The sequence below is a fragment of the Streptomyces colonosanans genome (genome assembly GCF_001866645.1).
Classification (GTDB): Bacteria; Actinomycetota; Actinomycetes; order Streptomycetales; family Streptomycetaceae; genus Streptomyces; species Streptomyces colonosanans.
This window is the reverse complement of the sequence record NZ_MLYP01000047.1, coordinates 1-45,868: the sequence shown is the minus strand read 5'-3', so window position 1 is coordinate 45,868 and position 45,868 is coordinate 1. Positions and strand designations below refer to the sequence as shown.

Sequence of the window (45,868 nt, the reverse complement as noted above, 5' to 3'; positions counted from 1 at the left end):
CGAAAGCCCAAGTACGTCCAGTACGAGGGCTTCCGGCCGGCACGCCGAGAGCACGCACCGAACGCCGCTCCTTAACGGGCAAACGTTGCCTGCCGGGGCACTAGTGGTCCGGCATTCGTCGCCCGTCAGGGCGCCAGCACTGTGACACCGACGTCACTACCCCGGCGCCCCTCAAGGGGCGCCGCCCCACTCGGGGAGCCGACCGTGCCCAGGGCACACTGGTCAACGTAAAGCCATCGCCCGGAGGGCCCCGTGCGTCGTCGTCTCATCCAGTCCACCCTCGCCGTCGTCCTTGTGGTGATCGCCGTCTTCGGCGTCTCCCTCGTGATCGTCGAGAGCCGAACGATCAGCAACAGCGCCCAGGAGCGCGTCGACTCCGAGGCGCTGCGGCTCGCCAGCATCGTGGACAGCCGTCTCCTCAGTGACGAGACGGTCAAGGGCGCGCTCTTCAAGGACCAGGTCACCGGCGACAAGTACGCGGAGATCGACATCCCCGGGCAGTCGACCATCAAGGCCGGCACCAAGCCCACCGGCGATGTGATCCACTCCATGGCCAAGGGCGAGGGCGGTGAGACCGTCCGGGTGGAGGAACCCCGCTCCACCGTCACCCGCGAGGTCGGCCGCACGCTGCTGATCATCGCCTTGGTCGCACTGCTCGCGATCATCGCCGCGGTGCTGCTCGCCGTACGGCAGGCCAACCGCCTTGCCTCGCCCCTCACCGACCTCGCCGAGACCGCGGAGCGGCTCGGCTCCGGCGACCCGCGCCCGCGGCACAAGCGGTACGGCGTCCCCGAGCTGGACCGGGTCGCCGACGTCCTCGACTCCTCCGCCGAGCGGATCGCCCGCATGCTGACGGCCGAGCGGCGCCTGGCCGCGGACGCCTCGCACCAGTTGCGTACGCCTCTCACCGCGCTCTCCATGCGCCTGGAGGAGATCACCCTCACCGATGACCCGGACACGGTTAAGGAGGAGGCGACCATCGCGCTGACGCAGGTGGAGCGGCTCACGGACGTGGTGGAGCGGCTGCTCACCAACGCCCGCGACCCGCGCACCGGCTCCGCCGTCTCCTTCGACCTCGACGAGGTCATCCAGCAGCAGATCGCCGAGTGGCGTCCCGCCTACCGCAGCGCGGGACGGGCGATCGTCAGCTCCGGCAAACGGCATCTGCGGGCCGTGGGCACCCCCGGCGCGGTCGCCCAGGTCCTGGCGGCACTGATCGAGAACTCGCTCATGCACGGCGGCGGCACGGTCGCGTTGCGCACCCGCGTCACCGGCAACCAGGCGGTCGTGGAGGTCACCGACGAGGGCCAGGGCGTGCCGCCCCAGCTGGGCTCCCGCATCTTCGAGCGCACCATCAGCGGCCGCAACTCCACGGGCATCGGTCTCGCGGTCGCCCGCGACCTCGCGGAGGCCGACGGCGGTCGTCTGGAGATGCTCCAGACCGCACCCCCGGTCTTCGGCCTGTTCCTGTCCCGCACTCCGCTGAAGGCGTCCCCGTCAGGGGAGGCGCCGGAGCGGACGGTCAGGTAGCCCGGGCCGGTCGAGGGGACGGGGCCGGGCTCAGCGGTTGACGCGCTGCCCGCGTCGCCCCTGCTCCTCCGCCTCCGCCGCGAGGAAGGACTCCGCGCCCACCACGGTCTCGCGGACCGGCAGCGCCTTGAAGACCCACGTGCGGTACGACCAGAAACGGAACAGCGTCCCCAGGCCGATGCCGAGGAACTTGAAGACGTTGCTCTGCAGCTGGCCGTCCCAGCCGAATCCGTAGGTCGCCAGGTACAGCACGCCGTTCTCGATCACCAGGCCCGCCGCGCTGAACAGCAGGAACAGCGTCATCTCCCGGGTGCGGCCGCTCTTGTCGCGGTCCCGGTAGGTGAAGTAGCGGAACCCGATGTAGTTGAAGACGATCGCGACCACGGTGGCGATGACGCTGGCCCGGACCACCTGGAGCCCGGTGGCGTGTCGCACCAGGTTGAACACGAGCAGGTTGACCAGCAGACCCGCCCCACCGACCGCGCCGAACTTGGCGATCTCGCGCATCAACTGGTCCACCCGTTGGCGCATTCCGCCGTGGGGCTTGTCCTTCAGGCCCGTGGAACCACTGCCCATGGTGTTGCCAGCCCCCGTCGGATCGGTTGTGTCGGTCGTGTCGGCCGGTCGGCAGTGTGCGCCGAGCGGTTCCGTAAACCTCGCCATGCTATCCAGCGGTCGTGGGCGATGCCCGCAGCCGAGTTCATGAGGACGGAAAGAAAGCGGTCACGTAGGTGAGAACGAAAACAAAGCGTCACAGGCGTCCTCGAACAGTGCTCACAAGGACGGAATCCGGCCGCCTTGGCATGACGGATACCCTGGGGGCGTGACGTTCCCGGTAGTCGGCATGGTCGGCGGGGGCCAGCTTGCTCGTATGACCCACGAGGCAGGCATCCCCCTCGGCATCAGGTTCAAGCTTCTCAGTGACACTCCCCAGGATTCCGCGGCGCAAGTCGTCAATGACGTCGTCATCGGCGACTACCGCGACCTGGGCACGCTGCGCGCCTTTGCGCGGGGGTGCGACGTGATCACCTTCGATCACGAGCACGTGCCCACCGAGCATCTGCGGGCCCTGGAGGCTGACGGCATCCCCGTCCGCCCGGGCCCGGACGCGCTCGTGCACGCCCAGGACAAGGGCGTGATGCGCGCGAAACTAGATGCGATCGGTGTGCCGTGCCCGCGCCACCGCATCGTGAGCGACCCGGAGGACGTCGCCGCGTTCGCCGCCGAGGGCGAGGGCTTCCCGGTCGTACTCAAAACCGTCCGCGGCGGCTACGACGGCAAGGGCGTGTGGGTCGCGCGCTCCGCCGAGGAGGCCGCCGAGCCGTTCCGCGCCGGCGTCCCCGTCCTCGCCGAGGAGAAGGTCGACTTCGTACGGGAGCTGGCCGCCAACGTCGTGCGGTCGCCGCACGGACAAGCCGTGGCGTACCCCGTCGTCGAGTCGCGGCAGGTCAACGGGGTCTGCGACACCGTGATCGCGCCCGCGCCCGACCTCGACGAGGAACTGGCACTCAAGGCCGAGGAACTGGCCCTGACGATCGCCAAGGAACTCGGCGTCGTCGGCCACCTCGCCGTCGAACTGTTCCAGACCCGCGACGGGCGCATCCTCGTCAACGAGTTGGCGATGCGTCCGCACAACTCGGGCCACTGGACCCAGGACGGCGCGATCACCTCCCAGTTCGCCAACCATGTCCGCGCCGTCCTCGACCTCCCGCTCGGCGACCCGCGCCCGCGCGCCGACTGGACCGTCATGGTGAACGTCCTCGGCGGCGACTACCCGGACATGTACTCCGCGTACCTGCACTGCATGGCCCGCGACCCGCAGCTCAAGATCCACATGTACGGCAAGGACGTGAAGCCCGGCCGCAAGGTCGGACACGTCAACACCTACGGCGACGACCTTGACGACGTGCTGGAACGCGCCCGTCACGCTGCCGGCTACCTGAGAGGCACCATCACCGAATGAGCCCCGTTGTTGGCATCGTCATGGGGTCGGACTCCGACTGGCCCGTCATGGAGGCCGCCGCCAAGGCCCTCGACGAGTTCGAGATCGCGTACGAGGTCGACGTCGTCTCCGCGCACCGCATGCCGCGCGAGATGATCGCGTACGGCGAACACGCCGCGGACCGCGGACTGAAGGTGATCATCGCGGGCGCGGGCGGCGCCGCCCACCTGCCCGGCATGCTCGCCTCCGTCACCCCGCTGCCGGTCATCGGCGTCCCGGTCCCGCTGAAGTACCTGGACGGCATGGACTCGCTGCTGTCGATCGTGCAGATGCCGGCCGGCGTCCCGGTGGCGACGGTCTCGGTGGGCGGTGCCCGCAACGCCGGTCTGCTGGCGGCCCGTATCCTCGCCGCGCACGACGAGGAACTCCTCGGGAAGATGCAGGACTTCCAGCGGGACCTCAACGACCAGGCCACCGAGAAGGGCAAGCGGCTGCGCTCCAAGGTCGAGGGATCCGGCAACTTCGGCTTCGGAACGGGGAAGTGACCGCGATGACCTCACTGGACCGGGCCCGCGAACTGCTGCGCGAGTTCCCCGTCGTCGACGGCCACAACGACCTGCCCTGGGCGCTGCGCGAGCAGGTCCGCTACGACCTCGACGCCCGCGACATCGCCGGCCCCCAGAACGCGCATCTGCACACGGACATCCCCCGGCTGCGCGAAGGCGGGGTCGGTGCACAGTTCTGGTCGGTGTACGTGCGCAGCGACCTGCCCGACGCGGTTCCCTCGACGCTCGAACAGATCGACTGCGTACGTCAGTTGATCGACCGTTACCCCGCCGACCTGCGCCGGGCCCTGACCGCCGCCGACATGGAGGCAGCACGCGCGGAGGGCCGTATCGCGTCCCTCATGGGCGCGGAGGGCGGCCACTCGATAGCGGGCTCCCTCGGCACGCTCAGGGGCCTGTACGAGCTGGGCGTGCGCTACATGACCCTCACCCACAACGACAACGTGCCGTGGGCGGACTCGGCGACCGACGAACCGGCGGTCGGCGGACTGTCCGACTTCGGCCGCGAGGTGGTCCGGGAGATGAACCGCCTCGGCATGCTCGTCGACCTCTCGCACGTGGCGGCGACGACGATGCGGGACGCGCTGGACGCGACGTCCGCGCCGGTGATCTTCTCCCACTCCTCCTCCCGGGCCGTGTGTGACCACCCGCGCAACATCCCGGACGACGTCCTCGAACGCCTCCCCGCCAACGGCGGTGTGGCGATGGTGACGTTCGTGCCGAAGTTCGTGCTCCAGGCGGCGGTGGACTGGACGGCCGCGGCCGACGAGAACATGCGGGCGCACGGCTTCCACCACCTCGACTCGACCGAGGAGGCGATGAAGGTCCACCGTGCCTTCGAGGAGGCTCACCCGCGCCCGGTCGCGACGGTCGCGACGGTCGCCGACCACCTGGACCACATGCGCGAGGTGGCGGGCATCGACCACCTCGGGATCGGCGGCGACTACGACGGCACGGCCTTCACCCCCGACGGCCTCAGCGACGTCTCCGGCTACCCCAACCTGATCGCGGAGCTGCTGGACCGCGGCTGGTCTACCACGGACCTGGCCAAGCTGACCTGGCAGAACGCGGTACGGGTCCTGGGCGCGGCCGAGGACGTGGCCCGCGACCTGCGCGCCCGGCGGGGCCCGTCGAACGCGACGATGGACGACCTGGACGGCTGACGCGCACACAGCGCGCTTGGGCCGCACGCACGAACGGGGCACCCCGAAGGGTGCCCCGTTCCTGTGTGCGGTGCCGCAAAGGGCCGTGCGCTACGGCAGGTTGCGCGCCATCACGATCCGCTGAACTTGGTTCGTGCCTTCATAAATCTGGGTGATCTTCGCGTCGCGCATCATGCGCTCCACCGGGTAGTCACGGGTGTAGCCGTACCCTCCGAGGAGCTGGACGGCGTCCGTGGTGACCTCCATCGCCACGTCCGAGGCGAAACACTTCGCGGCGGCGCCCTGGAAGGTCAGGTCGCTGTCGCCCCGCTCCGACTTGGCCGCCGCCGCGTAGGTGAGCTGGCGGGCCGCCTCGATCTTCATCGCCATGTCGGCGAGCATGAACTGGACGCCCTGGAAGTCGCCGATCGGCTTGCCGAACTGCTTGCGCTCCTGGACATAGCCCTTGGCGTAGTCGAGCGCGCCCTGGGCGACACCGAGGGCCTGGGCGGCGATGGTGATGCGGGTGTGGTCGAGGGTGCGCATCGCCGTGGCGAAACCGGTGCCCTCCTCGCCGATCATGCGGTCGGCCGGGATGCGGACGTTGTCGAAGTAGACCTCGCGGGTCGGGGAGCCCTTGATGCCGAGCTTCTTCTCGGGGGCACCGAAGGAGACGCCTGGGTCCGACTTCTCGACGACGAACGCCGATATGCCCTTGGAGCGCTTGGTGGGGTCGGTCACGGCCATGACCGTGTAGTACTCGGAGACCCCCGCGTTGGTGATCCAGCGCTTGACGCCGTTGAGGACCCAGTGGTCGCCGTCGCGGACCGCCTTGGTCTTCATGCCGGCCGCGTCGGAGCCCGCCTCCGGCTCGGAGAGGCAGTACGAGAACATCGCGTCGCCCTTGGCCAGCGGGCCCAGGTACTTCTTCTTCAGCTCCTCGGAGCCGGAGAGCATCACCGGCAGGGAGCCGAGCTTGTTCACGGCCGGGATCAGGGAGGAGGACACGCAGGCGCGGGCCACCTCCTCGATCACGATGACCGTGGCGAGCGCGTCGGCGCCGGCGCCGCCGTACTCCTCGGGCACGTGAACCGCGTGCAGGTCGTTCGCGACGAGCGCGTCCAGCGCCTCCTGCGGGAAGCGGGCCTCCTCGTCCACCGCGGCGGCGTACGGTGCGATCTTCGCCTCAGCCAGCGAGCGGACGGCGTCACGGAGCATGTCGTGCTCCTCGGACGGGCGGTACAGGTCGAAATCAGCCGATCCGGCCAAGGTCTCTCACGCTCCAAGGACGCTCTGACGAACTGTGTGATGACGCTAACTACCGTTAAGTAACCCAAATCTTAGGGGCCCGCCCACGGGAGTGATACGTGAGCTTGGCGACAGCGGGAAGCGTGCCCGCACAAGGGCCCGACTATGCTCGGGCACCGCACTGACGACGTACCTCTTCTGGAGCACCCATGGCCCTCAAGATCACCGTGATCGGTACCGGCTATCTCGGCGCCACGCACGCCGCGGCCATGGCCGAGCTGGGGTTCGAGGTACTGGGCCTCGACGTGGTCCCGGAGAAGATCGAGATGCTCCAGCGGGGCGAGGTCCCGATGTACGAGCCAGGTCTCGAGGAACTGCTGCGCAGGCACGTCGCGGGCATCGAGGGCTCGACCGGGCGGCTGCGGTTCACGCTGGACTGGGCGGAGCTGGCCGACTTCGGCGACATCCACTTCGTCTGCGTGAACACCCCGCAGAAGCACGGCGAGTACGCGTGTGACATGTCGTACGTCGACGCCGCGATCGCCTCCCTCGCCCCGCATCTGAAGCATCCCGCGCTGGTCGTCGGCAAGTCGACCGTGCCCGTGGGGTCCGCGGACCGCCTGGCCGCCTACCTCGCCGAGCACGCGCCCGCGGGCGAGGACGCCGAGCTGGCCTGGAACCCGGAGTTCCTGCGCGAGGGCTTCGCGGTGCAGGACACACTGCACCCGGACCGGATCGTCGTCGGCGTGCGCAGCGAGCGCGCCGAGAAGCTGCTGCGCGAGGTGTACGCGACCCCGGTCGCCGAGGGTTCGCCGTTCGTCGTCACCGACTTCCCCACCGCCGAGTTGGTGAAGACCTCCGCCAACTCCTTCCTGGCCACCAAGATCTCCTTCATCAACGCGATGGCGGAGGTCTGCGAGGCCGCCGGGGGCGATGTGGCCAAGCTGGCGGAGGCGATCGGGCACGACGACCGGATCGGCAAGAAGTTCCTGCGGGCCGGGATCGGCTTCGGCGGCGGCTGTCTGCCGAAGGACATCCGGGCCTTCATGGCGCGCGCGGGCGAGCTGGGCGCCGACCAGGCGCTGACCTTCCTGCGCGAGATCGACTCCATCAACATGCGCCGCCGCGGCCAGATGGTGGAGATGGCACGCGAGGCGGTCGGCGGCGGTTCCTTCCTCGGCAAGCGGGTCGCGGTCCTCGGCGCGACATTCAAGCCCGACTCGGACGACGTGCGCGACTCACCCGCGCTGAACGTCGCCGGACAGATACACCTCCAGGGCGGCCAGGTCACGGTCTACGACCCCAAGGGCATGGACAACGCCCGGAAGACATTCCCGACGCTCGGGTATGCCGGCACCGCTCTGGACGCCGTGCGCGGCGCCGACGTGGTGCTGCACCTCACGGAGTGGCGCGAGTTCCGAGAGCTGGACCCGGCGAAGCTGGGCGAGGTGGCCTCCACCCGCGTGCTCCTCGACGGCCGCAACGCGCTCGACCCCGAGCTGTGGCGCCACGCCGGGTGGACGTACCGGGCGATGGGCCGCCCCACCGCGTAAGCAGACCGCTGACGCCGGTCCGGCCGAGGTTCGGACGGCCGGACCGGCGTCCTGCCGTGTTCCGCACCGCCGCGCTCCCGCAGAGCGGCGGAGTGTCCGACTCCCCGTGACGGGCGGCTACTTGGCCCGGTACCGCCGCATCTTCGCCCGCGCCCCGCACACCGACATCGAGCACCAGCGGCCCTTCCCGGCCGGGCTGCGGTCGTAGTACGCCCAGTGGCACTCGGGCAGTTCGCAGGCCTTCAGGCGCAGCCAGGTGCCGGCGGTGAGCGCCTGTGCGACGGCCGTGGCGACACGGGAGAGCAGGGGGCCCTCGTCGGCGGGCGCGAGGCTCGCCGAGCCGTCCCGTTCGTCGACGGCCACATACAGCGGCGCTCGCGCCAGCAGCGCGCCCAGGGGCGTTACCTCGCGATGCGGGGGGTGCCCCGCGTGGGCCAGGCAGACGGCGCGCAGGGACTCCCGCAGCTCCCGTACGTCCGCCAGGTCCCCTTCTGTGACGCCGAACTCGGTGCGTCCCTCGGCGGTGTCCAGGCGATCCGTGCCCGATTCCAGGTCCACGGTGTTGATCAGGGCCTCCACCAGGGCGAGGCCACCGGGTGCGGGGGCTCTGTCACTCATCTCTGCGACCTCATGCGCGTGACGCTACCTCTTGGAATTCCTCTTGCGACGTTACCTCCTATGGGGCAGCATGAGGTAACCGTTACCGGTTACCCGGCCCTACGGGTAACTCCGATCTGGAGGAGAGAAGGCATGGCTCTTGCCAAGCTGGGCGCCGTCGTTCTGGACTGTCCCGACCCTCGTGCGCTCGCCGCTTTCTACGCCGAGGTGCTCGGCGGCACGGTGGAGGGTGACGGCGAGTGGGCCGAGCTGAAGGCGGGCGATGGCCGGTCACTGGCATTCCAGGCCGCGCCCGGGCACGTATCGCCGAAGTGGCCCGCCCCCGACAACTCGCAGCAGTTCCATCTGGACCTCGTCGTCGATGACCTGGACACGGCCGAGCAGGGCGTCCTCGCGCTCGGCGCCCGCACGCTGGACGCGGAGGACCGCTCGCGCACCTGGCGGGTGTACGCGGACCCGGCGGGGCACCCGTTCTGCCTCTGCGCCTGCTGAGGAGGTGAGGGCCGGCGGCCGTCCAAGTCCGTGATCACCGCGGCGGCCGAGGTCATGCGAAGGGCCCCGCCGAACGGCAATCGTTCGGTGGGGCCCTGCGTGGCGTGCGGTGTGCGGACGCCCGGCGTCAGTTCCCCGACACCGTCACCTTCTCGTCGTTCTTCAGCTCGTTCACCAGGGTCTTGACCTTGGCCTTGTCCCACACCAGATTGCCGCCGGTCGAGCCCGAGACCGGCATGTTCATCGACGTGCCGTCACCGCCGGAGACGCCCTTCATCGACCAGAACATGTCGGCCAGGTCCCACAGGCTCATGTCCTTGTCGACGGTCAGCGAGTCCAGGCCCGCGCCCGCCGTCGGGTAGAACTTGAAGGGGTTGAGGACCGTGGACGGGGCCGCGACCTCGTGGGCCAGCGCCGCCAGGAACTTCTGCTGGTTCTTCGTGCGCTGCAGGTCGCTCGCCGCGAAGGCGTGCCGGGTGCGGACGAAGGCGAGGGCCTGCTCGCCGTTCAGCGTCTGCTTGCCCGCCTTGAAGTCGGCGCCCGACCACTTGTCCTTGAAGCCCTTGTCGATCGCGATCTCGACACCGCCGACCGCGTCCACGATCTTCGCGAAGCCGCCGAAGCCGATCTCCGCGTAATGGTCGATGCGCAGGCCGGTGTTGAACTCGACCGTGCGGACCAGTAGTTCGGGGCCGTCCTCCGCGTACGCCGCGTTCAGCTTCACATGGCGACCGGTGCCCTGGTAGACCTTGCCCGACGTGGAGCCCTTGAACGTCGGGATCTCCACGTCCGAGTCACGGGGCAGGGATATCAGCGTGGAGCCGTTGTCACCGGTGTGCAGGATCATCATCGTGTCCGTGCGCTTGCCCTCGGCGGACCCGGTGTGCAGCTTCTTCTTGTCCTCGGCGGTCATGCCCGCGCGGCTGTCGGAGCCGACGATCAGGTAGTTCGTGCCCTCGCCCCCGGCGGGGCGGTCGATCACCTTGGAGAGGTCCACATCACGGTGGAGCTTGGAGTCGGCCCAGAAGTATGTGGCCACCGAGGTCACCACCAGTACGGTCACCAGCGTGATCGCGGTCCACTTGATCCGGCGCCGCCAGTTCGGCGCCGGGCGCGGACCCCGCGGGTCGCCACCGCCCGGCCCCTGCGGGCCGCCGTAGACCTGGCCGGTGTTGTAGCCGCTGTTGTAGCCGTCGTATCCCTGGTCGTCCGGGTATGACGGCTGCTGCGGCACACCGCCGTACGGCGGCGCCACCCGGGGGCCGCCCGGCCCACCGGTTCCGCGCCTGACCTGGCGCATCACGCGTGCGCTCTCCGGCTGCGCGTTGGTGCTGCCGCGTCCGTAGCGGTTGCCGCGGCTGTCGTCGGACCATGCCTCGGGCCAATCGTTCATGCGCCACAGTGTGCCGGGTCCGACTGTGCACCTTACAAGGGGTGAGAGGAAACGGGACCAGGGCTGTTGCGAAGCCGACACAAAGTCTCGGGGTGCGGCCCCGGCATAAGGTGGACGGCATGACAGACCAGGCCCCCGCCCCACAATCAGACATTCCGGGCGATATAGCGCGCGACTTCCCCTGGAAGCCCACCTCCGCGTCCCGGACCACCCTCAGCCACATCATGACCCACAACGACACCAACCTGCTGGGTACGGTGCACGGTGGTGTGATCATGAAGCTCGTCGACGACGCGGCGGGTGCTGTGGCCGGCCGGCATTCCGGTGGTCCGGCCGTGACCGCGTCCATGGACGAGATGGCGTTCCTGGAGCCGGTCAGGGTCGGCGACCTTGTGCATGTGAAGGCCCAGGTCAACTGGACCGGCCGCACCTCGATGGAGGTCGGCGTGCGGGTCCTGGCCGAGCGCTGGAACGAGTCGGCGCCGGCCACCCAGGTCGGCTCCGCGTATCTCGTCTTCACGGCGGTCGACGCGGACGGCAAGCCGCGGCTGGTGCCTGCGGTCGTCCCCGAGACGGAGCGCGACGAGCGCCGCTACCAGGAGGCCCAGATCCGCCGCACCCACCGCCTGGCCCGCCGCCGCGCGATCAGGGAACTGCGGGAGAGCCGTGCGGCGGAGGGCTACGAGGACTGAGGGCGCCGCACGTACCCGGCCTGGTGGCCCGCTCTCCTAGGAGCACACCACTTGGTCCCCGGTCAGCACCTGCTGCGGACCCTGGGACCCCTGCGGTTCCGCCGCCTTCACCCGCTGCACCTGTGTGAAGTCCGTCCCCGCGATCACCTTCAGCGTCGGCCCCTGCCCGGAAGCTCGGCGCAGTTCGCTGCCTGGCAAGGCCGCCGCCAGGGACTTCGCCGACCGGTCCCAGCGAGGGTCGTAGACGATCACCGTGTGCCGGACGGTGCGGTCCGGCGCGTTCGCCGGCTTCCCCGTGGTTCTGAACCCGGTGGCGGCGAGCGCGTCGGCCACGCGCTTGCCGAGTCTCTCCTCGCCCGTCCCGTTCTCCACCTTCACCTGGATCTGCTGCGGGGCCACATCCACGGGCACCGCGGCCGGGCCCTGCTCCCTCGGCCGGGGCGGGGCGAGCGGCTTGTCGTCGCGCAGTGACCGGAAGAGCGTGCTCGCCTTCGTCTCGTCCCACTTCACCGTGGAACCGAGGCCCTTGACCTCGTAGTCCATCTGCTCGATCGGCACGGTCGTGAACTCGGACGAGCGCGGCGTGAAGTGCCGCATCGCCCGGCCCAGGTCGAGCAGCTCGTCCGCCCCGAGGCCCTGGTCGGCCCGCACCGAGCCGAGCACGGCCTGCGCCATGTCCCGGAACTTCATCGGGTTGAGCAGCACTCCTGACGACGTCGCCTGGTCGAGCAACGCCGCCACGAACCTCTGCTGCCGCTGCATCCGGCCCAGGTCGGAGGCCCCGTCGATGTGCCGGGACCGTACGTACTGCAGTGCCTGTCCGCCGCCGAGCAGATGGGTGCCCGCGGTCAGATCGAGCCCGGTGTAGGAGTCCGTCATCGGCTGCGTCGTGCAGATCCGGACGCCGCCGAGCACGTCCACGGTCTTCATGAAGCTGATGAAGTCGACCTCCACATAGTGGTCGATCTTGACGTGCGTCATGTCCTCGATCGTGCGAACGGTCAGGTTCGGGCCGCCCTCCGCGTACGCCGCGTTCAGCCTGATCGGGTGGGGGCCGTGCTGCTGTCCGGTCGTCCGGTCGGTGTGCGCCGGCACCTCCGCGTACGAGTCACGCGGCAGACTCACGACGCTGGCCCGGTCCCGGTCCGCCGAGATGTGCACGATCATGATCGTGTCCGTGCAGTGGCAGGGGACACCCCCGAGACGGTACTTCTGCCGGTCCTCGTCCGTGATCCGGTCCCGTCCGTCGGTGCCGACCAGCAGCACGTTCATGCCGTGGCCCGCGGCGGGACGATTCTTCATGTCCTTGAAGGGGTCGATCCGGGCGATGTCCTTGTCCAGGCTGGTGATCACCGCGTGCCCGATGCCGGCCGCGGCGAGGACCACCACGGAGAACGTGGTGACTGCCCGCGTGGCCCAGCCGGACTTCTTCCGGATGGGCAGCCGCCGCCCGGGGGAGCGACGGACCGGCTGGGGGCGCGCGGGCGGGCGGGTCGTCGTGGGCACGGGGGAGACCTCCGCTGAGCTGGGCGTAAATCCGCGAGCACCGTAGGCCGATACGATCTGCGGCCCTCGGCGGCGCCCGGGCGGCGCGCACCCGTGTCCCCCGTTCGCGGTAACGTGAGCCCCCTATGAACGCCAAGTCCGACGTGCAGCTCCCCGCCGTGTCCGTGATCATGCCCGTCCTCGACGAGGAGCGGCATCTGCGCGGGGCCGTAACTGCGATCCTCGCCCAGGAGTACGGCGGCGAGATGGAGGTGGTGATCGCCCTCGGTCCCTCCATGGACCGCACGGACGAGATCGCGGCCGAGCTGGTCCGTGAGGACCCGCGTGTGCACACGGTCCCGAACCCGACCGGCCGCACGCCCGCCGCGCTCAACGCCGCGATCAAGGCATCCCGCCACCCGATCGTGGTCCGCGTCGACGGCCACGGCATGCTCTCGCCGAACTACATCGCGACCGCCGTACGTCTCCTGGAGGAGACCGGCGCGCAGAACGTCGGCGGCATCATGCACGCCGAGGGCGAGACTGACTGGGAGCACGCGGTCGCCGCCGCCATGACCTCGAAGATCGGTGTCGGGAACGCTGCGTTCCACACCGGCGGCGAGGCCGGTCCGGCGGAGACCGTCTACCTCGGTGTCTTCCGGCGTGAGGCGCTGGAGCAACAGGGCGGCTACAACGAGGAGTTCATCCGCGCCCAGGACTGGGAGCTCAACTTCCGCATCCGCGAGGCGGGCGGTCTCATCTGGTTCTCGCCCGAGCTGAAGGTGTCGTACCGGCCGAGGCCGTCGGTCAAGGCGCTGGCCAAGCAGTACAAGGACTACGGCCGTTGGCGGCACGTCGTCGCCCGCTACCACGAAGGCTCCATCAACCTGCGCTACCTCGCCCCGCCGACCGCGGTCTGCGCGATCGCGGCGGGCGTCGTGGCGGGCGCGGCGCTGACCCCGTGGGGCTTCGTGGTACCCGGCGGCTACCTCGCGGCGATAGCCCTCGGTTCCGTCCCTGCGGGCAAGGGCCTGCCGCTGAAGGCACGGCTGCAGATCCCCGTTGCCCTCGCGACCATGCACATGTCCTGGGGCTGGGGCTTTTTGACCAGCCCGAAGTCGCTGGCGAAGAGGGTCATCGCGTCCCGGCGGCCGGCGGTCGTCAGCAAGGCCTGACGGGTCTGATACCTGAGAGAGCCCTGGGCGTCGACGCTGCACCGACGCCTGCGCCCCCGGTAACTGGTGGACACGCATCAGCCCCGGAACCTGAGTGTTCCGGGGCTGATGTCGCAGCGGCATGTCAGCACACGGAGCTGGTGGAGGTCGTCAGCCGCAGTGGTCGCGACAATCGATCTGGATGTAGCTCCCGTTGTTCGCGGTACCGCCCCAGTCTGTGACCGAGGGGCTCGCCGTGGCCGGACGGCGAGCCCCTCCGTGTCATGTCGGTCGGCCGACTACCACCGGTAGGGCTTGTACACGTCCATGCACTGGCCGGTGTCCGAGCCGTTGATGGCGTCGGAGTTGCTGGGGAGGTCCCCGGCCTTCAGCGGGGACTGCTTCGGGTAGCTCGTGCCCGTACGCCAGTCGGAACCCACGACGACGGTGACGCCCGACACGTCGGTCGACTTCATTACTGAACTCATGGGAATACCCAGCGCCTTGGCGACGCTCCGGGCATCGCCCTCCAAGTCCGCGCTCGGATAGCGCACGACCGTCTGATCCTCCGACAGTGCCCCCGCCCTGTCGCGCACCGCCCTGTCGAAGCCCTTCTCCACGAGCACCCGGCTGATCTCGCCCGCCCGGCCGCCCACCGGAGCCTGCGTGGACGTCCCGGTGGCGTTCTGCACCACCACACCCAGCCGGTCGGCCGCGAGCGAGGGCGCCTTGGTCTCCTCGCTCCCACTCGTCGTCTTCTTCGGGGCCGGCGTCGTGCCTTTGTCATCGAAAGGCACGTCGTCGCGGAGCATCCGCCAGATCTTCTCGGCGTCGGCGCCGTCCGGGATCACATGGTCGTCGTTCTGCGGGTCCTTGACGTTGGGCATCGTCGTCATGGTGATGCGGTTCGTCGGGACCGTCTTGAGCTGCATGGCCAGGTTGTACAGCTTCTTGACCGTGCCGATCTCCTCGGAGACCTGCAGCGACTGCGTGCCCGCCTCGGCCAGGTTCATCAGCCGGCCGCTGTCGGTGAAGGCGTTCTGGCTCTTCAGCGTGCGGATCAACGAGTTCAGATACATGTGCTGAGCCCTGGCCCGCAGCAGGTCACTGCCCCAGGCGTGCCGGGTGCGCAGCCACTGCAGGGCCTGCTTGCCCTTGACCTTCTTCGTACCGGCCGTCATCTTCAGGCCTGAGCCCCCGGGCACACCCTGGTGTGGGCGGTCCCACACGTTCTGGTTCACGCAGACGTCGACGCCGCCGACGGCATCGGCCATCTTCACCACGCCCGCGAAGTCGACCGTCATCCAGTGGTCGATGTAGATCCCGGTGAGGTTCTGCCAGGTGGCCAGGGTGCAGCCGGGGCCACCGCGGGCCAGCGACTCGTTGATGATGACGTTGGTCTTCGGGTACTTCTTGCCGGTCTTCGGGTCCTTGCACTCGGGGATGTCGACCCGGGTGTCACGCGGAATGCTCACCACGGCGGCGCTCTTGCGGTCGGCGGACAGGTGGATGAGCATCTCGACGTCGGCCAGCGGCGGGTTGCCGCGGTTGTCCCGGCTTCCGCCCAACGCCACGTTCTCGTCGGAATTACGGCTGTCGGAGCCGATCAGCAGAATGTTCACCGGCGTCTGACCGGCCGCGTTCGGCTTCGACTTCTGCGCCTTGGAGTCGCCGCTGCTGCGCTCGCCCTTGCGTATGTTGTCGTTCAGGTGCTGGTAGTAGAGGTATCCGGCTCCGGCGGTGCCGAGTATCGCGACCGCCAGGACCGTCGCCGACCAGCGCAGTACGCGGTGTTTGCGGCGTGGGCGCTTCCTGTTCCCATTGCCGCGATGCCCGCCGCCGTGCTGACCGTGGCCACGCGGCGCGGATGGCGGACCACTGTCGCCGTCGTGATCGCCGTCGCCGTTCTGCTCGTACGGACTGTCGTCCCAGCCTGGTTCACCGGTCTGCCGTCCATGTGGTCGCGCCCCCTCTCCCTGCACATTGCTCTGCGTCAAGTCCCTGCCTCCCCACCCTGTGCCCGACAAACGGGTCTCTCCCGTGGTTCCGGCCGGGCGCCTCGTCGCGCCTTCGGAACCATTCGCCGTACGGCGGTACGCCTTTCGCGTCCCGCCTCGCGTACCTCGTGTTCGGTAACCAGTGCTGTGACCGGAAGGGTTCACCGGCTCGCGACGCCCGGCGCGGCTCCCCCACGCTCGGCTTCTCCCCCACTCTCGGCTCCGCTCGAGCGGGGGGACCCCCAGCGCGGGAGGGGCCCCCACCGCCGTGTTGTCGCATCACCCGAGTACGTCCAGTACGCGGGTGATGCTCCGCCTCGCGATGTTCCCCCACTGCCTGAAGGGCGTGGGAGGTGCCCCCAGCACCGGCCGCCGCGAGCTTTCCGGCAAACCTTTCCCTTCACAGCACTAGACGCTCGGTACGCCCGACGGGATGTACACCCGTCGGGCGCGGCCGCATCGGATCTGACGAGTGAAGGGCCCCGAATCACCTACGAGGCGCAGGTGACCTTGTCCGCCGTGGACTTCCCGTTGACATCCGGCGCCTTCTTCGGAGCGGTGAGCGGTATGCCCGCATCCTTGAAGTCCCGGCCCAGAGTCAGCTTCATCGCCGGCAGGCCCTGGGAGTTGGTCTCGCTCTCGCCCGGCTTCAGCGCGGATCCGGGCAACCCCATGATGTCCGCCAGCTTGCGTGCCTGATCGGCCTGGTCGGGGGAGTACTCGAGGGTCGTCTTGTCGATGTTCTCGGGCGCGTTGCCGAGTTGGCTGGACTTGAGCACGCCCTGTTGGTTCTGCAGCCAGTTGAGCGTCGTCTGCGCGCTGCCGGTCTTGGCGCCGCCGTTGTAGATGTCGACGCGGATGTCGGAGGCGGCCGAGCGGGAGCCCTTGAGGCGGGCGGCCGCGGCGTCCTTCTGGGCCTTCTCCTTCTTCTTCACCTCGGTGAAGGAGACGTCGTTCCTGATCGCGTCGAAGACCGCGGGAGCCTGGGCCTGGTCGACGACGACCGTCACAGGGACCTTTTCGGCCGGGTTGTCGCGCACCGGCACGGTCACGAAAGTGAGGTTCTTCGGCGGCACCTTGTTCAGCTCCAGGGCCACGTCCTTGAGCGTGCTCACCGCGTGGATGCCGCGGTCGACGGTGAGCGCCTTGGTGGCGGCGTTCGCCAGATCGAACAGCTTGACGGGGTCGGTGAGGGTGTCACCGGAGGTCATCTTGCGGGCCAGCGAGCCGAGGAACTGCTGCTGCGCCTTGATGCGGTCCAGGTCGCCCATGTTGCCGAAGCTGTGCCGGGTGCGCAGGAAGGCGAGGGCCTGCTCGCCCTCGATCGGGTGCGTCCCCTTGGACAACTTGAGGTGAGACTTCGGGTCGTCGATGTCCTTGGCCACGCAGACCTCGACCCCGCCCACCGCCGTGGTCAGCGTCTTCACGGCGTTGAAGTCGACCATCATGAAGTGGTCGGGCGCGATGCCGGTGAGTTCCTTGACCGTGCGCATCGTGCAGCCCGGGTCGCGGCCGTCCTGGCCGAGACTCTCGTTGAAGCGGACCCTCTGCGAGCCGGGGATGACCTTGGTGGAGTCGTCCGGCTGCTTGGTCGGGCAGTCGGGGATGTCGTCGACGATCAGGTCGCGCGGGATGCTCAGCGCGGTCGCGTTCGTACGGTCCTTGGAGACGTGCAGCAGGATGTTGGTGTCGGCGTGGCCGACGCTGCCCTTGTCGCCGTAGCCCTCGTTGCCCTTGCCGGTGCGTTTGTCGGTGCCGATGATCAGGATGTTGAAGGCTTCGTCCTTGCTGAAGCTGTCCTTGGCGGCGCCGCCGACGTCCATCGTCGTGACGTTTCCCTCGAGTTGCTTGAGGTAGAAGTAACCGGCACCGGCGGCCGCGACCAGGACGAAGGCCATACTGCCGCCGGTCCACAGCAATATCTTCTTCGCCTTGCCCTTCTTGGGTTTTGTGCGCCCCCGGCGCCGTGTCGGCGGCGGCTCCTCGGGCGCCCCCCGGCGGCGGCGCGGTCCCGGGACGGTGTCCGGGACCGGCTTCTCCGGAGCCCGGCGCCGTGAGCCCGACGGCGTGCGCGTGCCCCCCTGCGCGGTTCCGGCGCGAGCCCCCCGCCGCGGCTTGGGCAGGGCCGACTGCGGTGCGGAAGGGGGTAGTCGCAGTTCGTATTCACCGGTGTTCGGGTTGAGCACCCACTGGTCTGCGGGATCGACATTGTCCGCCCGCCCACGGCCTTGCGCGTCCACGGTTGTCCGAATCCTCCGTCGGGGCCACGCGGCGCCCTCCCCCTCGAGGCGCCCGGTCTCTTCCACCAGTGCGTGACCCAGGAGGGACCTGACGGGTGTGGCACCGGATCGCTCACACTATCCGCCCCGTTCGGCGTCAAGCGACGACGGTGACACATTCCACTCCCCTACAACTGGGCAATCCGCCTGATTTCTCGGAGAGTTCTTAGGTCAGTTGTTCCCAGGCTTGGTATGCGCTTTACCTACAGGCATCCGAACGGGCCGTGTTCCCGGGGAATGTGGGCGGGGTTCGGGGACCCGACTCGTGCGCGCCGGGGATGCCGGGGCGCACGACGGCGGACTTTCCGTTTCCGTGCGACTCCTCCCCGTTACCGCGACCGGGCGCCGTGCTGCCGGCTTTCGAGGGGGAACCGTCCGGGACTTCCGGCACGACCTCGATCGGCTGGTCCATGCGCAGCCGTGCGAAGAGTTTCCGCGCCGCGGGTTCCACGAGTTGGTCGCGATTGGCGTTATAGGAGTACGGCGTGCGCGGCACTGTCAGGAAGTGCACGCGTTTCGTGGGGAGGTCTCCCAATCCGTGGACAAGTCCGTAGAGTCCGCGCAGGCTCGCCAGACCCGGGTCCGTGGTGAGGGACGAGGTGGCCGCGTCCAGCACCGGATACAGCTTCACGGGATTCAGCAGGACGTCATTGCTGTGCACCTTGCTGACGAGCGCTCCGAGAAAGCGCTGCTGGCGCTCCATCCGTTCGGTGTCGCTGCCGTCGCCGAGGCTCTTGCGGGCGCGTACGTAGCCCAGCGCCTGCTCGCCGTCGAGCGTCACCTTGCCCGCGGGCAGCTTCAGCTTGGCGTCCTTGTCGTCGATCGGCTCCTTCAGGCACACCTGGACGCCGTCGAGCGCGTCGACCAGTTTCTTGAAGCCGTTGAAGTCGACGACCATGTAGTGGTCGACCCGGATGTCCGTCAGCTTCTCGACGGTACGGACAGAGCAGGCCGAACCGCCGGTCGCGAAGGCGTGGTTGAACATCGTGAACACCGGCAGGCTGCGGCTGCCGTCGGGCCGGCGGCAGTCCGGTACCTCGACCATGAGGTCGCGGGGGAGGAAGGCGGCGGTGGCGCTGCGCCGGTCGGCCGCGAGGTGCAGCAGGATCGTGGTGTCGGACCGCTGGGTGCCGGAATCCCTGCCGTACCGGCCGTTCCCGTCACCCGACCGCGAGTCGGAACCGATGAGCAGGATGTTCTGCGCCCCGGGCACGAGCACGGGGGGCCGCTCCTTCTCGTGCCGGGCGAGTTCGGAGGCGGCGTCGTCGTCCGCGGTGATGTTCGAGTTCAGCTTCTCGTACGCGGCCCATCCGGCCCCGGCGGCCCCGGCCATGAGCACGGCGAGTCCCAGCGCGGCCCGGCGCACCCAGCGTCGGCGTCGGCGGCGGGCGAGTCCGGGGCCGGCGGCAAAGGCGCCGGGGGTCGGGCCGAGGGCGCGCGGGCCTGCGGTACCCGGACGTCGTGGGGTGCCTCTGGTCGTCACTGCCGGGTCCACCCCCTGCGAGGTACGAGCGTGTCGGGCTCCTACGACCATGACCCGGGGCGGAGGTCCGGGGCGGCCGATGCTGGTCCGAACGGGGGATGGGGCGCGCTCACGAGGGGGTGGAGTACCGGGACGTGCGTGGCAGGCCACCGAACGGGCGGCCCGCACCCCGGCGGTTTCTCAGCGAGCCGTGGCGGTCACCCGTTCGCTCTCGATCCGCTTGGCCACCGCGTCCTTGTCCAGCCGGTCCAGATGGCGGCAGAGCACCACGGACCCGCCAGTCGCGAGAGGCGCGTACAACCCGGCACTCAGACCCGCCCAGGTGGCGTACGGCAGTCCGGACAGCAGCCTCGACCCGGCCCCCGTCAGTCCGAGCGCGGGCGCGTCCGCGCGGGCCCGCTCCACGACCTCGGCGCCCGTGTACGCGGCCCCGGCGACGATCAGGGCCGGTTCCTCCGGGTCGACCGGCGCGTACGGCTGGAAGCGGTCGCCCTGGCTCGGTACCTCGACCGCGTAGTCGGCGAAGCCGTCCGGGGTCTGCGGGAAGCGGCCGCCGAGGGGGCGCAGGGCGAGAGCGACGCGTTCCCCGGTGCAGGCGCGCGCCGCGTCGAGCGTGTCGGGCCCGCTCACGACGAGGTCGGCGGCGCCCGCGTCGCCGCCGATGTCGGCGACCACGCCCACGGACGCGCACGCGAGCAGCCATACCGCCGTCTGCCAGTGCGCGGGCAGCAGCAGCGCGACCCGGTCACCGGGCTCGGCGGCGAGATCGCCCTGGAGGAGATTGGCGGTCTTGGCCACCCAATTGGCGAAGGTGGCCACGGAGAGTTCGACGCGTTCACCCGTGGCGTCGTCGTAGAAGGTCACCAAGGGGCGTGCGGGATCCGCGGCGAGCGCGGATCGCAGCAGGTCGGCGGGGGTGCGGTCGGTGGCGTTCACGCGCGCAAGCGTACGCGGGGCCCTCGCCCGGGGGGTGGACCGGCGGGAGAGTGACGGACCACCGGTTCGGCGGAGCGGAACCGATGGCCCGTCAAGTCCTGGATGGACATATATGCCTGACTATGTCCAAGATCATGGTCATGCGTAAATACCTTGCTTCCTCGATCGGCTTCACCTGCGCGGCGGCACTGACCCTGTCGCTCACCCTTCCGGCCGCGGCGGCGGGGCCGGTCCCGGCCGACCGCTCGGCCATCCCCGGCAGCACCCAGTCCCTCCGACTCGTTCCCCTCACCAGCGCCCGCACCCCCGGGGCGGCGCCCGAATGGGGGCTGGCCCCCCAGTCCGTACGCACCTTCTCGATGATCGGCGTCGTCTGGGACGATCCGGGGGCCGAACTGCACGGCCGTGCCCAGATCCGCACCCGGGCGAGCGGCACGGCCCGCTGGTCCGGCTGGCAGGAGCTGGAGGTGCACAACGACGGCCACGGTCCCGACCGCAAGACCAAGGAGGGCCGCTCGAACCGGCTGCGCGGATCGACGGCCCCGCTGTGGGTCGGCGACTCGAACGGCGTCGAGGTACGGGTGCGCGCGGACGAGACCCGTGCGCCCGCGCTTCCCGACGGCCTGCGGGTCGAACTGATCGACCCAGGCGCGGAACCGGCCAAAGGCGCCCCGGAGCAGTCGAGGGACGCCGCCGCCTCGGAGGAGTCCGAGGGCGGGGACTTATCCGGCTCCCTGCCAGGTACCGACACCACCACGTCCGCCGTCGGTGACGGCTCCGCGCCGGTGAACGACCGACAGCTGCCCGCCCTCTCGAAGGGGGTGACGGCATCGCGCCCGAGAATCATCACGCGGCGCGGCTGGGGCGCCGACGAGAGTTTGCGGGAGCCCGGATTCGTCTACACCGACAAGGTCAAGGTGGCCTTCGTGCACCACACGGCGACGGGTAACGGCTACAGCTGCTCCCAGGCCTCCTCGGTCATCCGCGGTATCTACCGCTACCACGTTGTGAGCAGCGGCTGGCGGGACATCGGCTACAACTTCCTCGTCGACAGGTGCGGAGACATCTACGAAGGTCGCGCGGGCGGCGCGGACAAGCCTGTCCTGGGCGCCCACACCCTCGGATTCAACGACAGCAGCATGGGGGTCGCCGCCATCGGCTCCTTCGAGGACAGCACACCGTCGGCCGCCATGGTGACCTCTATCGCCAGGCTCGCCGCGTGGAAGCTCGGCCTCTACGGCATGGACCCGCGCGGCAAGACATACCTGAGGTCCGGGGGCGGCAATCGCTACCCAGAAGGGGAAAACGCACGACTGAACGTGATCTCCGGCCATCGCGACGGGTACAGCACGGACTGCCCGGGAACGCTGCTCTACGGCAAACTCGGCTCGGTCCGCTCCGCCGCGGCCCGCTACCAGGGCCGCTGAGGGGCGCGGTCATCGCACGACGTCGTACGGAACCACCCGTACGACGTCGTACGGCGATCGGCACCACACGCACGACGCCCATGACACGCCGTACGAGTTCATCCGCACGAAGACGTACGGGGGCATCCCCGCACAGCCGTCGAAGGACACCCCACTGTCATCGAGGGCACATCCAAGGGGCCTCTCTAACGGTCCTCATAACGCCTTCAGCAGTCCTCCTAACCCGGTCTGCATACACTGGCCGGCCGATGGACAGTTCGGCCGGCCCCGGCAGGAAGCAGAGACGACAGGTGACAGAAGCGATCCTCCTGGTCGGCGGCAGGGGTACCCGGCTGCGCCCACTCACGGTGCACACCCCGAAACCGATGGTTCCGGCGGCCGGAGTCCCCTTCCTCACGCACCAGTTGACGCGGGCGAGGGCGGCGGGCGTGGAACACATCGTGCTCGCCACGTCCTATCTGGCCGAAGTCTTCGAGCCGTACTTCGGCGACGGCTCGGCCCTCGGCCTTCGGCTGGAGTACGTCACGGAGCAGGAGCCCCTCGGCACCGGCGGTGCCATCCGCAATGTGGCGAGCCGCCTCCACTCGGGCCCCGACGACCCGGTCCTGGTCTTCAACGGCGACATCCTGACGGGCCTGGACATCCGCGCCCTGGTGAGCACGCACGAGTCGACGGGCGCGGACGTCTCGCTCCACCTCACGAAGGTCGCGGACCCCAGGGCGTACGGGCTGGTCCCCACCGATGCGACGGGCCGGGTAACGGCGTTCCTGGAGAAGCCGCAGACGCCCGAGGAGATCGTCACCGACCAGATCAACGCCGGGGCGTACGTCTTCCGCCGCTCGGTCATCGACACGATCCCGGCGGGCAGCCCGGTCTCGGTGGAACGCGAGACGTTCCCGGACCTGCTGGCGGCCGGTGCCCATCTGCAGGGCATGGTGGACTCGACCTACTGGTTGGACCTGGGCACCCCTGCGGCCTTCGTCCGCGGCTCGGCGGACCTGGTCCTGGGCCGCGCCCCGTCCCCCGCGGTGCCCGGCCGCTGCGGCGACCGCCTGATCCTGCCGACGGCATCGGTCGCCCCGGACGCGAAGCTGACGGGCGGCACGGTGGTGGGCGAAGGCGCGTCCGTGGGGGAAGGCGCCCGGATCTTCGGTAGCACGTTGCTGTCCGGCGCGATCGTGGAACCGGGCGCGGTCATCACGGACTCCCTGATCGGAGTCCGCTCCCGCATCGGCGAGCGCTCGGTCCTCACGGGCGCGGTCGTCGGCGACGGCGCGGTGGTCGGCGCGGACAACGAACTCCGCGACGGGGTACGGGTCTGGTGCGACGCCACCATCCCGGCGGGGGCGGTGCGCTTCTCCTCGGACCAGTAGGGCTTGCGACGGGCCGACCGGACGCCGGGTGTTCACCACGAGGTGCGCCCGGCGCGCACCGGCCCCATCCGCCCCTACAACCGCCCGATGTCCCACCGTCGCATCCGCGGCGCGCGCCTCGGCGGTACGCGGCCGCTCAGCAGGATCAGCCGCGCCGCCCGGTGGCGCTGCCCCGCGTACGGCTCCAGCAGCGTCAACATCACGGAGTCGTCCGCTTCCCGGTCCCCGGCCAGCGCATACCCCACGATGCCCGGCAGATGCAGATCCCCCACGGTCACGGAATCCGCCGCCCCGTGGCTGCGCTGCACGGTCTCTGCGGAGGTCCACGGCCCGATGCCCGGCACCACCTCGAGCCGCGCCTGCGCCTGAGCGGGTTCCATCCCCGTCGCCTGCTCCAGCCGCGCAGCGACCCGCACCGCCCGTACGACCGTCGACGCCCGCTTGTCGTCGACCCCTGCCCGGTGCCACTCCCACGACGGGATCAACGCCCACGTCCGCGGCTCCGGCATCACCTGCATGCGCTCCGGCGCGGGTCCCGGCGCAGGCTCCCCGTACTTCCGTACGAGCAACCGCCACGCCCGGTACGCCTCGTCCGTGGTGACCTTCTGCTCCAGAACCGACGGAATCAGCGACTCCAGCACCAGTCCCGTCCGCGTCAGCCGCAGTCCGGGCCGCCGGTGCCGCGCCAGCGCGACCAGCGGGTGCCGTGGCTCGAAGGCCCCCGGATCATCCAACGCACCCAGCATCTTCGGCAGTTGGTCCAGTAGCCACTCCGCCCCCGGCCCCCACGCCTCCGCCTCGGCGACCGCACCCCGCAGTGCGACCCGCAGGGTGCCCGGTCCCACCGGGGTGCGACTGGCCCGCCACACCGCCCCATCCGGTGTCGCCCGGAACGTCGGATCCGCGGGACCGCGCCGCAGCGGCCCGAGCACCAGCCCCAGGTCCAAAGGCCCGGGCGGGGTCCAGGTCCGCCGCCGCCCGGGTGGCGTGGCCTGCCGCGGCACTCCCGGGGGCACGACGACATGTCCACCGCGCACGGTCGTGCCGGTGGGACGGGGAGTGAATCGTCCGGCCACGGATGAAGTCCTGGTGTTGCTGGGGCTGCCTTATGAGCGTAAAGGGCGCGCACGCCGTGCGGGGTCGCGTCACGGCAACCCGCACCCGGCGCTGCGCGCCCCGCTCACCGCACCTCGATGAACGACCCCGCGTCCCGCTCGGGCCGCGGCCTCGGCTCCTCGGCCGGATGGCCCACCGCCACGGCCCCCATCGGCTCCCAGCTCTCCGGCAGCCCGAGTTCCTTGACGACGACGTCCCGGCAGAACATCGTCGACGACACCCATGCCGAGCCGAGCCGCTCCCCGGCGAGCGCGACCAGGAGGTTCTGCACGCCCGCCCCGGTGGCGACCACGAACATCTCCCGCTCGGCGGCGTCCCGCCGCGCGTCACCGTAGGTGTGGGACCCGTCCATGACCATGCAGGGCACGACGAGGTACGGAGCGTTGCGCAGGACGTCCCCGCGCCGGACCCGCTTCGCGATCGACTCCTCGGACTTCCCGTCGCGGCGCAGATCGGCGATCCAGGCGTCACGCATCGCGTCCAGCAGCCGGGTCCGCGACACCTCGGACTCCAGGAGCACGAACCGCCACGGCGTCGTGTGGTGCGGCGCCGGAGCGGTCACGGCGGCGGCCACCGCGCGCCGCACGGCACCGGGATCGACGGGCTCGTCGGTGAACGCCCGTACCGTGCGCCGCTGGGTCACCGCTTCCCGTACCGCCTCGGAGGTGCCGAGCCGGAACATGTCGTCGTGGGCGCCGCGCACCATGGCGCGGGCCCCCTCGCCGTCGTCCCCGGTCACCATGTGCGGCAGCCCGCGTACGACGGCGACGGGAAGCCCGGCGGCCTTGCCCTTGACCAGATCGCCGGCGGCGGCCAGTTCGTCGGCGGCGGCCACGATGGTCGCGCTCAGGGGGTTGCCGTGCGCGTCCGTGTCGCCGCGCAGGTCGTCGAGGACCCGTACGCCCGCGGCGCCGATGGCGACATCGGTGAGCCCGGTGCGCCAGGGCCGTCCGAAGGTGTCGGTGACGATCACGCCGACCTCGACGCCGAGGACGTCCCGCAGCCCGTCCCTGAGGGCCCGCGCGGACGCGTCGGGGTCCTCGGGCAGCAGCAGCACGGTCCCCGAGGGGGTGTTGGAGGCGTCGACACCGGCGGCGGCCATCACCAGCCCCTGCCGGTTCTCGACGATCCTGAGCGGCCCGCGCCGGGCCACGACCCGCACCGTTTCCGCGTCGATGGCGGCCTCCCGGTCGTCCGCACGCACGACGCGGCCCTCGGCCTTGGACACGATCTTCGAGGTGACGAGCAGCACGTCCCCGTCGGCGAGTCCGGGCTCGGCGGCGGCGACGACCTTGGCCAGGTCGTCGCCCTCACGGATCTCCGGCAGCCCGGGGACCGCCCACACCCGGTAACCGGGTGCGGCACCGACCGCGCCACCGTCCAGCGGCACCCCGCCGCCGGTTGTCTCGATCCGGGCCGGCCCGTCGCCCGCCGTCTTGTGTTCGGAAAGCCCGCTCAAGCCCCCCGCACCTCCTCCGCCAGCGCCAGCGCCTCACGGGCCATCTGTGCGGTCGCCTCCAGATCCGTCATCATCAGCGGCACCGCGCGGCAGCGGATGCCCGCCGCCTCGACACGCTCCACGGCCGCCGCGTCCACCGAGTCGACGAGCCAGCCGTCCAGCAGCCCCGAGCCGTAGTGCTCGGCGACCGCCGCGGCCGTCGACTCCACGCCGACCGCCGCGAGCACCTTGTCGGCCATCCCGCGCACGGGCGCGTCGCCGACGATGGGGGAGAGGCCTACGACGGGCACTCCGGCCTCTGCGATGGCCTCCCGGATACCGGGCACCGCGAGGATCGTGCCGACGGACACCACCGGATTGGACGGCGGGAAGAGCACGACGTCCGCCTCGGCGATCGCCTCCAGGACGCCCGGCGCCGGCTTCGCCTGCTCGGCACCCACCGGCACGACTGCCTCGGCCGGGACACCGGCCCGCAGCCGCACCCAGTACTCCTGGAAATGGATCGCCCTGCGTTCGCCCTCCACCTCGACGGCGACATGCGTCTCGACGCGGTCGTCCGACATGGGGATGAGCCGGACCCCCGGCTTCCAGCGGTCGCACAGGGCCTCGGTGACCGCGCTGAGCGGATAGCCCGCGCCCAGCATCTGTGTCCGCACGATGTGCGTGGCGAAGTCACGGTCGCCGAGCCCGAACCAGTCCGGTCCGACGCCGTACGCCGCGAGTTCTTCCTTGAGGTGGAAGGTCTCGTCGGCTCGGCCCCAGCCCTGCTCCTCGTTGATGCCGCCACCGAGCGTGTACATCACCGTGTCGAGGTCCGGGCAGACTCTCAGCCCGAAGAGGTGGATGTCGTCGCCGGTGTTGCCGATGACCGTGATGTCCGCGTCGGGCGCGGCCCGCTTCAGACCGCGAAGAAACCGGGCACCGCCGATGCCGCCTGCCAGAACCACAATGCGCATGAGAGCCAGTCTTGCAGGCGGGGCCGACAACGCGTGAGCAGGCTGTGGCCGGCCGTTGTCCCGCCCTGAAGCGGCGGCCGGCCGCCGCGTGGCGTCTCAGGCGGTGATTGTGCCCGCCCACCCGCGCTCGGCCGTGCAGGCCACGGGGGTGCCCTCGGTCGCACGAAGCGAGGAGTGGGGGAGCATCGGCATCTCGGTCAGCCCCGGGTAGTAGACGTGCAGGCTCACCGCCGGCTCCAGCGAGTCGTTCACCACCTCGTGCACGTATCCCGGGGCGAACACCCGCTGCATCCCCGCACCCCACGCGCGTGTGCCGCGCTCCGTGCGCTCCGTCAGTGCGCCGTGCAGGACGGTCAGTACGCCGGACGAGCGCCCGTGGCCGTGCCGTCCGGTGCCCTGCCCGGGGAGCCAGGACAGCAGCCACACCTCGTAGCCGATCGGGGTCTCCCCTGCTCGAGCGGAGCCGAGAGCTTGGGGAACGGTGCGCAGCCGGTGGTACCAGCGGGAAGTCGCGTCGTACCCCACCAGGTGCTCCCACTGGGATCGGTCGGCGGCGATGGAGCGGGCGAGGCCGGCGAACTCGGCCACCGTGACCGGGTGCTCGCGCGGCGGCTGAAGCAGGTGCGGTACTTCGAGGATGTCGCCGGCGATCTGGAGGTCGCTGTCGCTGTTCATGGGGGTGCGGTGGTTCCTCGGCAGGAGAGTGCGGGGGCTGGGTGTCGCGTGTCGTCCGCCCGGGTCACGGGCGTGGCGGGGGCCCTGATGCGGGCGGAGGGGACAACAGCCGAGTCGTGTGGACTCAGAAGCGGCCGGAGCGGTGGAGAAGGCTCAACAGCCGGAACAGCTACAGCGAGCGCGGGCAGCACCAGTGGACCCGGCGGTGCGGGTCGAGGTGGGTGCCGAGTTCGCGAGCATGCCCTCCAGGAGAGCGGTTCACACCTTCACTGTCAACTTGATGTGCGGGATGTGGGAGATGTTTCACCTCATCCGGTTCATCTGGCAGACGAAAGGTTTGCCCCTGGGGTGCCGGGGACACATGGCGCACCACCGGGCGCACGATCCCCGTTGCGATCTCGTGATCCGAATGTGATCCGGTTCGCTTCGCGGTGTGTGCCGGAACGGGACCGAACATCTGGGCGTCCTTCCCCGTGAGGGGCCGGAGGCCCGCCTGACCCCCATCGAGTGTCAGGGTTTATGTCGATTTGAACACTTTCCGCAAAGCTTTGGTTCCCCAGGGTGAATAAGGGGCTCAATAGCAGATCTCGGCTTGACTGGCCCGGATCGGCACACTTGTAATTTCACTCGTGTCGTTCAGCCGAAATCGGTAACGGCTACATCACGGGGACGCGAAAGACAGACGAGGGGCGCACATGACCGAGCTGGTGCAGCAACTGCTGGTCGACGACGCGGACGAGGAGCTCGGCTGGCAGGAGCGCGCGCTGTGCGCCCAGACCGACCCCGAGTCCTTCTTCCCCGAGAAGGGCGGCTCCACCCGCGAGGCCAAGAAGGTCTGCCTCGCATGCGAAGTCCGCTCGGAGTGCCTCGAGTACGCGCTCGCCAACGACGAGCGGTTCGGTATCTGGGGCGGCCTGTCCGAACGCGAGCGTCGCCGCCTGAAGAAGGCTGCCATCTGACGCCCCGTTGACGGAAAAGCATCGCCCAGAACGTCGTAGATCGGTCGCGCGCATGCGGGGTGACCAGCCCGTTCGGCGACCGGTGAAAAGGTGCACACCCCTACGTAACGAACGGCCCGACGCAGGTGGGTTGTCCACAGGCGGCGGGCCGTGATCGTGTCCAGCCGTTAGTGTGGGCCTCCGTCCGAGACGCCCCGCTGCCCCCTTTGGGCACAGGCGTCCACCGCAGTCCAGCGAACCGGGGCCTGTACCTCGATGTCCGTGCACAGCCATACGGCGGTCCAACATGACGCCGCCGCGACGCCGTTCGACCCGACCCGCCCTCCAGAGTTTCCACGCCATGTGGTCACCGCCGTGCTCGTTGCCCACGACGGCGCCCGCTGGTTGCCCGACGCACTCGCCGGGCTGCTCAACCAGGAGCGCCCCGTGCAGAATGCCGTGGCGGCCGACACCGGCAGCGCGGACGACTCGGCCCAACTGCTCACCGACGCGCTCGGTGCCGACCGGGTCCTGCACCTCGCCCGGCGGACCGGTTTCGGACAGGCCGTCGAGGAGGTGGGCCGAACCGCGGCCCTGCTGACCCCGGACGAGCTGCCCTACCTCAAGCGCCCCAGCGGCTGGGACCCCGCCACCCGCACCTGGCGGGACGAGGCCTACGACCTGCCGGAGCTGCCGTACGGCGAGCCGGTGCAGTGGCTGTGGCTCCTGCACGACGACTGCGCCCCCGAACCCGACGCCCTGGCCCAGCTGCTACGGGTCGTGGACACCGAACTGGAGCTGGGCCGCGACGACGTGGCGGTCGTCGGCCCCAAGCTCCGCGGCTGGTACGACCGCCGGCAGCTGCTGGAGGTCGGCGTCAGCATCGCCAACTCCGGCCGCCGCTGGACCGGCCTGGACCGCCGCGAACAGGACCAGGGCCAGCACGACCACGTCCGCCAGGTGCTGTCCGTGTCCACCGCCGGCATGCTGATCAGGCGCGATGTCTTCGAGCAGCTCGGCGGGTTCGACCGGAACCTGCCCCTGATGCGTGACGACGTCGACCTGTGCTGGCGCGCCCAGGCCGCCGGACACCGCGTGCTCATCGCTCCCGAAGCGGTCGTACGGCACGCCGAGGCGGCCTCCCGCGAGCGCCGCACCGTCGACTGCGCGGGCCGCACCGCGGCCTCCCCGCACAAGGTCGACAAGGCGGGTGCCATCTACACCCTCCTCGTCAACGCCCGTACGGCACAGCTGCCCTGGATCCTGCTCCGCCTGGTGCTCGGCACCCTGCTGCGCACGGTCGCGTACCTCGTCGGCAAGGTCCCGGGGCAGGCGGTCGACGAGATCCGTGGTCTCCTGGGGACGCTGCTGCGACCCGAGAGGATCTTCGCCGGGCGGCGCCGCCGCGGCCGGCCGCAGGTCGACAAGGGCGAGCTGCGCCCGCTGTTCCCGCCCCCCGGAGCGACCATCCGGGCCACCGTCGAACAGGTCGCGAGCAACCTGGTGGGCCGATCGGACTCCGAGGCATCCTCGGCCGGGCGGCATGGCGGTGCCCTGGAGTCCGGACCCGGCGGCGACGACGCCGACTTCCTGGAGATCGAACAGTTCGCCCGGCTCAAGCGCATCGCCCGCAGGCCCGGACCGATGCTCTTCGTCGTTCTCCTGGCCGTGTCGCTCGTCGCCTGCCGCGCCCTGCTCGGCGGCGGCGCGCTCGCGGGCGGCGCACTGCTGCCCGCCCCCGCCCACTCCTCCGAGCTGTGGTCGCGGTACCTCGACGCGTGGCATCCGGTGGGCGCGGGAGGCACTCACTCCGCGCCGCCCTATCTGGCGTTCGTCGCACTGCTTGCGAGCATTCTGTTCGGCTCCACCGGTCTCGCGGTCACGGTGCTGCTCGTCTGCTCGGTGCCGCTTGCCGGGTTCACCGCGTACTTCGCCTCGCGTCCGCTCGTCATGTCACGGCTGCTGCGCGCCTGGGCGTCGGTCGCCTACGCCTTTCTGCCCGCCGTCACCGGCGCCCTCGCCGGCGGCCGCATCGGCACCGCGGTCCTCGCGATCCTGCTGCCGCTCATCGCGCGCGCGGGTATCGCGGCCGGCGGGCTCGCCCAGGCGGCGGGCGCGCGCGGCAGCTGGCGCGCGACCTGGGCGTACGCGTTGCTGCTGACGATCGCCACCGCGTTCACCCCGATCGTGTGGCCGATCGCCCTGGTCCTCGGCCTGGCACTGCTCGCGGTCCGCAGGAACGACATCGTCGCGTACGGGTCGCGCTTCCTCGCCCAGGTGGGCACCCCTCTGCTGGTGCTCGCCCCCTGGTCGTTGTCGCTGCTGCCGTTCGGCTTCTTCAAGGAGGCGGGCCTCGAGTACGGCGGGGGCGCGGCCTCCGCCATCGACCTGCTCGGCGCGAGCCCGGGCGGCCCCGGCACCGTCAGTGGGCTGATGCTCATCGGCATCGTCCTCGCCGCGCTGGCCGCTCTGATGCGCTCGGAGCGGCAGGCGGGCATCTGGACGGCGTGGGCGGTCGCCCTGGTGGCGTTCTTCTTCGCGGCCTTGTCCAACGGTTCCGCGTGGGCGGGACCCGCGACCCTCGTCTACGGCCTCGCGCTTCTGGCCGCTGCCACGATGGGCGCGGACGGCGCACGTGCGCGTGTGGCCGAGCAGAACTTCGGCTGGCGCCAGCCGGTCGCCGCGCTCATCGCGTTCGCCTCCGCGGCCGGGCCCCTCCTCATCGCCGCCGGATGGATGATCCGCGGCGCGGACGGTCCTCTGGAACGCCGCAGCCCCGTGCAGGTGCCCGCGTTCGTCGCCGAGGAGAGCGGCACCAGCGACCAGGCCCGCACCCTCGTCCTGGACGGCAACTCCACCGCGCGCGTGGGCTACACCCTGGTCCGCGGCTCCGGTGCCCACCTCGGTGACGGCGAACTGGCCGCACAGGACGGCGAGAACAAGACCCTCGACAAGGTCGTCGCCAACCTCGTGGCGGGCTCCGGCGCCGACCAGACCGACGAACTCGGCGGCTTCGCCGTGCGTTACGTCCTCGTCCGCAAGGGCACGCCCCGTGACGTGGCCCGCGTCCTGGACGCCACACCCGGTCTGACCCGGCTCAGTCAGCAGAACGGCAGCGCCCTGTGGCGTGTGAACCGGGAGGTCTCCCGCGCCGCGATCGTCACCGGTTCCACCGCGCCCGAGGCTGTCGCGGCGGGCCCGGTCGAGATCCACACCAAGATCCCCTCCGGTGCGACGGGCCGCGTCCTGCGGATCGCCGACACCGCCGACGCGGGCTGGAGCGCCACCCTCGACGGCAAGCCGCTCCCCCGCACCGTCGTCGACGGCTGGGCCCAGGGATTCGAACTGCCCGCCTCCGGCGGCAGGTTGGACGTCACCTACAACACGTCGTTCGGACACACCGGCTGGCTGTGGGCGCAGGGCGCGCTCGCCGTCGTCCTCGTGGTGCTCGCCCTGCCCGGCCGCCGCCGGGACGTCGACGACGACCTCCCCGAGGAGCAGTCTGCGCCCGCGCAGGACAGCACCGGCGAGGGCCGCCGCGCCCGCCGTCTGCGCGCCCAGGCCGAGACCGAGGCGGACGGGGCCGCGCAGGACGGAGACACCCCGCCTCCTCCGCAGGAGGCTCCCGCCGCCGTCCCCCAGCAGCGCGCGTACGCCGAGTGGGACGCGGGCTATGCGGGCACCGAGTACGGCACCTACAGCGGCGGGCAGTACCCGGACGACCAGCAGTACGCACCGGGCACGTACGAGCAGCAGCCGTACCAGGCCGACCCCTACCAGGGCGCCCAGTACGACCCGTACGCCTACGGGACCACGGCGTCGTACGACGAGACGTACACCCAGGGCTACGCCGCGCCGTACGACCCCGCGCACGGCACCGACAGTGAGCGCCTTGACGGGAGCCAGCAGTGAACCGCACGACCCTGTCCCTGATCGCCGGTACGACCGCGCTCGCCGCCGTCACCGGATTCGCCGCGCTCACCGCCTCGGACGAGTCCGGAAGCGTCACGACGAAGAAGGCCGCCCAACTGCCCGTGGAGCGGACCAGGTTGCTGTGCCCCGAGCCGAGCACGTCCGACATTGCCGAGACCTCGTACAGCTCCTTCACGCCCGTAGCACAGGGCACGAGCGCCGACGGAAAGGCCGAACTGGCCGCGGCGACCGCGCAGTCGGGGGGCGGCTCGGACTCCGGCTCCGGAAAGGGCGGCAAGAGCGGCGCGCACAAGAAACAGGCGAACGCGGCGACCGTGACCCCCAAGGAGCCCGGCACGCCGGTCACCGGGAACAGCTCCGGCGCCGACGCGCCCGCGCTGATCGGCACCGCCACCGGCCGGTTCGCGCCCGGCTGGACGGTCCAGGAGACCACCCAGGTCACCGCGGGCACCGGACGGGGGCTGCTCGGCATCAACTGCACCGCTCCGGACACCGAGTTCTGGCTCCCGGGCGCCAGCACCAGCGGCTCCCGCACCGATTACGTGCACCTGACCAACCCGGACGACTCCGCCGCGGTCGTCGACATCGAGCTGTACGGCAAGGACGGCAACCTCAAGTCGACGGTCGGCGAGGGCATCACCGTCAAGCCGCACTCCAGCGAGCCGATCCTGCTGTCCACGCTCACCGACGCGCAGGAGACCGACCTCACGGTCCATGTGAGCGTCCGCAGCGGCCGGGTCGCCGCCGCCGTCCAGGCCCTCGACGACAAGACCGGTGGCGACTGGCTGGCCGCCTCCGTCGAACCCGCGGGCTCCTTGGTACTGCCCGGCGTCCCCAAGGACGCCACGGACGTCCGCCTGATCGCTTTCGCGCCCGGCGACGCGGACGCCGACCTCACGGTGCGCCTCGCCTCGCCCTCCGGACAGTTCACCCCGTCCGGGAACGAGAACCTGCACGTGAAGTCCCGCATGACCACCGCCGTCGACCTCGGCGACGTCACACGCGGCGAGGCGGGCTCCCTCGTACTGACGCCCAGCGGCCCCAACGTCCCCGTGGTCGCCGCCCTGCGGGTGGTGCGCGGCAAGGGCGACAAGCAGGAGACGGCGTTCATCCCGGCCACCGCACCGGTCGGCTCGCGTGCGTCGGTCGCCGGGAACACCGTCAAGGGCACCACGCTCGCCCTGAGCGCCCCGGGCGGCGCGGCCACCGTCAAGGTCACCGCGTCCGCGGGCAGCGAGGGCGGCGCGGAGGCGACGAAGGAGTACACGATCAAGGCCGGTACGACACAGAACGTGGACGCACCCGTGCCGAGCGGCCTCAAGGGCACTTATGCGCTCACCGTCGAGATGGTCTCCGGGGGTCCCGTCTACGCGGCCCGCACGCTGGAGGCGACCATCGGGGGCGCGGCAGCGTTCACGGTGCAGACCCTCCCGGACGACCGGGGGATGGTGGCGGTACCGCACGCGGCCCAGGACCTGTCGGTGCTGCTGAAGAAGTGACGGCCGGGGGCTTCAGGCCCCCGGCTCCTGCCTGTTCGCTCCCGGCCGGCCCGTGCAGTGCCGGCGACGGGCCCGGCCTCAGTCCTCGCCGTAGCGCGGGTCCACCGTCTCCGGAGTGAGCCCCAGCAGCTCCGCCACCTGCTCCACGACCACCTCGTGGACCAGCGCGGCACGCTCGTCGCGGCCCTTCGTACGGATCTCGACCGGGCGGCGGTAGACGACCACACGCGCGCGGCGGCCCTCGCGGGCCGGGACCGTGCCGCCCAGGGGCACCACGTCCACGTCCCAGCCGTCGCCGGTGCCGGTGCCGTCCAGGCGCGGCACCTCCAGGACCAGGAAGTCGATCTCGGAGAGCTGCGGCCAGCGCCGCTCCAGGCGGTCCACAGAGTCCTGCACCAGATCCGCGAACGCCTCGGCGCGGCTCGCGGCGAGCGGTACCTGGGGCGGCGCGACGGGACCGCGCATGCCCCTGCCGTGGCGGTCACGGCGGCGGGGTCCGGGCGCGGCGGCGCGTGGCGGTACGGGGTTGTCCATCACTGACGAAGCGTAGTCCTCGCCGGGGCGCCACGCCCGGCCCCACGCGGTGTCCTCCCGGGCCGCACCCTCTCCGGCCGGCTCGCCCGCGGCGCGTCCCCATGGGCGCGTGCCGGGACCGTACGGCATGTCGCCGGATGACCGTTCCAGCCACGCTTGGGCTCGATTCCATATCTCTCCGGCACCGCCGGCCTCATGAAAATTGACGAGATTTGCACCAAGTGGTGACCGGTTCCACCCTGTTCGGGACCTTTCCGTGTGTTGTCGGTGCAGGTCAATGAGGTGGGTCCGGAGGTGTGTGTGGGGCGTCTCACAGCACGACACGGTGGAGTGACCTGGGGGAGAGTCGTCGCGGCCCGCTCAAGAGTGCGGTACCGTCCAACGTCGTGAGCCCTGTACGTCGCTGTTCGCGCACCGCTTGCGGCCGACCCGCCGTCGCGACGCTGACGTACGTCTACGCCGACTCGACCGCGGTCCTCGGCCCGCTCGCCACCTACGCCGAACCCCACTGCTACGACCTGTGCGCCGAGCATTCGGAACGACTGACGGCCCCGCGCGGCTGGGAAGTCGTCCGACTGCTGGACGGCTCGGCCCCGGCCCGCCCCAGCGGTGACGACCTGGAGGCGCTGGCGAACGCGGTGCGCGAGGCGGCCCGTCCGCAGCAGCGTACGGCCGAGAGCGGCGGCAGCGGCCGCACCGCGGACCCGATGGAGGTTGCACGCCGCGGCCATCTGCGGGTACTGCGCTCGCCCGACAACTGAGAGTCGGCGCCCGGCGGTTGAACCGCCCCTGCGAGCGGCACCAGGACGGTCAGCGTGCGCGGACCGCGACAAGTGCGGACAGCCGCCGGATTCGTCTTCGTCCAACTCGCTGCGTCCAGCGCCTCTTTGACGGGTCGGGTGCCTCGATCCACTCGCCGCGGTGGCGCGGCCGTCGTACCTCGCCGGAACCCCTCTGCCCTCCGGACTCCGGTATGAACTGCGTTGGAACTGCCCCTCCGACGCCGGGGATGTCCGTAGGACACAGGTTCCAGCAGGTAGTTTGGGGCCATCGTTGAGACTTCAGGAGGGTTGGTCGTGGCTGCTGATCTGTCGCAGATCGTGAAAGCGTACGACGTACGCGGAGTGGTCCCGGACCAGTGGGACGAGTCACTCGCCGAGCTCTTCGGGGTGGCCTTCGCCGAAGTGACCGGCGCGCAGACGATCGTGACCGGCCACGACATGCGGCCTTCGTCCCCCGGTCTGTCGCGCGCCTTCGCCCGCGGGGCGGCGGCACACGGCGTCGACGTCATCGAGATCGGCCTGTGCTCGACGGACCAGCTGTACTACGCGTCGGGCGCGTTCGACCTGCCAGGCGCGATGTTCACCGCCTCGCACAACCCGGCCGAGTACAACGGCATCAAGATGTGCCGTGCGGGCGCCGCCCCGGTCGGCCAGGACACCGGGCTCGCCGAGATCCGCGCACTCGTCGAGCGATGGACGGAATCCGGCGTGCCCGGGCCGGCGCAGACCCCCGGAACGATCACACAGCGCGACACGCTGGAGGACTACGCGGCGCACCTGCGCTCCCTGGTCGATCTGACCTCCATCCGCCCGCCCGCCTCCCGCCACCGCCCTTCCGAGGAAGGCGCTTCGCGCCCTTCTCATCTGAAGGCCGTCGTCGACGCAGGCAACGGCATGGGCGGACACACCGTGCCGACCGTTTTTGCCGGGCTGCCGATCGACCTGGTCCCGATGTACTTCGAGCTGGACGGCACGTTCCCGAACCACGAGGCGAACCCGCTCGACCCGAAGAACATCGTCGACCTGCAGGAGCGTGTGCGTAAGGAGCGTGCCGACATCGGTATCGCCTTCGACGGCGACGCCGACCGCTGCTTCGTCGTCGACGAGAACGGCGATCCGGTCTCGCCCTCCGCGATCACGGCCCTGGTCGCTGCGCGTGAGCTGGCCAGGCACGGCGGCAAGGGCGTGATCATCCACAACCTGATCACGTCCTGGTCGGTTCCCGAGGTCGTGAGGGAGAACGGCGGTACGCCGGCGCGCACCCGCGTAGGCCACTCCTTCATCAAGGCCGAGATGGCACGCACAGGCGCGATCTTCGGCGGCGAACACTCCGCGCACTACTACTTCAAGGACTTCTGGAACGCCGACACGGGCATGCTGGCCGCGCTCCACGTCCTGGCGGCCCTCGGTGGCCAGGAGGGCCCGCTGTCGCAGCTGGTCGCCGAGTACGACCGCTATGTGGGCTCCGGCGAGATCAACTCCACGGTCGACGACCAGCAGGGCCGACTCGTCGCGCTCAAGGCGGCGTTCGAGGGGCGCGAGGGCGTCGAGACCGACGAGCTGGACGGCCTGACCGTCTCGACGACCGACTGGTGGTTCAACGTCCGTCCGTCCAACACGGAACCGCTGCTCCGGCTGAACGCGGAAGCCAAGGACGAGGCCACGATGGCGAAGATCAGGGACGAGGCTCTGGAGATCATCCGGGGCTGACGTTCCGCCGCCCACGCGACCCGGCCGCGCGGGGACGAGCCCGTTCCCGCCGTTTCCCCCGATCGCCGCCGGCTCCCCCTCCACGGGAGGGGGAGCCGGATCCCGCCCGAACCCCGCGACAGCCCCCACAGCGGTACGCTGACCAGGCCAAGCGCACCAGCCCCGAAGGGACCTTTCATGCCGCTCGAAGCCGGCCTTCTGGAGATCCTCGCCTGCCCGGCGTGCCACTCCCCCCTCGAGGAGGAGGGGAACGAGCTGGTCTGCACCGGCCAGGACTGCGGCCTCGCCTACCCCGTACGGGACGGCATCCCGGTCCTGCTCGTCGACGAGGCCCGCCGCCCCGCGTAACGCCCGGCGATCGGAGGCTGCCGCCCATGCTCGACGAATCGCTGCTCGACGACCCCGATGCCCTCGCGCGCGCCGACCGCCGCGCACTGCTCCGCGGTGCCGCCGAGGCGGGTGCCCGGGTCCGTACCGCCGTGCGGCACGCCGCCGAGGCGGGAATCAACGACCTGAAGCCCGACGGGCGTCCCCGCGCCGTCCTCATCGCGGGCCCCGGCACCGCCTCCGCGGGCGTCGCCGAACTGCTTGGCACCCTCGCCGGCGCCGCCTGCCCGGTCCTCCGGATCGATCCCACAGGCGTCGCTCCTGCTGCAGGCGCCCTGCGCTGGGAGCTGCCCGGCTGGGCCGGCCCCGTCGACCTCCTGCTGATCGCCACACCCGACGGCACCGAGCCCGGCCTGTCGATCCTGGTCGACCAGGCCTACCGGCGTGGCTGCACGGTCGTGGCCGTGGCCCCCGCCCGCTCCCCGATCATGGACGCGGTGGCCGGTTCCCACGGCCTGTTCGTCCCGATGGCGACCGCCCCGTACGAGCAGGAGGAGCCCCTGGCCGCGTCCGCGCCCGGCGTCCTGTGGGCCCTGCTCACGCCGCTGCTCGTCCTCCTCGACCGCACCGGGCTGCTCTCCGCGCCGTCCGACGCGCTGGCGAAGGTCGCCGACCGCCTCGACCACGTCGCAGAGCGCTGCGGTCCGGCCATTGCGACCTACGGCAATCCCGCCAAGAACCTCGCCGCCGAGCTGGCTGAGGCCCTTCCGGTGATCTGGACGGAGGGCGTCTCCGCTGCGCCGGCCGGCCGCCGCTTCGCCGCCGCGCTCGCGGAACTGGCCGGCCGCCCCGCACTCACCGCGCAACTGCCCGAGGCGCTGGTCGCGCACAGCGTCCTGCTCTCCGGTGCACTCGCCGCGGGCGCCGACCCCGACGACTTCTTCCGTGACCGAGTCGAGGAGGCACAAGCCCTCCACGCGCGCGTGGTGCTCCTGCGCGACCGCCCGATCAGTGGCCTCAGCGCGGCTCCCGCTGCCCGCGAACTGGCCCTCGGTCACGACACGGCGATCAGCGAACTCGAACCCGAGGAAGGGGACGACCTCGAGACCCTCGCGGAGCTGATCGCCATCACGGATTTCGCCGCCGTTTACGTGGCGCTCGCTTCGGGGGCCTGATCTTGGCTCACGCCTTCCGATCAGCATCCGCCGAGCGGCGTACGTAGGGAGAAAAGACACCCATGGACCGCCTCGACAACGCCATCCGCCCTTATGCCTGGGGTTCGACGACCGCCATCCCGCGGCTCCTCGGCGTGGAGCCGACCGGTGAGCCGCAGGCGGAGATGTGGATGGGGGCCCATCCCGGAGCGCCCTCGCGCACCGCGCGCGGTCCGCTCGACGAGGTGATCCACGAAGCACCGGAACGCGAGCTCGGGAGCCGGACGGTGGCCAGGTTCGGCCCCCGGTTGCCGTTCCTGCTGAAGATCCTCGCCGCCGGGGCCCCGCTCTCCCTCCAGGTGCACCCCAACCTGGAGCAGGCCAGGGAGGGCTACGAGGACGAGCAGTCCCGCGGCATCCCCATCGATGCACCCCACCGCAATTACAGGGACGCCAACCACAAGCCCGAGCTGATCTGCGCTCTCACCGAGTTCGACGGCCTGTGCGGCTTCCGTACCGCCGCAGAAGCCGCCGACCTGCTTGCCGGCCTCGACGTCGACTCCCTCAAGCCCTACGTCGACCTGCTGCACGCACACCCCGAGGACGCCGCGCTGCGCGAGGTCCTCACCGCCGTGCTGACCGCCGACCCCGAAGAGACGGCCCACACGGTCACCGAGGTCGCGGCCGCCTGCGTCCGTCTGGGCGGCGCCTACGCCCCGTACGCCGACATCGCCCACCACTACCCCGGCGACCCCGGCGTGATCGCCGCCATGCTGCTCAACCACGTCCAGCTGCACCCCGGCGAGGCGTTGTTCCTCGGCGCCGGCGTCCCCCACGCCTACCTCGACGGCCTCGGCGTCGAGATCATGGCCAACTCCGACAACGTCCTGCGCTGCGGCCTGACCCCCAAGCACGTCGACGTCCCCGAGCTGCTGCGCGTCGTCCGCTTCGAGGCGAACGACCCCGGCGTGCTGCGTCCGGAGGCCTCGCCCTCGGGCGAGGCGGTCTACGAGACCCCCATCGACGAGTTCCGCCTGTCCCGGTACGTCCTGCCGGAGGGCACAGCCCCGCACGACCTCACGTGCGCGACCCCGCAGATCCTGCTGTGCACGGCTGGTTCCGTACGAGCGGGAGAACACGACCTCACCCCCGGCGAGTCGGTCTTCGTACCGGCCGACGAGAAGGCCGAGGTGTCCGGGGCCGGCACGGTCTTCCGGGCCACGGTCGTCGTCTGACGCCCAAGCCGCACCCAGTCGCTGCGCCGGTCCGCATACCGCCGTCGGCCCGGGCTGCAACAATGACCCACCGGCAAAGGGCGGGCAAAGCCCGGGACGGCATACGCACTCACAAGGGTCCCAAGTGGGACGGCTACGAAGGGACAACACGAACACATGAGCGCGTCAGGCGGCACCAAAGCGATCGTGGCGGCACTGGGCGCCAACCTCGCCATCGCGGCATCGAAGTTCGTGGCGTTCGCCTTCAGCGGCTCCTCGTCGATGCTCGCCGAGGGCGTCCACTCGCTGGCCGACTCCGGCAACCAGTTCCTGCTGCTGATCGGCGGCAAGCGGGCCCAGCGTGAGGCGACTCCGCAGCACCCCTTCGGCTATGGCCGTGAGCGCTACATATACGCCTTCCTCGTCTCGATCGTCCTGTTCTCGGTCGGTGGCATGTTCGCGATCTACGAGGGCTACGAGAAGATCCGGCACCCGCACGCACTGGAGCACTGGTACTGGCCGGTGGGCGTGCTCCTCTTCGCGGTGATCGCCGAGGGCTTCTCGTTCCGAACGGCCATCAAGGAGTCCAACGAACTGCGCGGCAAGCTCTCCTGGGCGCAGTTCATCCGCCGCGCCAAAGCGCCCGAACTGCCGGTCGTCCTCCTGGAGGACTTCGGCGCGCTCATCGGTCTGGTTCTCGCGCTCGGCGGCGTGGGTCTTGCGCTGCTCACCGGTGACGGCGTCTGGGACGGCATCGGCACCCTCTGCATCGGCGTCCTGCTCGTCCTGATCGCCCTCGTCCTCGCCGCCGAGACCAAGTCCCTGCTCCTCGGCGAGGCCGCAGGCGTCGAGGAGGTCAAAAAGATCGAGGCCGCGATCGTCGACGGTGACACGGTCACCCGGGTCATCCACATGCGCACGCTCCACCTCGGCCCCGAGGAACTGCTGGTCGCCGCCAAGATCGCCGTCCAGCACGACGACACCGCCACCGAGGTCGCGAACGCCATCGACGCCGCCGAGGCCCGCATCCGCGCCGCCGTCCCGATAGCCCGCGTGATCTACCTGGAACCGGACATCTACAGCGAGGAGGCGGCGGCCAAGGGCCCGGACCGTGAGGCGACGCCCGGGGGACCGTCCCCAGCCGCCCACTGACCACCCCCTATGCCTGCCCGGGCCGCGGCGACACCGGCGAAGTCGTCCGTCGCGGTACGGGCCCGTGCACCGATCGCGAAGCCGAGCCCGGTGCTGCCGATGTCGCGAAGACCCGGCCGGAAAAGGCCGGAAGCAGCCGGGCGTCCTGAAACGCGGACTGGGGAGCGCGGGGTCGTCCGGTGTAGCTTGGACGGAGCCAGACGTCGCTGCTGATGGCGGTCGGGCGGCCCCGCACGGGCCGGCCGAGGGAGAGAGGGCCTCCGACGGACTGCGCTGCGCGCACGTGGACATGCCTGTGTGTCCTTTGCCGGGCACCCTGTGTCCGTCGTCGCGCAGACCAGCCCTATCCACCTCGACCCGACCCCCGAGGAGCAGCTCGTAATGACGACTGTCGACAAGCGACAGGACTTCAAGGTCGCCGACCTCTCCCTGGCCGAGTTCGGCCGCAAGGAGATCACCCTCGCCGAGCACGAGATGCCCGGTCTGATGGCGATCCGCGAGGAGTACGCCGAGGCACAGCCCCTGGCCGGCGCCCGCATCACCGGCTCCCTGCACATGACCGTCCAGACCGCTGTGCTGATCGAGACCCTGGTGGCCCTGGGCGCGCAGGTCCGCTGGGCCTCCTGCAACATCTTCTCCACCCAGGACCACGCGGCCGCCGCCATCGCCGTCGGCCCGAACGGCACCCCCGACAACCCCCAGGGCGTTCCCGTCTTCGCTTGGAAGGGCGAGACGCTCGAGGAGTACTGGTGGTGCACGGAGCAGGCGCTGACCTGGCCGGACGCTGCCACCGGCGGCCCGAACATGATCCTGGACGACGGCGGTGACGCCACCCTCCTCGTCCACAAGGGCGTCGAGTACGAGAAGGACGGCAAGGTCCCGGCCATCGAGACCGCCGAGTCCGACGAGCACCGCGTGATCCTCCAGCTGCTCCACCGCACCCTGGGCGAGAGCCCCCAGAAGTGGACCCAGCTGGCCTCCGAGATCCGCGGTGTGACCGAGGAGACCACGACCGGCGTCCACCGCCTGTACGAGATGCAGCGCGAGGGCTCCCTTCTGTTCCCGGCGATCAACGTCAACGACGCCGTCACCAAGTCGAAGTTCGACAACAAGTACGGCTGCCGCCACTCCCTGGTCGACGGCATCAACCGCGCCACCGACGTCCTGATCGGTGGCAAGACCGCTGTCGTATGCGGCTACGGCGACGTCGGCAAGGGCTGCGCGGAATCGCTGCGCGGCCAGGGCGCCCGCGTGATCGTGACGGAGATCGACCCGATCTGCGCGCTGCAGGCGGCCATGGACGGTTACCAGGTCACGACCCTCGACGAGGTCATCGACCAGGCCGACATCTTCGTCACCACGACCGGCAACAAGGACATCATCATGGCCGCCGACATGGCCAAGATGAAGCACCAGGCCATCGTCGGCAACATCGGCCACTTCGACAACGAGATCGACATGGCCGGCCTCGCGAAGATCCCCGGCATCGTCAAGGACGAGGTCAAGCCGCAGGTCCACACCTGGACCTTCCCCGACGGCAAGAAGATCATCGTCCTGTCCGAGGGCCGCCTGCTGAACCTGGGCAACGCCACCGGTCACCCGTCGTTCGTGATGTCCAACTCCTTCGCGGACCAGACGCTGGCCCAGATCGAGCTGTTCACCAAGCCCGACGCGTACCCGACCGGCGTGTACACGCTGCCCAAGCACCTTGACGAGAAGGTCGCCCGCCTCCACCTGGACGCGCTCGGCGTGAAGCTCACCAAGCTCCGCCCCGAGCAGGCGGCGTACATCGGCGTCGACGTCGACGGCCCGTACAAGCCGGACCACTACCGCTACTGATCACCTGTGGCGCCGGGGCGCGCGTACGCCGCAGGCTTCACGCGAGCGCCTCGCGCACCACGTGGTGAGCACGCCCGTACCCGGACGTGCCCCTCGGCAACAGGTTCCGAGGCAGGCCCCCGCACCCCCGTGCCGGGGGCCTGCCCCTTTGGCCGGGCCAGGCGGACCGGCCGGACCCGCCCGTCACGATCCAGGACCACCATGCCCCGCGGCCGCTATTCGCTTCACGACCTGCACGATCACACCCTCCTCGCCGAAGAACACTTCCAGTGCGCGCCCGGTCCTTCCGGCTGGCGCTACGTCTCCCGGCTGACCACCCCCACCGGGGACCACGCCGGCTCCGTCGACCTCGCCCTCGACGAACTCGGCCGTCCCATCCGCCTCGAACTCCACTCCGCAGGCTGGCAGGTGCGGGGCGCCGCCCTCGACGGTGTCACCTGGGTCCGTACCGACCCCACCGGAACGCACGCCACCGAAGGCAATGTCCGCGCTCACGCCTTCACCGGCACGTCCCCGGCGTTCCTCGTCGCCACCGCTCGCCTGCTGCGCCTCACCCCCTCTTCCTCCGCGACACGCGTACGCCTCGTCTCCTTCACGGATCCGGTCCTCGCCCCCCTCACCGTGGACCAGTCCTGGGCCTTGATCACAAGCGAAGCACACACCACTGACAACGCCCCCCTGATCGTGGACGAATACCAGGTCACAGCCCTGGATACCGGGGAGCGGCACACCGTCCACATCGCCGGCGACGTGGTACTGGCCGCGCCCGGCATCGAGCTGGAGCACCTGGAGTCACCGCCGTCGGCGTTCACCTGACGGCAGTCCGGGAAGAGGTCAGGCAGGCGGCACGAACCCAGTGGCGGCCTGGTCCGAGGAACCGGCCTGCGGCGCCGCGGGCTGCTGGCTCCGCGGTGCGACGGGCGCCGACGCCCAGGGCTGCGCGTACGTCTCCGGCTGAACGGGCGGTCCGGACGGGCTCGGGACGCTCGAGCCCGGGGCCGACCACGGACCGGCCTCGGCCGCTGCGACGGGGGTCTGCTGCATCGGTGGGGGCCCGTATCCGACGAGGCCGGCGTGCGGGCGTACCCCCGCGTTCTCCCCCTGACCCCGGCGGCCGAATTCCCGTCGTGCCTCCCGCGCCTGTCGCTCCTGCACCACGGCCGCCAGATACGCGGCCGGTGGCACCCCGTGCGGCGCCGGCGCCCCCGTACACGCCGCCAGGTCGGAGGCAAGACGCTCCGCCATCGTCCAGCCGACCTGCGGATCCAGCTGCTGCATCCGCGTCAGGTACTGCCGGATCGCCAGCCACAACCCGTCCGGAACCGCCGAAAGGTCGAGTTCGGAGAACCGCCCGGACAGCCAGGGCGGTGGCGGGGGCACGAAGCCGGTACGCCCCGCGGGCACCCGTTCCCGTACGACCAGTGTTCCGGCGAACACGTCACCGAGCCGTCGGCCCCGCGCGGACACCAGCGAGGCGATGCAGGCGACGACCCCGAAGGTCGCCAGGATCTCGACCGCCCCGATCGCGCCCCGGACCAGTGCGTGCCGGAAGCGGATGGGCCCCCCGTCGTCCCGCACCACGCGCAGCCCGCAGGCCAGCTTGCCCAGCGAACGACCGTGGCTGAGTGTCTCCACCGCGATCGGCCCACCCACCAGCACGAGGACGAAGGCCGCGATCGACACCGCCGTCTGCGCGGCGTCGTCCAGCCCGGACGTGGACGCCACCAGGATGATCACCACGATGACGTAGGCGGCCATGGTCACCACCAGGTCGAGCAACACGGCCAGCGCCCGGCTCGGCAGCTTCGCGGGGCGCACTTCCAGCGCTACCGCCTCACCCGTCACTAGCTCACTCACACCCGCTGTCCTTCCCCTGGCCCACCCCGAGAACCGCCAGTCTGCCAAGCTGTGAGCGCATCGCGTCACGGCAGTACGACAAGCTGACATACAGGACGAGCAGGACGAGAGGGCGAGGAGCAGCTCATCCCATGGACCTCGACGTGTTCGTGTCCGCCCACCGCGCCAAGTGGGACCGCCTCGAAGCCCTGTTGCGCCGCCAGCGCCGCCTGACCGGAGCCGAGGCGGACGAACTGGTCGCCCTCTACCAACGCACCGCCACACATCTCTCCGTGATCCAGTCCAGCGCGCCGGACCCCCAGCTCACAGGCCGCCTCAGCCAACTGGTGGCACGCGCGCGTGGTGCCGTGACAGGTACCCATCGCGCCTCGTGGCGCGACGTCACCCGGTTCCTCACGCACGGATTCCCCGCCGCGGTCTACCGCTCGCGCCGCTGGTGGATCACCACCGCGGTGCTCTCCACGCTGGTGGCAGCACTCCTCGGGTGGTGGATCGGTACCCACCCGGAGGTTCAGTCCTCAATCGCGGCGCCCGGCGAACTGCGCGACCTGACCCGCCCCGGCGGCGAGTACGAGACGTACTACTCCAGCCACCCCGCCGCTGCCTTCGCCGCCCAGGTGTGGACGAACAACGCCAAGGCCGCGGCGATGTGCCTGGTCTTCGGTGTCTTCCTGGGCCTTCCGGTCCTCCTGGTCCTCTTCACCAACATGCTCAACCTGGCGGTGGGCATCGGTCTGATGTCGTCGGCGGGCCGCCTCGACACCTTCCTGGGCCTGGTCCTTCCGCACGGTCTTCTCGAACTCACGGCGGTCTTCGTGGCCGCCGGCACAGGGCTTCGACTCGGCTGGACCCTGATCGACCCCGGCCCCCGTCCCCGCCGCACCGCCCTGGCCGAGGAGGGCCGAGCCGCGCTGGGCATGGCGATCGGCCTCGCCTTGGTCCTGTTCGTCTCGGGCGCCATCGAGGGCTTCGTGACCCCGTCCGGCCTGCCGACCTGGGCTCGGATGAGCGTCGGCGTCATCGCTGAGCTGGCCTTCCTCACGTACGTCTATGTCCTGGGCGGACGTGCGGCGCGGGCTGGTGACAGCGGCGACGTGGAGACGGCGGAACGCAGCGCCACACTTCCCACGGCGGCCTGACGCGCGAACGGCCTCGTCAGATGTGCGTTTCCCGGCGTTGACCTGCTAGTCTCCTTCTCGCCCCACGGGAGCCGTTGACACGGTTCGAGTGGGGAGGTAGATTCGAACAGTTGCCTAGAGGTGGACCAGTCCACCGGTAACAGTGAGTATCTAGTCGCTTTCGGAACCTTGATTCCGAGAAGCCCCCGACAATTCAGAAATGGACGCCGGTCAATCGGCCCCAAAACCTCTGATAAAGTCGGATCCGCCGGAAAGGGAAACGCGAGAGCGGGAA

At 70.5% G+C, this 45,868-nt stretch carries 37 protein-coding genes; 22 read left to right on the top strand and 15 right to left on the bottom strand.

Going from position 1 to position 45,868, the window contains the following annotated elements; all coding sequences use genetic code 11:
* Positions 1-252 precede the first annotated feature (252 nt).
* On the top strand, positions 253-1,530 hold the full coding sequence (locus tag BIV24_RS18590; RefSeq protein WP_071367468.1) for an ATP-binding protein: 1,278 nt from the start codon (positions 253-255) through the stop codon (positions 1,528-1,530).
* 30 nt (positions 1,531-1,560) lie between these two features.
* On the opposite strand, the gene BIV24_RS18585 is transcribed toward BIV24_RS18590, so the two are convergent.
* On the bottom strand, positions 1,561-2,106 hold the full coding sequence (locus tag BIV24_RS18585; protein ID WP_071367467.1) for a GtrA family protein: 546 nt from the start codon (positions 2,104-2,106) through the stop codon (positions 1,561-1,563).
* Positions 2,107-2,353: 247 nt separating this feature from the next.
* On the opposite strand from BIV24_RS18585, the gene BIV24_RS18580 reads away from it, so the two are divergent.
* Genes BIV24_RS18580 through BIV24_RS18570 form a run of 3 tightly spaced genes read left to right on the top strand, consistent with a single transcriptional unit; the run spans position 2,354 to position 5,201 of the window.
* A complete protein-coding gene (locus BIV24_RS18580) occupies positions 2,354-3,493 on the top strand; it encodes a 5-(carboxyamino)imidazole ribonucleotide synthase (protein WP_071367466.1) in 1,140 nt (379 codons plus the stop codon).
* Entirely contained in the window at positions 3,490-4,017 is a 528-nt protein-coding gene (purE, locus tag BIV24_RS18575; RefSeq protein WP_079168361.1) for a 5-(carboxyamino)imidazole ribonucleotide mutase, read from the top strand. The genes BIV24_RS18580 and purE overlap by 4 nt, the downstream gene beginning before the upstream one ends.
* A gap of 5 nt (positions 4,018-4,022) precedes the next feature.
* Positions 4,023-5,201 (top strand): dipeptidase, encoded by a 1,179-nt coding sequence (locus tag BIV24_RS18570; protein WP_071367473.1) that lies wholly within the window; start codon positions 4,023-4,025, stop codon positions 5,199-5,201.
* A 90-nt stretch (positions 5,202-5,291) separates the two neighbouring features.
* On the opposite strand, the gene BIV24_RS18565 is transcribed toward BIV24_RS18570, so the two are convergent.
* Positions 5,292-6,449 carry an acyl-CoA dehydrogenase gene (locus tag BIV24_RS18565; protein WP_071367464.1) on the bottom strand — a complete coding sequence of 386 codons (1,158 nt, stop codon included), beginning with the start codon at positions 6,447-6,449 and terminating at the stop codon, positions 5,292-5,294.
* A 188-nt stretch (positions 6,450-6,637) separates the two neighbouring features.
* Here BIV24_RS18565 and BIV24_RS18560 point away from each other — a divergent pair, with 188 nt between their 5' ends.
* Complete coding sequence (locus BIV24_RS18560; protein ID WP_071367463.1) at positions 6,638-7,981, top strand: UDP-glucose dehydrogenase family protein; 1,344 nt, start codon at positions 6,638-6,640, stop codon at positions 7,979-7,981.
* A 117-nt stretch (positions 7,982-8,098) separates the two neighbouring features.
* Here the strand turns inward: BIV24_RS18560 and BIV24_RS18555 are convergent, their stop codons facing one another.
* Positions 8,099-8,599, bottom strand: a complete 501-nt coding sequence (locus tag BIV24_RS18555; protein WP_071367462.1) for a CGNR zinc finger domain-containing protein — start codon at positions 8,597-8,599, stop codon at positions 8,099-8,101.
* A gap of 132 nt (positions 8,600-8,731) precedes the next feature.
* Between BIV24_RS18555 and BIV24_RS18550 the strand changes: the two genes are divergently transcribed.
* Complete coding sequence (locus tag BIV24_RS18550) at positions 8,732-9,091, top strand: VOC family protein (protein ID WP_071367461.1); 360 nt, start codon at positions 8,732-8,734, stop codon at positions 9,089-9,091.
* A gap of 127 nt (positions 9,092-9,218) precedes the next feature.
* Here the strand turns inward: BIV24_RS18550 and BIV24_RS18545 are convergent, their stop codons facing one another.
* On the bottom strand, positions 9,219-10,484 hold the full coding sequence (locus tag BIV24_RS18545) for an LCP family protein (protein ID WP_071367460.1): 1,266 nt from the start codon (positions 10,482-10,484) through the stop codon (positions 9,219-9,221).
* A gap of 119 nt (positions 10,485-10,603) precedes the next feature.
* On the opposite strand from BIV24_RS18545, the gene BIV24_RS18540 reads away from it, so the two are divergent.
* Positions 10,604-11,176 carry an acyl-CoA thioesterase gene (locus tag BIV24_RS18540; RefSeq protein WP_071367459.1) on the top strand — a complete coding sequence of 191 codons (573 nt, stop codon included), beginning with the start codon at positions 10,604-10,606 and terminating at the stop codon, positions 11,174-11,176.
* A 36-nt stretch (positions 11,177-11,212) separates the two neighbouring features.
* Here the strand turns inward: BIV24_RS18540 and BIV24_RS18535 are convergent, their stop codons facing one another.
* Positions 11,213-12,682 (bottom strand): LCP family protein, encoded by a 1,470-nt coding sequence (locus tag BIV24_RS18535; protein WP_071367458.1) that lies wholly within the window; start codon positions 12,680-12,682, stop codon positions 11,213-11,215.
* 125 nt (positions 12,683-12,807) lie between these two features.
* Here BIV24_RS18535 and BIV24_RS18530 point away from each other — a divergent pair, with 125 nt between their 5' ends.
* Positions 12,808-13,836, top strand: coding sequence for a glycosyltransferase family 2 protein (locus tag BIV24_RS18530; protein WP_071367457.1), 1,029 nt, complete (start codon positions 12,808-12,810; stop codon positions 13,834-13,836).
* 278 nt (positions 13,837-14,114) lie between these two features.
* Here BIV24_RS18530 and BIV24_RS18525 read toward each other — a convergent pair whose 3' ends face one another.
* The 4 genes from BIV24_RS18525 to BIV24_RS18510 form a co-directional block, all read right to left on the bottom strand.
* Positions 14,115-15,812 carry an LCP family protein gene (locus BIV24_RS18525; protein ID WP_071367456.1) on the bottom strand — a complete coding sequence of 566 codons (1,698 nt, stop codon included), beginning with the start codon at positions 15,810-15,812 and terminating at the stop codon, positions 14,115-14,117.
* 491 nt (positions 15,813-16,303) lie between these two features.
* Complete coding sequence (locus BIV24_RS18520) at positions 16,304-18,052, bottom strand: LCP family protein (RefSeq protein WP_071367455.1); 1,749 nt, start codon at positions 18,050-18,052, stop codon at positions 16,304-16,306.
* 238 nt (positions 18,053-18,290) lie between these two features.
* Positions 18,291-19,574, bottom strand: a complete 1,284-nt coding sequence (locus BIV24_RS18515; protein WP_245766861.1) for an LCP family protein — start codon at positions 19,572-19,574, stop codon at positions 18,291-18,293.
* A 180-nt stretch (positions 19,575-19,754) separates the two neighbouring features.
* Complete coding sequence (locus BIV24_RS18510; protein WP_071367454.1) at positions 19,755-20,510, bottom strand: TIGR03089 family protein; 756 nt, start codon at positions 20,508-20,510, stop codon at positions 19,755-19,757.
* A 122-nt stretch (positions 20,511-20,632) separates the two neighbouring features.
* Here BIV24_RS18510 and BIV24_RS18505 point away from each other — a divergent pair, with 122 nt between their 5' ends.
* On the top strand, positions 20,633-21,937 hold the full coding sequence (locus BIV24_RS18505) for a peptidoglycan recognition protein family protein (protein WP_071367453.1): 1,305 nt from the start codon (positions 20,633-20,635) through the stop codon (positions 21,935-21,937).
* A gap of 290 nt (positions 21,938-22,227) precedes the next feature.
* Positions 22,228-23,310, top strand: coding sequence for a mannose-1-phosphate guanylyltransferase (manB, locus tag BIV24_RS18500; RefSeq protein WP_071367452.1), 1,083 nt, complete (start codon positions 22,228-22,230; stop codon positions 23,308-23,310).
* A gap of 74 nt (positions 23,311-23,384) precedes the next feature.
* On the opposite strand, the gene BIV24_RS18495 is transcribed toward manB, so the two are convergent.
* From BIV24_RS18495 to BIV24_RS18480, 4 genes are all read right to left on the bottom strand, one after another.
* Positions 23,385-24,386, bottom strand: a complete 1,002-nt coding sequence (locus BIV24_RS18495; protein ID WP_071367451.1) for a DNA-3-methyladenine glycosylase family protein — start codon at positions 24,384-24,386, stop codon at positions 23,385-23,387.
* Positions 24,387-24,490: 104 nt separating this feature from the next.
* Positions 24,491-25,810 (bottom strand): coenzyme F420-0:L-glutamate ligase, encoded by a 1,320-nt coding sequence (locus BIV24_RS18490; protein ID WP_071367471.1) that lies wholly within the window; start codon positions 25,808-25,810, stop codon positions 24,491-24,493.
* Positions 25,811-25,881: 71 nt separating this feature from the next.
* On the bottom strand, positions 25,882-26,841 hold the full coding sequence (gene cofD, locus BIV24_RS18485) for a 2-phospho-L-lactate transferase (RefSeq protein ID WP_071367450.1): 960 nt from the start codon (positions 26,839-26,841) through the stop codon (positions 25,882-25,884).
* Between the two features lie 96 nt (positions 26,842-26,937).
* Positions 26,938-27,516, bottom strand: coding sequence for a cysteine dioxygenase (locus BIV24_RS18480; protein WP_071367449.1), 579 nt, complete (start codon positions 27,514-27,516; stop codon positions 26,938-26,940).
* Between the two features lie 695 nt (positions 27,517-28,211).
* On the opposite strand from BIV24_RS18480, the gene BIV24_RS18470 reads away from it, so the two are divergent.
* The 3 genes from BIV24_RS18470 to BIV24_RS18460 all read left to right on the top strand — a co-directional run bounded on the left by BIV24_RS18470 (position 28,212) and on the right by BIV24_RS18460 (position 33,886).
* Positions 28,212-28,475: a WhiB family transcriptional regulator gene (locus tag BIV24_RS18470; RefSeq protein ID WP_010986447.1), complete on the top strand. Its 264-nt coding sequence runs from the start codon at positions 28,212-28,214 to the stop codon at positions 28,473-28,475.
* 255 nt (positions 28,476-28,730) lie between these two features.
* Complete coding sequence (locus BIV24_RS18465) at positions 28,731-32,366, top strand: glycosyltransferase family 2 protein (RefSeq protein ID WP_079168358.1); 3,636 nt, start codon at positions 28,731-28,733, stop codon at positions 32,364-32,366.
* Complete coding sequence (locus BIV24_RS18460; protein WP_071367447.1) at positions 32,363-33,886, top strand: DUF5719 family protein; 1,524 nt, start codon at positions 32,363-32,365, stop codon at positions 33,884-33,886. The genes BIV24_RS18465 and BIV24_RS18460 overlap by 4 nt, the downstream gene beginning before the upstream one ends.
* Before the next feature lie 78 nt (positions 33,887-33,964).
* Here the strand turns inward: BIV24_RS18460 and BIV24_RS18455 are convergent, their stop codons facing one another.
* Entirely contained in the window at positions 33,965-34,420 is a 456-nt protein-coding gene (locus BIV24_RS18455; protein WP_071367469.1) for a metallopeptidase family protein, read from the bottom strand.
* A 386-nt stretch (positions 34,421-34,806) separates the two neighbouring features.
* Between BIV24_RS18455 and BIV24_RS18450 the strand changes: the two genes are divergently transcribed.
* The 8 genes from BIV24_RS18450 to BIV24_RS18420 all read left to right on the top strand — a co-directional run bounded on the left by BIV24_RS18450 (position 34,807) and on the right by BIV24_RS18420 (position 43,414).
* Complete coding sequence (locus BIV24_RS18450; protein ID WP_071367446.1) at positions 34,807-35,181, top strand: DUF3499 domain-containing protein; 375 nt, start codon at positions 34,807-34,809, stop codon at positions 35,179-35,181.
* A 315-nt stretch (positions 35,182-35,496) separates the two neighbouring features.
* Positions 35,497-36,912, top strand: coding sequence for a phosphomannomutase/phosphoglucomutase (locus tag BIV24_RS18445; protein WP_071367445.1), 1,416 nt, complete (start codon positions 35,497-35,499; stop codon positions 36,910-36,912).
* Positions 36,913-37,089: 177 nt separating this feature from the next.
* Positions 37,090-37,260, top strand: coding sequence for a Trm112 family protein (locus tag BIV24_RS32100; protein WP_079168357.1), 171 nt, complete (start codon positions 37,090-37,092; stop codon positions 37,258-37,260).
* 26 nt (positions 37,261-37,286) lie between these two features.
* Positions 37,287-38,414 (top strand): SIS domain-containing protein, encoded by a 1,128-nt coding sequence (locus BIV24_RS18440; RefSeq protein WP_071367444.1) that lies wholly within the window; start codon positions 37,287-37,289, stop codon positions 38,412-38,414.
* Positions 38,415-38,476: 62 nt separating this feature from the next.
* Positions 38,477-39,628 (top strand): mannose-6-phosphate isomerase, class I, encoded by a 1,152-nt coding sequence (gene manA / locus BIV24_RS18435; protein ID WP_071367443.1) that lies wholly within the window; start codon positions 38,477-38,479, stop codon positions 39,626-39,628.
* Between the two features lie 156 nt (positions 39,629-39,784).
* Complete coding sequence (locus tag BIV24_RS18430) at positions 39,785-40,759, top strand: cation diffusion facilitator family transporter (protein WP_071367442.1); 975 nt, start codon at positions 39,785-39,787, stop codon at positions 40,757-40,759.
* A gap of 381 nt (positions 40,760-41,140) precedes the next feature.
* Complete coding sequence (gene ahcY, locus BIV24_RS18425) at positions 41,141-42,598, top strand: adenosylhomocysteinase (protein ID WP_071367441.1); 1,458 nt, start codon at positions 41,141-41,143, stop codon at positions 42,596-42,598.
* 201 nt (positions 42,599-42,799) lie between these two features.
* Positions 42,800-43,414 carry a hypothetical protein gene (locus BIV24_RS18420; protein ID WP_071367440.1) on the top strand — a complete coding sequence of 205 codons (615 nt, stop codon included), beginning with the start codon at positions 42,800-42,802 and terminating at the stop codon, positions 43,412-43,414.
* Between the two features lie 18 nt (positions 43,415-43,432).
* Here the strand turns inward: BIV24_RS18420 and BIV24_RS18415 are convergent, their stop codons facing one another.
* Complete coding sequence (locus BIV24_RS18415; RefSeq protein ID WP_071367439.1) at positions 43,433-44,455, bottom strand: RDD family protein; 1,023 nt, start codon at positions 44,453-44,455, stop codon at positions 43,433-43,435.
* Between the two features lie 131 nt (positions 44,456-44,586).
* On the opposite strand from BIV24_RS18415, the gene BIV24_RS18410 reads away from it, so the two are divergent.
* Complete coding sequence (locus BIV24_RS18410; protein ID WP_071367438.1) at positions 44,587-45,594, top strand: stage II sporulation protein M; 1,008 nt, start codon at positions 44,587-44,589, stop codon at positions 45,592-45,594.
* Positions 45,595-45,868 lie beyond the last annotated feature (274 nt).

Bases quoted from the DNA above. Each gene is read 5' to 3' on its own strand.
- ahcY (WP_071367441.1), top strand. From the start codon at position 41,141: ATGACGACTGTCGACAAGCGACAGGACTTCAAGGTCGCCGACCTCTCC.
- BIV24_RS18550 (WP_071367461.1), top strand. From the start codon at position 8,732: ATGGCTCTTGCCAAGCTGGGCGCCGTCGTTCTGGACTGTCCCGACCCT.
- BIV24_RS18410 (WP_071367438.1), top strand. From the start codon at position 44,587: ATGGACCTCGACGTGTTCGTGTCCGCCCACCGCGCCAAGTGGGACCGC.
- BIV24_RS18505 (WP_071367453.1), top strand. From the start codon at position 20,633: ATGTCCAAGATCATGGTCATGCGTAAATACCTTGCTTCCTCGATCGGC.
- BIV24_RS18455 (WP_071367469.1), bottom strand. From the start codon at position 34,420: ATGGACAACCCCGTACCGCCACGCGCCGCCGCGCCCGGACCCCGCCGC.
- cofD (WP_071367450.1), bottom strand. From the start codon at position 26,841: ATGCGCATTGTGGTTCTGGCAGGCGGCATCGGCGGTGCCCGGTTTCTT.
- BIV24_RS18440 (WP_071367444.1), top strand. From the start codon at position 37,287: ATGCTCGACGAATCGCTGCTCGACGACCCCGATGCCCTCGCGCGCGCC.
- BIV24_RS18560 (WP_071367463.1), top strand. From the start codon at position 6,638: ATGGCCCTCAAGATCACCGTGATCGGTACCGGCTATCTCGGCGCCACG.
- BIV24_RS18480 (WP_071367449.1), bottom strand. From the start codon at position 27,516: ATGAACAGCGACAGCGACCTCCAGATCGCCGGCGACATCCTCGAAGTA.
- manA (WP_071367443.1), top strand. From the start codon at position 38,477: ATGGACCGCCTCGACAACGCCATCCGCCCTTATGCCTGGGGTTCGACG.
- BIV24_RS18570 (WP_071367473.1), top strand. From the start codon at position 4,023: ATGACCTCACTGGACCGGGCCCGCGAACTGCTGCGCGAGTTCCCCGTC.
- BIV24_RS18555 (WP_071367462.1), bottom strand. From the start codon at position 8,599: ATGAGTGACAGAGCCCCCGCACCCGGTGGCCTCGCCCTGGTGGAGGCC.
- BIV24_RS18530 (WP_071367457.1), top strand. From the start codon at position 12,808: ATGAACGCCAAGTCCGACGTGCAGCTCCCCGCCGTGTCCGTGATCATG.
- BIV24_RS18420 (WP_071367440.1), top strand. From the start codon at position 42,800: ATGCCCCGCGGCCGCTATTCGCTTCACGACCTGCACGATCACACCCTC.
- BIV24_RS18430 (WP_071367442.1), top strand. From the start codon at position 39,785: ATGAGCGCGTCAGGCGGCACCAAAGCGATCGTGGCGGCACTGGGCGCC.
- BIV24_RS18465 (WP_079168358.1), top strand. From the start codon at position 28,731: ATGTCCGTGCACAGCCATACGGCGGTCCAACATGACGCCGCCGCGACG.
- BIV24_RS18470 (WP_010986447.1), top strand. From the start codon at position 28,212: ATGACCGAGCTGGTGCAGCAACTGCTGGTCGACGACGCGGACGAGGAG.
- BIV24_RS32100 (WP_079168357.1), top strand. From the start codon at position 37,090: ATGCCGCTCGAAGCCGGCCTTCTGGAGATCCTCGCCTGCCCGGCGTGC.
- BIV24_RS18585 (WP_071367467.1), bottom strand. From the start codon at position 2,106: ATGGGCAGTGGTTCCACGGGCCTGAAGGACAAGCCCCACGGCGGAATG.
- BIV24_RS18545 (WP_071367460.1), bottom strand. From the start codon at position 10,484: ATGAACGATTGGCCCGAGGCATGGTCCGACGACAGCCGCGGCAACCGC.
- BIV24_RS18540 (WP_071367459.1), top strand. From the start codon at position 10,604: ATGACAGACCAGGCCCCCGCCCCACAATCAGACATTCCGGGCGATATA.
- purE (WP_079168361.1), top strand. From the start codon at position 3,490: ATGAGCCCCGTTGTTGGCATCGTCATGGGGTCGGACTCCGACTGGCCC.